Source organism: Thalassolituus maritimus, assembly GCF_900156675.1.
GTDB lineage: Bacteria > Pseudomonadota > Gammaproteobacteria > Pseudomonadales > Oceanobacteraceae > Thalassolituus > Thalassolituus maritimus.
The window spans coordinates 173,015-230,685 of record NZ_FTOH01000005.1 but is presented as its reverse complement, the minus strand read 5'-3'; the positions used below and the strand labels follow the sequence as shown (position 1 = coordinate 230,685).

Sequence of the window (57,671 nt, the reverse complement as noted above, 5' to 3'; positions counted from 1 at the left end):
GATACGTCAGGTTGTCGGTTTTCGTATGGGCTTTGGGCGTGCGCAAGGCTACCTCTCTGCAGACCTGCTGTCAGTCACGGGAAACTTTGAAGCGCATGTTGTAGGTAACGGAACTGATGCCTACAGAAGTGCTTGTGTGGATGGCAACTCTGGCTCCTGGGATCAGTGTCTGCTTCTCGCAGCCGTTCAGGGGTCAGTAATTTATTCCCCTATTGAATTATTGGATGGCTACACAGGTAATGCTCTGCCCGAAGGGACAAATGAGGATGCTGGCTACATTAAGCGTGCTACCTGGGCTGGTGTGCCTACGGGTGGAAATTTTTCTACCAGTAGCTGGCTGAGTGGCATTCTGCCATTACTGACGGCAAAGAACTGTGAGATCAGCGGTGTGAAAAGTTGTCTCAAGACCGGTATATATCAGTCGATTTATCTTGGACTACCGGAAGATCAACGTCCTGAAGGGGCGACGTTTGAAGAAACTTCTGCCCGCGGTATGTTCGTATCCCTTCAATCTCAGGATGTCCCATGGGAGGACCTGTCTGGCTTGAGTAATGCAGGGCGGGTATATACGGAGAGAGGTGCGTTCTTTAACTCCGCGGCCTACGCCGACGCGGCCGGAAACCGTCGCTACCCTTTGACCCTTGATCTCTACGGAGGTCTGGCAGGGAAGCCACGGGTGGCCACTTGTGTTGGTCGGGTAAAGGGGTGCTGATTATGGGACGTTTCATATTAGTTCTCTTCGTTTCGCTTATATTCCATTCGCACACCTTTGCTGAACTGCGCAGTTTGAGCGAAGTGGAAATGTCTGAAGCTACGGGCGAAGGGCTTGGGTTTGCCTTCGAAGACTTTGCTTTTTCTACTGATGGCGCTGTCGCCACAGTAACAGGGTTTGAAAACAGCAATAATGAAGAGATTACTGCTGAATGGCGGCAATTTTATATCTATGGTGAGGGCAGCCAGTACGGAACCAAGCCCGTGACTACCGACATTGGCAGTTACCTGCATCCATGGGTTTTCCGGACGGTGCGAGGAGGTTCCTCTCCAGAGTATGCTGCGTTTGAGGCCGATACAGCTTTGCTGGAACTTAAAGCAGATTCTTACGAGAACCCGTTACAGGATTCAGCGTCATTTATCTTGCACAACCGATATCAGGGTTGCATCTGGGGGCACAATGGATGCGGAGAGGGAGCGTCACCGTTCGATGCCGTTACCGCAGTCGATAATCAGATAGGCGAATATAACGCTGAGTATAGTAACTTGCTGAATACTTATTCGGCCGTTTATGGAAGTCAGGCTTCCTCCTCTCTCATCAATGAAACCGAGGCGGTACAGACTCCGGGTGGTGTCGTATATGAACAGCAGCTGGTGATCGAATCGCGTCGGGCTGAGCTGGAAAGTGCTATCAGAAGTTATGAAAATGATAACCCGGGTGTTTATGCTGCTGCTCAGCAAACTGCTGGAGCTGAGTACCAGGAAGCGATCGATCTGTATGAGCAAACAGATCAGTCTGTTTCGTTAGGGGATAAGTACTCTTGTGGTTTGTTTGGAACCAGCTGTACGCAAGAAGAGAGGGCTTATAACAACCAGATCGATGATTGGGCAGATGCGCAGGATGCTGTGGGAGATATAGAGAGCAACTGGAAAGACGAAACGCTGGCTTTATCTGCTGCCAATGGCGAGTTAGGCGATATCCTGATAGGTGAGGACAGCATTGATGAGACCGGTAAAACCCTGGCTCAGCGTATCGCTGATGCGGATCGGTTTCAGGTGTTGTGTGGTGATTCTGCGACCAGTGATGATTGCGAAAATGGGCTAATAAGCCGTCGCGGTGAAGAGCGAGGAACCATTAATGATATTGCCATCGCCATTGATGGTGGGCAGATTCGTCGTCAAGGTATGGATATTGGATCTCGTTTTAAGTTCGAATTGGTTAATGAGAATAAAAATACCGGGGAGATTACCCGAGTAGATGATTTTCTTTCTTTTGAGTTACGTGGCGTGTACCTGGATGGCGCCTATATGCGGCTCTGGTCGCGTCCTGACGAATCTGGTTTAAGCGAACTGCAGGGCGAGCTAAGCCTGCGCTTTTTCGCTAAAGAGTACGCAATATCTTCATGTGGTGTAGAGTGCGAAATCCTGCCAGATGATTCACCTGAAACCATACAGGATAAAGTGCTCCTGAGGGACAGTACCGCACTTAAACTTAATAATTACTTATACGACCTGAATCTGGGGTATGGCGACATTCAGCCGATGACCTTTCAAGTCACATCTGACGGCAACTTTTTATTCGAAATGGATATGCCTGACTTTGATCGGACAGGACTGCCCCGCACTGTTGAAAATGTCAGGGCATTCTTCAACGATTATTACGATAACGCGCCTAAGAGTAATCTGATTATAGGACAGGTGCAGATTGGTAGCGTTCCCGAGAGCGGCCCCAATTACGGTGACCTGGGTGGGGTTCGTGCGGTTGGCCTACGGGCTCAGTACTTGAGAATAGAGAGCTTCGATCTCAATTAATCCTGCTCCATCCATTGAATGAGTGGTGCTGGGTTGTCAGGTGAGAAACACAGTATATGGTTTCTTTTCAACAGGGCGGTGGTGACTCCATCGCCCTTGACCAGAGTGCCGTTAAAACTGCCGTTATATATAAGATTATTGCCACATGACGGAGATCTGGCTGCGAGTAATGCTGCACCGCATTGATGTTTTTTTGCCAGTATCAGAGTCTCTTCGGCTCCGCGAATAAACGCATCTGTAACATCGACCTGTTGTCTTGTGGCGACTCGTGCGTCGCCATCCAGAACCATGGAGCCAGTAGCAGCAAGGATTTCTGCTGGCGGTCGTGGAGTCGGCAGGCCCCCCAGTGTTTCGGGGCAGACTGGAATAACTCGCCCTTCTTCTTGCCATTGCGAGAGCAGACTTTTCAGGTGCGAGGCTTTGCCAGCATTATCATTGCCGTCATAGCGCAGTGGCTCGCCGAGAAGACAGGCGCTGACGAGCAGCTTTTTCATTGAGTTTTCCGCAGTAAGAAGTGTACGTAACGTCCGAGTCGCCGGTGAGGCTCTTTGAGCCCGGTTTCGAGGTCTGAGCGGTTGACGGCATCCTGACCGATACGCTCACGGATTTTCTGATGCATATGATCATGTACGCAGCGGATACCGCGCCAGCGCGTCAGTTCGAATCCAAGGTCCGTCATCGCTGATTCAATGTCATCCGGGTTAAGTGGGTGCTGAGGGGCATTGCCTTCTTTCCGCAGCCTGGGGTTGGCGGATTCCGGCGCGTGAGTCCGACCGTTCATAATCTGGCGCCATTGATGGCCATACAGGTTGTAAAACATCAGCGACAGCCAGCCACCAGGTTTTACTTTGCTGGCAAGTACAGGAAGGGCTTCAAAAGGGTGCTCCAGCCACTCCAGAACGGCATGATTGAGGACGATGTCGAATTGCCCGGGAAAGAGCGATTCAACGTCCTGAAGGCTCCCTGAGCGGGCAGTGAGACGCTGACCTTCTGCGCTAAAGAGGTCATTAGCCAGACGCAGCATTTCGCCAGAGATGTCACAGAGGTTGATAGCCGCACCCTGTTTCGCAAGCGAGAGGCTGAACTGCCCTTGGCCGCCACCAATATCAAGGACCTGCTTGCCTGCGATATCGACCTCGCAGTCGCTGAAGTCCTGCTCCAGCGCCATCAGGCGAAGCTGACCCCGTGGAGTAGCATATATGGTGCGGCTGAAACGTTCGGCGAGATCGTCAAAATTCCGATCTTTCTGGGTGTCTGAATTCTGTTCTTTCATAGGTATCGTCCGGAGTGTCAGCAGATAATACCAGTAGCAGAGCAGATTTCTGTAGCTGGGCTATACTTCAGACGTATACCGCCTTTTTGATCAGCCGCAGGGAAGTGTTGTACCCGTATGTCTCCAGAGGATATGTTCGTTGAGAAACTCCACTGCCCGGTCGGTGAATCGCATTGCATTCTGTTCGATGAAGTAACAACGCTGCGCAAGCAGGTCGTTACTGATCCGCTTACCGGATTGTTCAACGTCCGCCATTTCCGAAAAAGTCTTGAACACGAGCTGGAACGAACCCGCCGAACGGGTATGACGACGGCCCTGATCATGGTCGATCTCGATCACTTCAAGAATATCAATGACACCTGGGGGCACGAGAGTGGCAATCAGGTGCTCCAGACGGTTGCTCAACTGCTACAGGATCAGACCCGTAAACTCGACATCTGTTGCCGCTATGGTGGTGAGGAATTCGCCGTGATTTTGCCCTCCACCGAACTCATGTTGGCGCGCCAGGTGGCTGAGCGTTGCCTTAACGCCTTGCGGGAAACCGTTATACCTCTTGATGAAACCGACCTTCAGGTCACGGCCAGTATTGGTGTTGCTGTGGCGGATAACAGCGCACAGACAGCCGAGAGTCTGATTGAGAACGCCGATGAATGTATGTATGAGGCAAAAAGGGGTGGGCGCAATCAGGTGGTGAGCAAACGTCCTCAACCTTCTGAAAGCGCCGTCAGTGCTGATGAGCGGGATGCTCTGCGCGGTCTTTTTGGAGACGACTGAGGTTTACTCAGGACTCTCGTTTTCGGTATTGGGCAGGCGTCATGCTGTGCCACTTCTTAAATGCCCGGATAAAGGCCGCCGCCTCGGTGTAGCCTAACTTTCCTGCGATCACTTCGATGCTGTCTTCGGTGGTATCCAGTAAACGGCATGCTTTCTCTGAACGTACAGATTCGAGCAACTGTTGGAACGTCGTTCCCTCTTCTTTGAGCTGTCGTCTGAAACTGCGCTCGCTGGTGCTGAAGGTATCGGCGCATTCATTGATAGAAGGATACCCCTCCCGGAACATTCCCAGGTACTTTTTAACACGATCGCTGAGGTTGTTCGTTTCTGGCTGGCGGCGCTGTTTCAGCAGTTCGTCGCATTGCTGCTGGTAAAGGCTGAGAGCCGTTGGGTTAGCATTCGGCAGCGGCTGATCCAGAAGTGCCGCGTCAAAGACGAAACGTGCGACATCGGTCCCGAACTCGACCGGGCAGGCGAACGTATCCCGATAGAAGTCAGCTTCAAATGGCTCTGGATAAGGCACAGAGATCAGTTTCTGCATTTTCTGATGGCCGAGCATGGTCTGCATCATGCTAAGAAACTGAAAGGTGCCAGCGACATCTCGATCGATAATAAAGCGGTGCAGCTCTTCGGGAACATGATAGGGATGGAGTACCAGTGCAGCCTGATCGCCGCTGACTTCAAAGTCGAGTCGGCTGAACAGATAGCTTAATTCCTGATACTTGATACCCAGCTCAATGCCTTCTTTTACTGTGCTGCAGCTCATCAACATCATTGCAAAAGCACCGTATGCGGCAATGCCAAACGTGCTCGAAAGCTTCATTGCTGCCAGCGGATCATGACGTAGATCAACATAAAGGTCAGAAAGCACAGCCAGTTCATCCGCCTGCGAAATCACCGCCGAGGCATCAATCTGATCCGGGTTAATACCGTTACGAGCCAGAGCTGGCGCGGGGTCTATGCCGTATTTCTTATGTATCTGCTCAGCGGTAAAGCTGAGCGCAAGTATCGATCTTAAGGTCATGGTGGCCGAAATTGTTAATTAGCAGGAAATTCCTGACATGGTTGAGCGCCGAATGCTCCGGCTAAAGTACACAACATAATAACGCGACGGAGCAGAAAACGATGAAAGAAATGAACAACACTCTGCCGAAGTATACAGATACAGTCATCATCGGCGCAGGTCTTGGCGGCCTGGCGATGGGCATTGGTATGCAGAAAAAAGGCCTTAACGATTACATCATTATCGAGAAGTCCACCGAAGTGGGTGGTACATGGCGCGATAATTCGTATCCGGGCTGCGCCTGTGATGTTCAGTCGCACCTGTATTCATACTCTTTCACTAATAAGTCTGACTGGACCAAGCGCTACGCGCCTTGGAACGAGATTCAGCAATATATTCTCGATACTGTAGCAGAATATAACGTGCGTCCGAATATCCGTTTCGGGCTGGAAGTGAACAGTGCTGAATTTGACGAAAAGTCAGCGATCTGGACGGTAGGCACCGCAGATGGTCAGACGGTTCAGTGTCGCTACTTTGTGCTGGCAACAGGCCCTTTGCATGTTCCTCAGATTCCCAATATCCCAGGGCTGGATAAGTTTAAGGGCAAGGTCATGCATTCGGCACAGTGGGACCATGACTATGACCTGAAAGGTAAAAAGGTTGCGTCGATCGGTACCGGTGGTAGTGCAATTCAATATGTACCAGAGATTGCTCCCGACGTAGAACAGATTGACGTCTATCAGCGCACAGCAGCCTGGGTTATTCCTCGTGATGAGCGCCCATACAGCAAAGCCAGTAAATGGGTATTTAATAAGTTTCCATCACTGCGCCGCTTGTATCGCTCACGTCTGTACTTTACGAATGAAATGCGTGTCTGGCCGATTTTTAATCCAGCCATTGCAAAAGCTGTTGAGTTCTTTGCGAAGCGCTTTATTAACCTTCAGGTTAAAGACCCGCAAGTACGTGCGAAACTCACGCCGGATTACACCATTGGTTGTAAGCGTATCCTGATTTCGAACAAGTGGTATAAAACCTTTAACCGTAAAAATGTTGGCCTGGTTACAGATGGCATCAGCGAAATTCGAGAGAACTCTATCGTTGATAAAAATGGCGTAGAACGTGAGTGCGATACCATTATTCTGGGTACTGGATTTATCGTAGATCCTCGCGGATATATGGATAAATTCAACCTGAAAGGTCTGCCGGGCCACGACATTCTGGAAGACTGGAAAGACGGCGCTGAAGCGTACCTGGGGAATACAGTCACAGGGTATCCGAATATGTTTGAGCTGGTCGGACCAAACTCTGGTCTGGGTCACAACTCCATCATTTTCATGATTGAAGCGCAGGTTCACTACATTCTTGAATGTATGAAGGAAGCGAAGAATCGTGGCGTTGACTACCTGAATGTGAAGAAAACCGCACAGGATCAGTTCAACGAAGAGATTCAGGAGCGCATTAAAGGATCTGTGTGGACTTCAGGCTGTTCCAGCTGGTACCAGCAGTCCGATGGTAAGAACTTTGTTCTCTGGCCTTACTCAACGCTGGAGTTCTGGAAGCGTAACAAGAGTGTCGTCACCGCTCACTATGATTGGGTAAAAGTGGATGCGGCAACGAAAGGCAATAAGGTGACAGCGGCGAAAGCGAACAAAGCAGAAGCGGTTGCCTGATGAAAAGTTAGTCATACGGTAGGCGGGTCTTACAGACCGATCGAAGCCTGCTCTTTGCGGCGCTGATTCAGCGCCGCTTTTTTATGTCTTCGAGAACTTCCTCACTCGGAATTCCAGGCGTTCGCCGACCTTCTTCGATATCTTTAATTAACTCAACAAGCGTCAAATTGGCAGGTGCTTGCAGACCCAGCGCGTGAGCAGCTCTGACGACTGCGCCATTAATGTAGTCAATTTCAGTTGTTCGTTGGTTGTTAAGATCTTCCCACATTGAAGATCTAGCCTGGGGATCAATCGCAAGCATTGAAGAGGCGAGTTTCTTAAACCATGAATCAGGAGCCTTCAGGAGGACAGGAATCCATCGTGCAGGTAGTTTGGTTAATTTCGGCAGCTTCAGCTGTTCTTGTTTGGTGACTTCTATTAACTCGCTCATCGCCAGGCTGAGAATGGTCCGGTAGCCTCGGGTTTCAAGCTCCTGCTTCAGTGGCAGGTTACTCACTGCGTTAATCGCATTATTGAGGTTCAGCTGTAATTTTGCCCACTGTAATGCCTCGAAGCCTGAGGTTGTGTGTAGCCGGAACCCCATGTCATGAAAGGCGCTATCGAGTTGCATCGCGATAGTGCTATCAATCAGCGCTTCGCAGTAAACATCGCCTTCGGTTCCACGATGAAACCGACAGTTGTCCATGGGGGCGACATTGAAGCCGACGATGCCGCGGATGACCGGATTTCTCAGTTGCCGCAGCATGTCGTCGCTGCCGATGCCGTTCTGCAGGCTGATGACGGGCGTTGTCTTCGCTGCAAATGCCTGAAGTTGCTGGGCAGCTTCGTGGACGGCCAGACATTTTACTGTGAGCAGAATGAGGTCCGCAGAGGCCAGAGCATCTGTCGAATCCGTGACTGTCAGATTTGAGTATTGGCAGTCCCTTTCCTGATAATCGCTCAGCGCCATATGTCCGGCACGGTTGAATGCATTGATCAGTCGTTCGCGCCCGATCAGGGTAACTTCATGGTGTTTGCTCAATACGGCGCCAAGATAACAACCGATTGCTCCCGCGCCCAGAACGGCTATTTTCATGTGGATGCCCGTTTTGCACGCGCCAGCCAGCGGTCAAGAGAGTTGGCAAATGTTTGCTTATCTTTGTCTGAAAACGCCGCAGGCCCACCACTCTGAACGCCTGAAGAGCGCAGGGTTTCCATAAAGTCGCGCATTTGCAGTTTTTGCCGGATTGTCTGCGGGTTATAGGTCTCGCCCCTGTTGTTGATGACGTCGACCTTGTTTTCCATAACCTCGGCAGCGAGAGGAATATCCTGTGTAATCAACAGGTCGCCAGCGACCGCTTCCTGCGCAATGTAGTTATCTGCGACATCGAAGCCCGGCTCTACCTGATGTGAAGTAATGCAGGGGTGAGGTGTCACAGGAACCCTGTGGTTGGCGACAAAACGCGTAGTCATTTCGGTACGTATAGCCGCCTTACAAATGATCTCTCGAACGGCTTTTGGCGTGGCGTCGGCATCGACCCAGATCGTTGGCATAGTTGATCAGCCTGTCAGTTATTTGCAACACATTATGGCCTAAAGCGGTATTTTTTTTCACCGGAGATTGTTTGCTTTCCACCTGTTGCCGATGTCTGTCTCGGGTGACTATAAATAAAACACAACAACAGATGACTTAAACCTGTTCTGACAGGAGGACACTATGACAGCAACTGCAGATCATCCGGCCATTAAGCCACGGCACATGTCGATGCCGTTCGAGCAACTGGATACGCCTTATTTTTTCGACAATAACGCACTACTTTCTGCATTTTTTGCCGCATTGTCGTCCACCTTTCCTGCGGGTGAGGGCGAGTTTATCGCCTCTGTCCGTCAGTATCGCGACAAGATCAAAAGCCCAAAGCTGAAGGAAGAAATCCGCGGTTTTATTGGTCAGGAAGGACATCATAGCCGTCAGCATGAGCGCGTGAACGAAGCCCTGCGCGAGCTTGGCTTCGACGCGGTTGCGCTCGACAATGACCTGGGCAACTACATTCAGAAGCACGTAGTTAACCGCTCTGATAAGTTCCGCCTGGCGATGACTGTCTGTATGGAGCATTTGACTGCAATTCTGGCAGAACACCTGCTGACCTACCCAGAGACTCTGGAAAATCTCGCCCCGTCAGTGCAGGATCTGCTCTACTGGCACGCAGTTGAAGAGATCGAACATAAGTCTGTTGCCTTTGACACCTTTATGAGCACCGAAGGTGACCAGAAATACCTGCGCTGGTGTCAGGTGTATGCCACATTGTTTTTCTTCCACCGTATTGGCTGGTACACCATCAAACTGCTGTGGTGGCAGCGTAAAATGCCGTCCTGGAAAGAATTCAAAGGCTTCTGGCGTTTCATGACCGGTAAGAAAGGTATGTTTACTGGTGTGACCAAAAACTATCTGGACTGGTTTAAGAAAGGTTTCCACCCATGGGACCACGACAATATGGATCTGATCGAGCGTTGGAAAACCGAGTTCTACCGTGAAGAGCAGGACATGAAACTGCAGAAAGAAAAAGACAAGCTGAAAGCGGCCAGTTAATTGACCAAACTTGAAGCTTAGTCACATAAAGGCCGCCGACGAGCGGCCTTTTTTATGGTCAGCTACACCCTGACCTCTATATTTGGACACAAACCACCTTGTCATTCGTAAATGACCTACCTATCGTAACAGGCACAAGAATAAACACCTCTGGAGAACCCCTATGCAAGGTCTGATGATGGATCGCCCACTGCTGGTATCAACACTGTTGCAGCATGCGGAAGCGACCTACCCGAATACTGAAATTGTAAGCCGTCGCTGTGAAGGTGATATTCACCGTTACACCATGAAAGACGCTGCCAGCCGTGCCCGTAAAGTGGCTAACCTGCTGACCCGTCTTGATATCCAGGACAGCGACCGCGTAGCGACACTGGCGTGGAACAACTATCGCCACTTTGAACTGTATTACGGTATTTCTGGTTTTGGTGCGGTACTGCACACCATTAACCCGCGATTGTTCGCTGAGCAGCTGGTGTACATCATCAATCATGCCGAAGACCGCTACATTTTTGTTGACCTGACCTTCGTGCCACTACTCGAGGCGATCCTGCCACATATCGGTAACGTCGAAGGCTTCATCATTCTGTGCGATGAAGACAAAATGCCAGAGACCAAGCTACCTAATGCGCTTTGTTATGAAACGCTGCTGGCGGCAGAATCCGACGAATTTGAATGGCCTGAGTTTGCTGAAACTAAAGGTGCCAGCATGTGCTACACCTCAGGCACCACGGGTAACCCGAAAGGCGTTCTCTATTCACACCGCTCGACCTGCCTGCATGCGTTTGCTTCTGTCGGTGAAGAGGTGATGGGCCTGTCATCCAGCTCATGCTTCCTGCCGGTTGTTCCTATGTTCCATGTGAACGCCTGGGGCACGCCGTACTCTGCATGTATTACTGGAGCCAAGCAGGTATTCCCTGGGCCAGGTATGGATGGCGCTTCTCTGTGGGAACTGATCGAAGCGGAAGAGCCGGATCTTCTGTTAGGTGTTCCGACGGTATGGCTGATGCTGCTGAATCATATGGACAGCATTGGTAAGAAACTGGAATCAGTGAAGAACGTGATTGTTGGTGGTGCTGCCGCGCCTCTGCAGATGATTAAAGACTTTGATCAGAAGCACGATGCCTTCCTGATTCATGCCTGGGGGATGACCGAAACCAGCCCGATCGGGACGATCAATGCGATGAACCCGATCATGGCGAAACTGCCTAAAGAAGAGCAGTACCAGCTTCAGCGTAAGCAGGGTCGCCCGATCTTTGGTATCGAAATCAAGATTATTGATGACGAAGGCAATCGCCTGCCGCATGACGGTGAGACTTACGGTCGCCTGATGATTCGTGGGCCATGGGTGGTGAACGGCTATTACAACAACGACGATACCTCCAGTTTTGAAGACGGCTGGTTTGATACCGGCGATGTGGCGACGATCGACCCTGACAGCTACATGAATATTGTTGACCGCTCTAAGGACGTTATTAAATCTGGTGGTGAGTGGATCAGCTCGATTGACCTTGAAAATACAGCGGTGGGCCACCCGGATTTGGCAGAGTGCTGTGTGATTGGTGCTCGTCATCCTAAGTGGGATGAGCGTCCGATTCTGCTGGCGATCAAGAATGAAGGTGCCGACGTTGATGAAGCCAGTGTGCTTGAATATCTCGAAGGTAAGATTGCTAAATGGTGGATGCCCGATGCCGTTATTTTCGTAGAGTCTCTGCCTCATACCGCGACCGGTAAGTTGCTGAAAATTGACCTGCGTAAAGACTATGAGAACTACCTGATCGAAAACGCGAACTGAGCATCAGCCAGTCACTACTGATCAGAAAGTTCAAAGAAAGCCCGGTTTGCCTGAGCAATCCGGGCTTTTTTGTCCGCCTGGGTTTATGCCTCAGTAGGCTCAGGCGGAGTGTGGCAGGTCTTCCGGGCGATTAACGTCAGAGTGAATCATAGGGTCGCCGATCATGACATTAACGTAGGGGGCGTCTGGTATCAGGCGGGCTTCTGTCCTGTGACCGTGCAACTGCATCAGTTCGAAGGCGTGTTCTTTGCTGAAGCCGGTTGGATATCCGGGCTGACCATATTCATCAATGGGGCGGGCGCAATCGTTGTCTTCGAGGTGGGACGCGAGCACCCGGTAGGTTTCGGCTGTGATCCACGGCATATCGGCTCGGGCAATGATCCAGCCATCCCAGTCCTGATTTGCGTGCACGCCAAAAGCAATGCTGTCACCGATACCGCGGGCGGCATCCGGGCATACGCCGGCTTCAGCGCCATCGTCGATACAGTGGTCAAGTATGGATTGATCGCCTTCATGCAGTACGACATAGCATGGCAGACCAGACTGAAGGGCGTTTTCAATACTGGCCTTCAGCATACATGTCTGACCTGGCCAGGGGGCGCATCGTTTGTCACTGCCAAAACGGGAACTACGACCCGCGGCGAGAAGGATAATGCCTGTTTTCATCGTTAATCCTCCCTGTCAGAGGTGTTCGATACTTATCCGACGCTATCACAGGCTATTGACCGACAGCGCAGTAAAAATGTTACTGCCTGTCGGTTACACAAGGCGGCCTTGTGAGGTCAGTCTGATGATTCGACGTCATCCCACCAGGGATAGACATCTGGCATATCAGTGCTGACACGGCCCTGAAAGTCGGACGGGCGTTTTTCTAAGAAGCTCGCCACACCTTCTTTGCCGTCTTTCAGGCTGGTGTAGAACATTCCGAGCGACTCAATCTTATGTGCTTCTGCCGGATGAGTCATCGCACTGTTGCGGTACATCATCTGGCGAATCATGGCTACAGACACCGCAGAGCGCTGAGCTATGCTGGCTGCGAGGCGCCGGGCTTCCTGCAACAGTTCGTCGGCGGGAACGACTTTGCTGACAAAGCCTGCGTCTTTGGCCTCATCTGCCTTGAAAATATCGGCAGTCATCGTCCATTCGAGTGCTTTCGAAATGCCGACAATCCTCGGTAAGAACCAACTGGAGCAGGCCTCTGGCACGATACCGACCTTACTGAACACGAAGCCGATACGAGTATGCTCACAGGCGAGACGAATATCCATGGCACAGGTCATGGTTGCGCCAATTCCTACTGCGGCACCGTTGATCGCCGCAATGACCGGTTTAGTGCAGCGGAAAATGGCTAGAGCAACGCGGCCGCCGGTATCGCGTACACCCTCGACGATGTCTTTGTCGCTGAAGCGCTTATTCAGGTCACTGAGTGTTGGCTGCTGGGATTCATCCAGTCCGAAGACGTTCCCTTCTTTTGACAGATCCATACCTGCACAGAAGGCCTTACCTGCGCCGGTGACAATGATGGCGCGAACATCATCGTCCGCACTGGCGCGATCAAACGCATGAATCAGCTCGTTGCACATTTCAACCGTGAAGGCGTTCATCTGCTCAGGACGATTAAGAGTCAGTGTCAGAACGTGATCGCTGACGCTCCAGTCGAGGGTAGAGTAGGAATGGCTCATCAGAAGTCTCCAGTGAAAGAAGAAACGGCGTTCTGGTATTCGGCTTTCAGGCGCTTAACCAGTTCGGCAGTTGTCGGTACGTCAGCGATGCTGCCTACCCCATGACCCGCTGACCATAGATCTTTCCATGGCTTAGCGCTGGTGGCCTGAACCATTTTTTCTGTATCCAGTTCTGCACCAAAATCGACATGATCGGGTTTCTGATGCGTGGCGAGGTCGATATCGTGGGCATCCAGTGACGGTTTCAGGAAAGAAGCATTCACGCCCGAAATTTTCGGGGTATACACAATGTCGCCAGCACTGCTGGTGGTCAGCATTTCTTTGTATTCAGGCTGCACCTGGCATTCCTGAGTGCCTATAAAACGGGTACCCATGTAGGCCATATCAGCGCCCATCATCCTGGCTGTGGCGACGTCACGCCCGGTACTCAGGCTGCCCGCCAGCAGAATAGTTTTATCAAAGAACTGCTTCAGCTCATTAATCAGCGCAAACGGATTCCAGTCACCGGCATGGCCTCCGGCGCCACCACAGACAGCAATTAAACCGTCCACGCCAACGGAGGCAGCTTTGCGCGCGAATCGGGTATTCACGACATCATGGAAAACGACGCCGCCATAACTGTGTACGGCATCGACAACATCCTGAACAGCTCCGAGAGAGGTGATCACCAGAGGCACCTTGTGCTTAACAATGATTTCCAGATCCTGCTGCAGGCGGGCGTTGCTTTTGTGTACGACCAGATTCACTCCAAACGCTGCGGCAGGTTCACCGGTTTGCTCTGCGTAGTTATCGAGGTCCGCGCGGATTTCGGTCAGCCACTGATCCAGGCCTTCGCTTGAGCGCTGGTTTAACGCCGGAAACGTACCAATCACACCGGCTTTACAGCACTCAGTGACCAGCGCAGGGCCAGAGGCCAGAAACATAGGGGCAACCACCACGGGTAATTTGAGGCCGGGTCGCAAAGAATCGGGCAATGACATGAACAGTCTCCGGAAAATAAAAAACGGGGAATGATATTCTCATTCCCCGTGATTGGATTAAACAGTCGATTGTGCCAAATCAGGCCCTGACGCGCCCCATCAGCAAAGGTGCAGAGAGCAGGGCCAGCAACCAGAATATGGCACCGCCGCCAGAACCACCTCCTCCAGAAGAAGCTGCAGGCGCAGGGTCCACGTTTGAAATCACCCGGATCGTCATCTCTGCCGTGTCACTGAGCTGTGGGACGCCGTTATCAGTCACAGTAGCTGAAATTGTGTAATCCCCTGCAACCAAACCATCAGAGCTGAAGGTGATGCTGTTACCTAACTCATAGGAGTCAGCCAGGTTAATATCGTTGGATGACCACTCGATAAAATGAGCATCCCAGTCGTCCTCATCAGAAATAATCGCCTCGATAGTGATGTCGCCCATTCCCTCAACGATGGTCGCTTCTTCTCTACCTGCCTGAGTTAGAATTAAAGCTACGCTAGGAGCATTCAGATTCACATCCAGTGTGCCGTCACCATCACTGTCGCGATAAACAACACCGTTCATGATGAGTCCCGGAAGTTGTCGGTCTGAGCCGAAATCCCACACATCACTATCCCAGTTTTCGTACAAGGTACCTTTGCTTGTGCAACTGTCATCGTTGGGGTCGGTCGGGCACTGAAGCTCACTCAAAAGTGCTCCAAAGTAGGAGGCGTTAGTGCCTGCGCTTGTTGCCTGGCCACTTGTATCGGTCGCCCAGTATAAGGACTCGTTGTTATTCGGATAGCTGTAGCCCAATAGCCCGTAACCGTTCGCAACGTATCCCGTCGACAGACTGTTAGCGAGGGTGCTATTTCGGGCAGCACCAATCAGGCCGCCTTGATAATTGCCTTGCAGGATAGCAGCGCTAGAGAATACATTGCTCACATTACTATTGCCGGTTTTGCCAGCAAGGCCTCCAGCATTCCCTTGGGAGCTGATAAGAGCGGAGACAAAAACGCTATCAATTTCGGCATAATTAATACGGCCTGCGAGTGCGCCGACATCATATCGACCGGTAATTGATGTCATTGGACCGGTAATAGCTACTTGGGTGACTTTGATGGCACCTTGGATGGAAGTAAATAGTCCAGCATGAACGTCTCTATCGATATAGAGGTTGCGTATCTGATGGCCGTTACCATGAAAGTCTGCATTGAATGCACTACTAAAGTGCGCAGAGCCTATCGGCTCCCAGCCTTCACCGTCATTCCAGTAAGTATCCAGCTCATTCATCTGGCCATCGCCATTGGTATCGAAATCCAGATCTGATATCAGCTCATATCCGTGGCAGCGCTGCTGCGCGGTGCCTTGCCAAAGTATGATCGGGCAGCCAGAGGTATCCGGGAGGCTCTCTTCAGTCATTACTTGTCCTGAACCGTCCAGTGCGAATCGGATCGCGCTCAGCTCTTCCAACGAAGCAATATCTATCAGGCCATCAGAGTCGGCGTCGGCGTCAGTGATGCCGTCGTTATTGTCGTCTGTGTCGACCGCGTTGGTGATGCCGTCGTTATCACGATCATCCGGATAATCATCATAGGTTAATCCGCTGTTGGCCTGGCAGGTTGCGTCGCAGCCGTCGGCCCACTCATCGACCAGGCCATCCAGGTCGGCATCCAGGTATGCCGCGGCGGCGGATGGGAAAGCGTCGAGAATCAGACCGCTATTAATGCGGCAGCTGGCATCGCAGCCAGGGGTAAAACTATCAATATAGCCATCTTCATCGGTATCCATTGATGACCCAAAAGTGTCTGGATAAGCATCATCTTCGTCCAGTGCGCCATCGCCGTCACTATCACGGTAAATACGACCTCCCATGATCAGTCCGGGTAACTGCTGGCCTGTTCCAAAGTCCCATACTTCACTGCTCCAGCTTTCGTACAAGATGCCGCTATCGGTACAGGTATCGTTGTCTGAGGAGGCGGGGCACTGGAGCTCACTCAAGAGTGCACCAAAGTAGGAGATGTCATTGCCTGAGCTTGCTGCTTGACCGCTTGCATCGGTCGCCCAGTACGAGAATTCGCTGATGCTCCAATTACTGTAGCGCAACAGACCTCCACCGCTCTCAACGTACCCCGTCGACATGCTGTTAGAGAGAGAACTGTCAGAGAGGCGACCGATCAGGCCGCCTTGAGGTCCGCCCGTCAGGATGGCTGCGCTGGAGAAAACGTTACTCACAGTACTGTCGTAGCTCAGGCCTGTGAGGCCGCCAGCATACTGATCGGCGTTGACTATGCCGGTGATGAAAATGCGATCGATGCTTGTGTAACGCGCACGAACTGCGAGCACGCCGGCATCATAGCGAGCGGTAATGGATGTCATTGGGCCGGTAATCGCCAATTGGGTTATTGTGGAGGGACGGGTGGACGTGCCTTCGATGTAACCAAATAGCCCAGCATTTCCGGTTCTATCTATATAGAGGTTACGTATCTGATGGCCGTTACCATGGAAGTTTGTAGTGAAGGGATTTAATGAATTCGCGCCAATCGGCTCCCAGCCCTGACCATCATTCCAGTAAGTGTCCTGTTCATTCATCTGGCCATCGCCGTTGGTGTCGAAATCCAGATCCGTCGTTAGCTCAAAGCCATTACAGCCACCTTCCGGGCAGCCTGTGCTGTCGCCATACAGAGCTGCGCCATCAAGGTGATTACGGATTTCGTTCAGGTCGGCAAGGTCGGTAATTTCGATCAGGCCGTCGTCATCAAGGTCATAGTCGACCCGATCACCAGCGGCGAAAGCGTTGAAGGAAAGGATAGTGCTACAGAGCAGGGCGGCTCTGCTGATGGCGCGGATGTACATTATTGGTGGCTCTCCCATGTCAGGGAGGCACGTCAGAGGTCTTACAGCGTGAGTCCGCTGCATTCCTCGAGTGCATACATCCCTGTATGAATTCAATGAGGCAGGAGGTTACCATACTGGCCTCTTCATCTGAATCAGATTCCGTGGCATTTGTGCGGGGTTACGTGGGCTAAATTGACGCCTCGCGCCTGGAGATTTAACCTATAAATGTCTTATATGATTTCTTCAGAGTGCTGATGTCGCGACGTTTCCGTTTTTCCGGTGTATTGCTTATGCTGCTGGCCATTCTGGCTCAGCCGGTGTTGGCTGCTGGGTCGTTGTGCAGCCTGGGTCATGGTGGTTCATCCGACACGGTTATGTCAGACGTGGTTACCTCAGAATCCGTTACTTCAATCATGGCACACGATCATTCGATGCATCAGCATCATGGGAATGACATAAGTAAAGCTTCTGAACCGAGCAGCCATAACTGCTGTGATGGCGGCACGTGTGACATGCCTGAGTGTTCTGTGCATATCATGGGGCTGACAGGCTTCAATGTGTCTGTCCCGGTCATCAGTGCCGGAAGCTCAATTTCTTTGATGATTGCTCAAGATCATCCTTCTCTTGCGGGCTCCCTCTACCGCCCACCCATTCTGGCCTGACCAAGGATAAGTGCGCCCGGAAAACGGGTTTGCGCGCCTCATTTTTAATTAATTTTTAAGTTTTTCTCTTTAAAGGCGAAAGCCAGAGACTCTTTATGATGTCGTTGAAATTATCCAGTGCGCGGTGGGTAAGTCTTGCCGTGCTGACTCTGTCAGGTCATGTATTTTCGTCAGAGCTGACCCTGAATCAGGCTGTAGAGCGGGCGCTTGAACGGGACCTGTGGCACAACAGCAGTGCTCAGCGCGAGCAGGCTCTGATCGACCGGGCTGAATCGAGTGGTTCATTGCCAGACCCGTCAGTCACACTGACGGCGGGAAACTTCCCGGTGGATACCTTTGATATCCAGCAGGAGCCGATGACGCAGTTAAGTGTTGCGGTGACGCAGATGTTTCCCCGTGGAGACAGCCGTGCGCTCAGCGCCCAGAAGAACCGTGAGCTGTCTTCGCAGCAACCCTTGTTACGACAGGATCGCTCTCTCAAAGTCGAGCAAGCAGTTACCGGTCTTTGGTTGCAAGGCTATGAGGCTCAGGAAAGCATCAAGCTGATGGAGCAGGAGCGTGATCTGCTTCGTCAGTTGGTCGATGCCGCCCGGGCAGGTTATGCATCGGGACTAAATAACACCCGCCAGCAGGATGTGGTTGAGGCCAACGTCGAGCTGATTCGCCGTGAAGATCGTCTTGCCGAACTCAGACAAGCATTAGCGGTTACCCGTCAGCAACTGGGCGAGTGGCTGAGTGAGTCCGGGGAGGTTTTTGAGTCAGGGCAATTTGTCGGGTTACCCAAAGGGCCGACACCAGATCAGCTCCCCACCGCAGAAACCGTCATCCAGCATCCACAGGTACTGGCATTTGAACGTCGTATCCAGTCGAGTGAAACCGGAGAGGCCCTGGCGCGTCAGTCTTATCGCCCAGCCTGGGGCCTGACAGCAAAATACGGGTACCGCGATGATGATCTGATGGGCAATAACCGTGCGGATCTGATGTCGGTCGGTGTGACATTTGATCTGCCGTTATTTACTGGCAACCGTCAGGATCGGGAAGTCAGTGCTGCAGTAGCCGATACGGAAGCGCTGCGCACGGAGAAGACCCTACTGTTACGCCGCATGCGAAGTGCATTGTCGGCGGCGTTGACTGAATACGCTTACTTGTATGAACGCAAAACCTTCTATCAGCAGCAGTTATTGCCTCAGGTGCAGGAGCAGGCATCCGCTGCGTTGTCTGCGTATCACTCTGATCGTGGTGATTTTCCCTCTGTGGTGAAAGCCCGTACGTCTGTACTTAATACACGCCTCGCGCGACTAAAAATAGAGACCAGCCTGCATCGCACACTGGCGGATATTCGCTATTTATCTGCGACAGGGTTGTTATCAGCCGAATCGCTGACATCAGGCTCTTCATCTACAGGGGAATTAAAAAATGAAAAATAATTCAGTGATATTTGCTGCAGGGGTTGCCGTCGGTCTTTTCGTTTATTGGAGTGCTGGTCAGTTTTCTGGCGGTCAATCTGACAGCAGTGGCAATGCTCAAAAAAATAACGAGCCGCTCTACTGGGTTGCTCCGATGGACCCGGACTATCGTCGCGATGGCCCGGGCAAGTCGCCCATGGGAATGGATCTGGTGCCTGTCTATGAGGAGGATTCTCAGGAAGACGCTGCCGGCACCGTTCGTGTTGCTCCTGAACTCGAGCACAGCTTTGGCGTGCGTACGGCCGAGGTTACGACTGGAATGCTCAATCCGGTGATTCGTTCGGCAGGCTATGTCGAATATAACGATGACTTTGTCGTTCATATGCATCCACGCACCGAAGGCTGGATCGAAAAACTGCATGTGCGATCTGAAGGGGACCCGGTAGAAAAAGGCGCGCCCCTTTACGACATTTATTCGCCCACGCTGGTTAATGCACAGGAAGAATATCTGCTTGCCCTGCGTCGCGGAAATCAACAACTCGCATCGGCATCTCGCTTACGACTGCAGGCGTTGCAGGTGCCTGATGACATTATCCGGCAGATCGAAAATACCCGTCGCGTCAGTCAGACATTAACTATGCGGGCACCGCAATCAGGTATCGTAGATCAGTTAAATGTCCGTCAGGGTATGTACGTCGTGCCGGGGACAGAAATCATGACATTGGCGCAGGCATCGCAGGTCTGGATAATCACCGATGTCTTCAGTGACGATCTGAGCTTTATCGGAGGTGGCGAATCCGTTGAGGTAACCAGCCAGGCGTCTCCGGGGAATGTATGGACTGGCGTTGTCGATTATATCTATCCCGCTCTGGATACAGCGACCCGCACAGCTCAGGTTCGTATTCGCCTGACCAGCCCTACAGATATGCTGAGGCCGGGAATGTACGCCAGCGTGGTGATAAAACCTTCGGCAAGCGAAACCTTGCTCATCCCGCGTGATGCCGTTATCCGCGTCGCTGAGGGCACTCGTGTGGTGTTAAAAACAGGAGCCGGAAAATACCGCTCAGTCCCGGTAGAAACCGGTCGTTCAGATGCTGACTCTGTTGAAATACATCGGGGTCTGGAAGCGGGTGATGAAGTCGTTATTTCTGCGCACTTTATGATCGACTCTGAATCAGCCAAAAAAGCTGATTTAAGTCGTTTCGAACATGAAATGGGGATGTCTGAGCACAAGGTTCCATCAACTACAGAAACATCCAGTGCCATGGCTGATGGTGTCATTAACCGTCTTGATAAAGAGGCGCGGGTTGCCAACATCAGCCGCGGGCCGATTGAAAAATGGAAGCGGCCGGCCGCCACAATGGATTTCAGTTTGTCCGACGAACTTGATTTATCCGGCCTGAATGAAGGCGATAGCATACATTTCGTATTTGAAGTCTCGAATGGTGAATTTACCGTCACCGAGGTTTATACAGTCTCTAGCGACGACATGAGCAAAGAAATGGATAGTAGTCACGCAGCGGAACCACATAAGGGAGCTGACCATGATTGAAGCTGTTATTCGTTGGTCGGTCCATAATCGCATCATGGTGCTGTTGGTGACTGTGATGCTGGCCGGAGCCGGGCTGTGGTCAGTAAAAAATACGCCCGTTGATGCGATTCCTGATTTATCCGATGTTCAGGTCATTATTAAAACCAGTTATCCCGGCCAGTCACCTGAGGTTGTTGAAAATCAAGTCACCTACCCATTGAGTACCGCCATGATGTCGGTGCCGGGCGCAACGACTGTCCGCGGCTTTTCCTTCTTTGGTGACTCTTATGTCTACGTTATTTTTGATGATGACACCGATATGTACTGGGCGCGTTCCCGCGTGTTGGAATACCTGTCGCAAATAGCGCCCGAACTGCCTGAGCAGGCAAAGCCACAGCTTGGCCCGGACGCCACGGGTGTCGGTTGGGTGTATATCTATGCTCTGACAGACCCGACGGGCAATCTCGACCTCGGCCAGTTACGCACGCTTCAGGACTGGTTTCTGAAATACGAGTTGCAGTCGGTTGAAGGCGTCTCAGAAGTGGCGAGCCTTGGCGGTATGGTGCGCCAGTATCAGATCGTTGTTGATCCAGAAGCCTTGCGTGCGTTTGATCTTCCTCTTGCGCATGTCCGTAATGCGGTAAAACGCGCAAATCAGGAAAGCGGCGCCTCGGTGATCGAAATGGCCGAGGCCGAATACATGATCCGTGCAACCGGTTATCTTGAAAGTCGCGAAGACATTGAACAGATTCCACTGGGTTTATCTGAGTCCGGTACACCGCTGCTTCTTAAAGACATTGCTCGTGTTGAACTGGGCCCGCAGATGCGTCGTGGTATTGCTGAGCTGAATGGCGAGGGTGAGGTAGTCGGCGGCATCGTGGTCATGCGCTATGGTGAAAACGCTGCAAATACCATTGATGCCGTGAAGGCACGGCTTAATGAAGTAGCGCCGGGATTACCTGAAGGCGTTGAGGTTATTCCTGTGTATGACCGCTCTGAATTAATTAACCGCGCGGTGGATAATCTCTGGGAAAAACTCGCTGAAGAATTCATCGTGGTGATTCTCGTCTGCCTGCTATTCCTTTTTCATATCCGCTCAGGGTTTGTCGCATTCATCAGTTTGCCGGTAGGTATTCTGGCTGCATTTCTGGTGATGAAATTACAGGGATTGAATGCGAACATTATGTCGCTCGGCGGTATCGCGATTGCCATTGGCGCCATGATTGATGGTGCTATCGTCATGATTGAAAATATGCATAAGCATATGGAACGCACGAAAGTCACTGCGGCTAACCGTTGGGAGATTGTTGTCCGCTCGGCGTCTGAAGTCGGCCCGGCTTTATTTTTCAGCTTGTTAATTATTACTGTCAGCTTTATCCCCGTGTTTACCCTGGAGGCACAGGAAGGGCGGATGTTCTCTCCACTGGCATTCACTAAAACCTACGCCATGGCGGCGAGTGCTGCGCTTGCGATTACGCTTGTCCCGGTACTGATGGGTTACTTCGTACGTGGAAAAATCCGTAGTGAATCGAGTAATCCGGTGAACCGTCTTCTTGTGGGGATGTATCAACCCTTGTTGAAAGGTGTACTGCGTTATCCGCTACCTGTCATTGTGTCTGCGTTCATTATCGTTCTGGCGACACTCTGGCCGGCGCAGAAACTGGGCAGCGAGTTTATGCCGGAGCTGGATGAAGGCGATCTGATGTATATGCCTACGACTTATGCAGGCATCTCAGTGGGCAAAGCCCGGGAGCTGTTACAGCAAACGGACAAACTGATCGCCACCGTACCTGAGGTGAAAAGCGTGTTCGGCAAAATTGGCCGCGCAGAGACAGCCACCGATCCAGCGCCGTTGACCATGATTGAAACCTTTATCCAGCTGCACCCCAGAAGCGAGTGGCGCGACGGCATGACGACCGACAAGCTCAAAGCAGAACTGGATGCGCTGGTGAAATTTCCCGGTCTGACGAATGCTTGGGTGATGCCGATTAAAACCCGGATCGATATGTTATCCACGGGGATTAAAACGCCTTTAGGCATTAAAGTGTCTGGCCCGGATCTCAATCAGATTGAGTCGATCGGTAGGGCGCTTGAGGAAATACTGGGCGAGCTTGCAGGTACCCGTTCGGTGTACTCAGAGCGCGTGTCCGCCGGTCGGTATATTACGATTGAGCCGGATCGTTGGGCCGCAGCCCGTTACGGTCTGAACATGGCAGATGTGCATGACATTATTGCGTCTTCTGTGGGCGGCCAGACGCTGACGACGACCGTAGAAGGGTTGGAGCGTTATCCAGTGAATCTGCGTTACCCGCAATCCTACCGGGATTCACCCGAAGCACTGGAGAAGCTGCCGGTTGTGACCGAATCCGGTGCTCATATCCAGCTAGGAGATATTGCCGATATACGTGTGGAAAGCGGCCCTCCTGCCATCAAAAGTGAAAATGGTCGCCCTAGTGGCTGGACCTACATTGATGTCGGCGACGTTGATTTTGCCACTTACATCGAACGAGCCAGACATCGCCTGAGTTCAGAGCTTGATATGCCGCCGGGGTATTCCCTGACCTGGGCCGGCCAGTACGAATATATGCAGCGGGCGAAAGAAAAGCTGACTTATATTGTCCCTTTGACTCTGGCACTGATCGTTCTATTGCTGGCCATGAACTTCCGTCGTTTTTCGGACGTCGCGATTATTATTGCCAGCCTGCCCTTAGCGTTAGTTGGTTCCGTCTGGCTTATGTATTTACTTGGGTATCAGATGTCGGTTGCTGCGGGCGTTGGCTTTATTGCACTGGCGGGGGTCGCGACAGAATTATCCGTGATTATGCTGGTATTCCTGAATCAATGCTTAGAGCAGCGCAGAGTGTTGGCAGACAAGGCGGGCAGAAAACTGTCGCTTGAAGATCTGCGCCAGGCCGTGATGGAGGGGGGAGCCCTGCGGGTTCGCCCGAAAGCCATGACGGCCGCCGCTATCATCGTTGGTCTACTGCCTGTGTTGGTGGGAACTGGCACCGGCTCAGAGATTATGAGTCGTATCGCTGCACCCATGGTCGGCGGCATGGTCAGTGCTCTGGTGCTGACCTTGTTGGTCGTGCCTGCGGTGTACTATCTGGTCCATAAACGAAACCTGCACTGATGATGCAGACGAGTGGGTCATAACAGACTATACAGGTGCGAATGTGGTCAGTTATGACTCTGTGCGTGAAATCACATTACAACTAAAAACAGACATTTCGTTGTGGAATGCCTCATAAAATTAACCAAATCTCACATGATATAGAGGGAATATTACATACACTGAAGTTCTGAAAATTGAGGAGCAGCCGATGCGGGTAATGCAGGCACTCATTGCAGTTTTATTCTTCAGGATTTTATTGCCAGTGACAGTTTTATTCGTTGCTTTACTTCGGGCTGGCTTGCTCTCGTTAAAAGAGACTTCGGTTGCTCTAACTCTGACTGGTGCGATTCTGAGTAGTGCCTTGCTGTTGTGTACCCCGGCGATAGCATCATCAACCGGGCTGCACGAGCATAGACTGCTTCCCGGGTTTGGTCAGATCGCTCCCGACGTTTCTTACTATCTCGACCAGAAGGGAGATCTTCTACTCGAAGATATTATGACCCGCTCGTTTGACAAAGTGCGTGAGTACCCACCGCAATTTGGGTACACCGAGGCGGCCGTCTGGCTGAACTTTCGATACAGCAACCCGGGAGATATCGTATGGTTGAGCGTGAACTACCCTATGCTCGACGACGTACAGGTTTTCATTCTTGATGAACATCAGAAGCTACTTAGCGCCTACCCATTAGGCGATCGCCTTTACTTTGTTGAGCGTGTGCTGCTACGGCCGGAGTTTACTGTACCTCTGCCTTCTTCAGTTTCGCTGGTATCTGTGTATCTGAGAGTTCAGTCAGGCTCCTCTCTCGAAGTTCCGATGACAATCTCTGAAGATGCTGTACTGCGAAAAACGATGGAAAACAGTGCTTGGGTTCAGGGTCTATTCTTTGGTGCCGTTGTGATGCTCGGTTTGTATCACACTCTCATATTCTTATCGTCAGGGGATCGTAGCTATTTTTATTTCGGCGGGTTGTCTCTGGCGATGGCGCTTATTCAGGCAACATTATGGGGACGTAGCTATCAGTTTCTCTGGCCTGAGTCGCCAGATTGGAACGATATTGCAGTCAGTGCACTCATCAATACATCGAACTTTTTTGGTGTACTTTACATAGCCAAAGTCGTGAAAATCTGCGAAAGCCATCGCTTGATAAATATTGCAGCAATGGCGTTAGCGGCGATATCGGGACTTATGGTTGCTTTAAGCCTGTACTTTCCATACGCGGATGTTATCTATCCGACTCTCTTGCTATCCATGATGACTTTTCTTACCTGTGCAACCATGGTCGTTGTGAGAATGCGACGTGGATACCCACCTGCGTTTGCAGTCTTCGTTGCCGGCCTCATGTACACCCTGGGGAGTGCTTCGTATATTCTCGGTAAGCTTGGAGTCTTTAATAATAGTCTGCTACTGGATAATGCTCTGGCCCTGGGACAGCTGTTGCAGGTATTGCTCTTCGCGTTTGCTCTATCCGTGCGGATGGCCATGGATAAGGAATTGCGGGAACGTGCTCAGCGCGACACCGCACACGCTCAGGCAATGTTGCTCGAAACCGAGCGCGAACAGAATGTGCGCCTTGATCAGGAGGTAAAAGCTCGCACGCAAGAGTTACGCGAAGCGAATGCTCGCCTCGAAAAAATCAGTACAACCGACTCTCTGACAGGCCTCTACAACAGGCGTCATTTCGATGAAGTTCTGGAACGTGAATATGGACGCGCCGCAAGAGAGGGTAAAGCTCTGTCACTTATTATGTTTGATCTGGATTACTTCAAGAACCTGAATGATACACAGGGACATGCGTTCGGTGACGAAGCCCTGCGTCAGACTGCGTTGCGCATTCAGGATGTACTTAACCGCCCGGCGGACATGGCATTCCGGTACGGTGGTGAAGAGTTCGTTATTCTACTGCCAGATACTGAGGCATCGGCGGCTCATATTCTGGCACGACAGATATGGACTGCCATGCGTTCAGAGCCAGTTGTGATGAAAGATCAGACCGTGCGACTGACGATAAGCATCGGTATTGCCACGGCTATGCCGGATAAAGACAATTCGTACTACACATTACTGAAACGTGCTGACGAAAAATTATATCAAGCCAAAAACGAGGGCCGCGATCGCATCTGTATCTGATGCGACCCGGCCGAATGCAGTGTTCTCTATTGTTTTTCTACCGCAGGTGCCTGCCATTCGGCATTCAGAATATCTTTGCCTGGATCATAAAAACGCAGTGTTAATTGAAAATACTCGTCAGGAACCGGTAACCAATTGCTTAATGGTGCGCCCTGAGGCGGCTGAGAAGAGATATACAAGGTGATGTCGCCGTTCAGATCCGTCGCGAGGGAGGTATTGCTGCTAAGAGCATGGCGCTCAATGCCGACTGCTGAAGCATATTCATTAGCTTTAAGAAAACCGTCATCGCCATAGGCTGTGATTGACCAGAAGGCCCCGACATCTGGCATATCATCCGCCTTCAGGGTAAAGGTGTAATCATTACTGCCGTGCATTTTCTGCAACTGGCTATCTCTTTCAGCATTCTGATAGACAGCATATTTATTCTGATTGGCGCCAAACCCGACCTGGGCAACCACTGCTCTTATAAAATATCGCTTACCGTAATCTCCTAGCGGAATCAGTTTTGGGTTCGGCCCCCATCCACCAATACCGAGAAGCTTTTTCGCACCGTCGATGCTGCCTTGCCCAAGGCGGATACCTTCATCAAGCGCGCGCTTTTTATACCGTGGTAAATCTTCGACCTCACCTTTTGCATAGCGCCCTGTGTTTATCTGCCCTAGTAACCATTCCATGCCTTTCTGGTCGGCGGGAGGCGGGTTTTCCGCCATCAGACTGGATAGCCGCGTGAAGAACTCTTCACCATTCATTTTGAGAACGACATCGATGGGTGGCTCTTTCTCGTCGTCTTCCAGGCAATTTACAGTCTGGTTGTGGTCGCTGCCACGTCGGCTGCGGTAAGTCTTCAAACGATACTGTCGCTGAATGCGGTTGACCGCCTCAATATCGTTGTCTGCCAGTAGCTCGGTTCGGCCAATGATCCACACGAGATCGGTAGGTGCTGGGATATGCGTCATATTACGCGGAATCCGGCCACGCCACTCAGGGCCGGTAATCATATATTGGCCAGCGAGTGTGTTATCGCCAGTTGTATCTATTCCGGCAAAGTTGTTTGACCATGCATCCAGAAGAGCCATCAGTACGTATCTGTCTGTAACCTCAGGAAGCGTCAGAATGACCGGACTTTCTGAGAGGTCCAGCATAGCCGAAGAATAAAGGGTATCGACGTTGGGCCGTACGACGGCTTTAAAGTCGGGATCGGGCAGTTCGAAAACGTGTTTGAAGGCATTGATGTCTGCGCCGAAGGTGCAGGAACGCTCAGGACCTGTCATTCCTTTGCGGGTTTCATCCATCAGAACGATAGGGAAACCGTAGATATAGCCTTCCATTGCGATCGCAGTAGTTGTCGTTGCTTTGGCGTATTGGCTGGTAGCAACCAATACAAACAACAGAGCGGATCTAAGTGCGTTGGTCAGCTTAACGCGCCGTTTATCGGAATATGATGTGTTCATCGGACACCTGTGATTATTGTTAGTTGGTGAATGAGTGGTGCTGATCAGCCTAGCGCTCATACACAGACGGTCCGTATAACGAATTGAGACAAACTGAATTCAGGTGCGGTACGGCCAGACGAATTTTGTAACGCTTTGTAGAGAACGTAGCGGATAAAGCCATCACAGCAGACGCTGGCTTTTTAAGAGACACAAGAGGATTTCAATATGGAAACAGAAGCGAGCTTTCAATCAGCACAGGACATGCCAATGGCCGCTCTCCGACCTGAGGAACCTGTCTTTGCTGTCGAACCGACCGTTGCTACAGATACCGTCGTATCTCACCTTCAGGCGCTTGAAGATTTTCTCGCGAGTGTTAACAGAGAAAGCGAGTATCTCGCCGTAAAGCGTATGGTAGAAGGATTAATGGCGTCCTTTTCCGGGCAGTGCAGAGTTTCTGCGGAGTCTGTCGGACGTAATCTGGATCTTATTTCGGACTGGTTAGGTGAGGATGCTCTTGGATTACGTCTTGGGCCATTCTCAAGCCGTAAACACCCTCGCCTGGAATTCTTTTTCAAACAGAATCATCTGACTTTGTTTGATTATTGCTGCATGTTAAAGCGCTACCTGACTATCACAACCGATGTTTTCAGCGTGGGCGTTGAGCGTACTACTGATGAAATAACACTTACTTTTCATCCACACCCTGATATTTATGTCAGCCGTCATCAGATAGAGGGCGCTGTTTCATCCGTATGCGATGCCATACTCGACTGCTATGGCCTGACACCTTCAGCGGTGCGTTTTACAAACTCAAATGCATTGCCCGCTGAAGATTATCAGCGCTTGCTTGGATGTCGCCCGGAATTTGAAAAGCCGTTTACACAGGTGACCTTTACCAGCACTAACGAGATTCGCGATTTTGATGCATCGCCATCGTTAAGTGAGCAGGCCTTTCGTGATATTCAGGCGCTTGAAGTAATTCATCGTCAGCAGGTGAGCGAAGAGAGCTGGAGTCAGCGTTGCCGGTTATTACTTGAGCTTCTTCTGAGCTATGGCGAGCCAACAAAAATACTGTTAGCTGAGATTCTTGCAGTAACGCCAAGAACGCTTCAGCGTCGTCTGGCAGACGAAGGTACGAGCTGCCGGGAGTTGCTGGCCGATGTGAGATTGATCAAAGCAAAAGAATATCTTCTGGCCGATGAGCTAACCCTAGACGACATTGCGTTTCTATTAGGATTTAAAGATACCGCCGTTTTCTACCGTGCTTTTAAGCAGTGGACGCGTATGACACCGGGTGAATTCAGAGCCATGCGTTCAGAGCATTATCGCTGATAATATAAAGGAGTGGATGAAAATAGCTCATCCACGCCCTTCGATTTATTACTGGTTTATTCAGGCTTTATCGAGTGCTTGAGATACGTCGGCAATAATATCGTCGATGTGCTCAATACCCACCGAAATACGGATAAGGTCTTTACTTACACCAGCCGATGCGAGTTCTTCCTCATTTAACTGACGGTGTGTTGTCGATGCAGGGTGACAAGCGAGAGACTTAGCATCACCAATATTTACGAGACGCAGGATCATCTCAAGTGCATCGATGAAGCGGGTGCAGGGTTCTACGCCTCCCTTAATACCAAAGCTCAGAATACCGGAAGCTTTGCCTCCCGTAATTTTCTGACATTCGCTGTGATATTTACTGTCTGGCAGTGCGGCATAATTTACCCAGGCGACTTTCGGGTGGTTTTGCAGAAATGTCGCCAGTTTTTCAGCATTTTCACAGTGACGCTCCATGCGCAGACCGAGAGTCTCCAGCCCCTGCATTAACTGGAATGAATTCATCGGAGACAGTGCTGCGCCTGTATTGCGAAGAGGGACAACGCGACATCGGCCAATATAGGCAGCCGGGCCCAGGGCTTCGGTGTATACGACTCCGTGGTATGACGGATCTGGTTCGTTAAGAACCGAGAAACGTTCTTTATTTGCAGCCCAGTCAAATTTACCCGAATCAATAATAACGCCGCCGACAGTGGTGCCATGACCACCAATGTATTTTGTCAGCGAGTGGACAACGATATCTGCGCCGAGCTCAAATGGACGGCACAGGAACGGCGTGGCAACGGTATTATCTACAATCAGAGGCACGCCATGACGGTGGGCGATTTCCGCTAGTTTCTCGATATCCACCACGTTCCCGGCAGGGTTACCGATCGACTCGCAGAAAACTGCTTTCGTGCGCTCATCAATAGCGGCTTCAAATCCTGCAAAGTCATCATACGACACCATGCGTGCTTCAATGCCCTGACGGGGCAGTGTATGAGCGAACAGGTTAAATGTGCCGCCGTAAAGTTGGCTGGTGCTGACAATGTTATCACCCGCTTCGCAGATACACTGTAGAGCGTATGTGATAGCAGCCATCCCAGAAGCGACACACAATGCTCCGATACCGCCTTCCATTGCTGCCAGGCGTTGTTCAAGCACATCCGTCGTTGGGTTCATGATACGCGTGTAGATGTTGCCCGGTACCTTCAGATCAAAAAGATCTGCACCGTGTTGGGTGTTGTCAAAGGTATACGAAGTGGTCTGGTAAACAGGAACCGCGGCCGACTTGGTGGTGGGTTCAGAGGTGTAGCCTTCGTGTAAGGCGATCGATTCGAGCTTCATTGTTACTTCCTATATAAGAATGAGTCGCAAGGATGGTATCAGGTTCTTAGCCCAGCTCGATACTTGGCTTAATTAAAGCCCTACAGTGGCTCTCTTGATTAGCTTTATGGTTATGTTATAAGGTAACAATAACTATTGAGATATATGCCGGACATTGTCCCTGACGTGACCGTGAGATGAGGCAACCTATGCAAGTTTCCCCCGCAGAAAAACTTCCCGTTACCGTGCTTTCAGGTTTTCTGGGAGCAGGCAAAACAACGGTTCTCAGTCATATCCTGAATAATCGTGAAGGGCGACGTGTCGCGGTTATCGTCAATGACATGAGTGAAATCAATATCGATTCAAACATTGTCCGTAACGAGGTGACGTTGAATCGTAGTGAAGAAAAGCTGGTGGAAATGAGCAATGGTTGTATTTGCTGTACATTACGTGAAGACCTGCTAGTCGAAGTTGGAAAGCTGGCTAAAGAAGGCCGGTTTGATTATCTGGTGATTGAATCCACGGGTATTTCAGAGCCTTTGCCTGTCGCCGAAACCTTTACCTTCGCCGATGAAGACGGCACATCACTTTCTGATGTCGCCACTCTGGATACCATGGTGACTGTTGTGGATGCGGTTAACTTTCTTCGCGACTACGACGAGGCTAAAGCCCTGGCCGACACTGGCGAGTCACTGGGCGACGAGGACGAGCGCAGCGTCAGTGATCTGCTGGTCGATCAGGTGGAGTTTGCTGACGTTATTCTGATCAGTAAAACCGACCTTGCGCCTGCGGAAGACGTTGAGCGTTTAAAGGCGGTCATCAGAACGCTTATCACCAGCGCGCGCATCATACCGATCCAGCAGGGCAATATTAATGTGGGTGAAGTACTCGGTACCGGTAGTTTTGATTTTGAGCGGGCACAACAGGCGCCGGGCTGGTTAAAGGAAATGCGTGGGGAGCACATCCCAGAAACTGAAGAGTATGGGATCTCAAGTTTTACTTATACTGCCCGGCGCCCGTTCCATCCTGAGAAGTTTCACCATTTCCTGCACAACACCAAAGAGTACGGAAAACTGATCCGCTCGAAAGGGTATTTCTGGCTGGCGACGCGACCCGAGTTTGCAGGGCAATGGAGTCAGGCGGGGGGTATTGCCCGGTACGGCTTCGCCGGCATGTTCTGGAAAGCGGTACCTGAAGAGCACTGGCCGACCGATCCGGAATACCTTGAGTCGATTAAGGCGCAGTGGGTTGAGCCGTTTGGCGATATGCGTCAGGAACTGGTATTTATCGGCCAGAACCTGGATCAGGTAAGCGTCACAGAGGCACTTGATCGTTGCCTGCTGACCGATAACGAGCTACTGGAAGGTAAAGGCTACTGGCAAACCTTACCTGATCCATTTCCATCGTGGGACCGAAGTGGTGATAATGAACAGAACGCTGAGGCATCGCTGGAACCCGAAACGGAGAATGTATGACACTGAAACGACCTGTTAAACACGCGATTCATATTGATGCACTGTTTCCTGCGGTGCGTGTTTCTTCCACCGTAGCATTGATGGTTGCATCAATGCTGACGGTCATGGGTGCAGGCGTCGCAGCCGCCGAATCTCATGATCACCATGAAGAGCATGAGCATCATGAAAGCCATGACCATGATGAGCACACTGACCATCAAGAGAGCGATCATCATGGGCATGATCACCACGGTGGAGAACATCACGGTGCGCATATTCATGGCGTAGGCCACCTGAATGTTGCCGTAGAAGGCAATCTGGTGACGATTTATCTGCAGACGCCAGCGGCGGATATTATTGGTTTTGAGCATGTCGCTGAAACCAGAGAAGAGCGCACTACGGTTGCCGCAGCGCACAAGAAGTTGAATGATGCCCGCTCGCTGTTCCAGTTTACTGGTGCTGACTGTACGGTCGTCGCGGGTTCAGGAGTTGAAGCTCCGCAGTCTGACAGCGAAGCATCGGATGTTATTGCAGAATATACCTTCGAGTGTGCAGACGGGCAGTTGCCTGAATCTATGGCAGTTGAATTATCGACAGAGTTTCCTGACCTGAAGGTCCTGAAAGCGGTCTGGTTGACCGAGGACAGCACCGGCACGAAAGAACTGACAGCAAAAGATCATACTATCCATTTCTGATTGTGCTCTGAGCCTTACTCGTAGTAAGGCTCTATATGATGGAGTCGCATACGGTAGGCAGACTTCGCTGTCGTGTTTTCAATAATGCCGGTATCCAGAGTGCCGTAAAGCCAGAATGGATCGTATAACGCATCGACCTGAATACCATCAGGGTGTGAGATATAGATGATCTGGTTAGGTGGCGGGGGCGGCAAATGTAGGCAGGCGCCAAAGTAAGGAACCAGAAAAAATTCGGTGATGGTCTGATCGTCATCGAAATCCAGAGGCACAATAAAGCCGGGCAGCTTGATGTGCTTTCCCTGCATCTCACTCACTGTATTTGTTGAAACGAGTGCGCGTTGAAATGCAGAGTCCGCGAGGTCCTCATTATCTCCATACACGCCGCTGCCTTCATTATTATTGAGCTTCCCGCCGATGACATCTTCTTCCGATCCATCTTCGATATTCATCAAGGCTTCAGGTGGATTTTTTAATGCCATCAGATCCATTTCCGGAATAAGGTCCGTCCAGTCAACCGATGTAAACGACTCTTTGGGGAGCACGGGCGGAGGTTCTGGGGCCCTGATGGGTTGTTCCTGTTCGACAGCGGTTACTTCTGTCTTCTGCTTACTGACATCGGCAGTACTGTCATTGGCACCGGCTGGATCAGTGTTCTCTGTACAGGCGCTGAAAATGAGGCTGAAGGCGGTTAGCCCGAGCAGTCTGAATAATGGATTCATAGTAAAACCTGAATAACCTGAATTGAATTAGCGGACGCTGTACAGCATCACAACTGACATTGAGCTTAAATATACTTGTGTTATGTTATAGCAACGTTGCACCTGGCATCCACCTCTTGGTTGCTTTCTACAGGATCGTCCCATGTCTGTTGTTCTGCAAGACCTTATATTTTCTTATCATGACCACGATACTTTGCTGAACATCTCCCGATGGGAAGTGGCTGCAGGGGAGAAGGTATTTTTACAGGGGGAGTCAGGTTCAGGAAAATCGACCTTGTTAAATCTGATTGCTGGAATTCTCCCGGCGACCTCGGGCCAGATTACACTTCTGGATGAGCGGGTTGATCAGTTAAACCAGCGCCAGCGTGATCGTTTCCGTGCCGGGAATATTGGTTATATTTTTCAGCAGTTCAATCTGATTCCCTATCTCAATGCGGTTGATAACATCCTGTTGGCAAACGAATTCAGTAAAAAGGTTAAGCGCAATGGGATCGCCCGGGCTCAGGAGCTGTTAGAGCAACTGAAGCTCCCGGATTCTGTCTGGCGGTTACCGGGACAGAGTCTGAGTATTGGTCAGCAGCAGCGGGTCGCTATTGCGCGGGCATTATTTAACTCTCCACGCCTTATTATCGCGGATGAGCCAACGTCTGCTCTGGATCAGAAGAACCGTATAGCCTTTATGACGACGCTTATGGATCTTTGTGATGCCTACCAAAGTACGCTTATTTTTGTCAGCCATGACCCGACACTCGCCTGCGATTTTGACCGCACCGATGTGTTAGCCGATATCAACCGGGCAGGAGCGTAGTCATGTTTCTGAAAATCGCCTACAAGAGTCTGGTCGATAGAAAAACGTCTGTTGTTATGACGTTGCTGGCTCTGATTGTCAGCATCAGTGTGTTGATCAGCGTTGAACATATCCGTGTGCAGACCAAAGAGAGTTTTGCCAGCACAGTCTCTGGGGCCGATCTGATTATTGGTGCTCGCACCGGCAGCCTGAATCTTTTGCTGTATTCGGTATTTCGTGTGGGGGCGCCGACGAATAATATTTCATGGTCCACTTATGAAGATATCTCGGCGTCTGACGAAATAAAATGGTCGATTCCATTTTCGCTAGGGGATTCGCACAAAGGCTATCGGGTGCTCGGGACTAATCAGGATTATTTTCGCTACTTCAGCTACGGCGCTAAGCACCCACTGGTTTTTGCTGATGGTCGGGAGTTTTCGGACGCATTTGAAGTGGTTCTCGGGTCTGCCGTCGCTCGCGAACTTGGCTATTCACCCGGGTCGGAAATTCTGCTGTCGCATGGAATTTCATCGGCTGATTTTAATCTACACAAAGGCTCACCGTTTACAGTAACTGGAATTTTAGAACCTACTGGTACGCCCGTTGACCAGACTGTGCATGTTAGCCTGCAAGGCCTGAAGGCGATTCATAATAGCGCTCAGTACACGGGTGATCCCGAAAGCATTACCGCCTTTATGGTTGCGCTGAAGTCCCGTATTGGCGTTTTTTCACTGCAGCGGACGGTCAATAATTATAAGGCCGAGCCTGTGATGGCAATTCTGCCAGGCGTCGCATTGAGCGAATTATGGCAGATGATGGGCATTCTGGAGCAGACACTGCGTTTTATTGGTGTGCTGGTTCTCTTATCCGCCTTGCTGGGGCTCAGTGCTATGCTGCTCAGTTCGGTGCGCGAACGTCGCCACGAAATTCAGTTATTGAGGATGGCGGGGGCGTCTCCTTTTTATCTGTTTTTACTGAGTGAGCTGGAGGTACTGCTGATAACGTTAGCGGGTCTTTGTGCGTCTTTGCTCTTTGTCTGGCTGGCGTTTGCGTTAGGGCAGGGCTATCTGGCGGGTGCTTTCGGTATTAATATCAGCGCTGATATCTTCACACTGAATACGCTGGTACTGTCTTTGATCGTCGCAGGCAGTGCTTCGTTAACGGGAGCACTACCGGCGTTGGCGATGTACATCAGGGCACGGCGCCCTTGACCTGATGTCAGAATCGAACTTTATCAGAATGCCCAGCGGACGCCTAAGCGGATGTCGCGCCCGGGTAATGGCGCTGCGCGCTTCAGATACGATACATGATTGACCGCATACTGGTCGGTCAGGTTGCGTCCATCGAGTCTCAGCGTCAGCTCAGAGTCATTGAGCAGAAACTGATAACCGACAGACGCATTAAGCATCAGATATCCGTCAGACGTGGTCTCATTGTCAGCGGTGTTCGATTGCTCAGCAACGGCGCGTAATTCAGTGCGTGCTTCCCAACTCTGATTTCCCCACTCAAGACCGGCCAGAAAACTCGCTGGTGGTGTGCGAGGAAGGTGTCGGCCATCGTCAAGCTTTGCATTAACGACATCAGCACCTAAATCAAACGACCAGTTCATAGTTACTATATGTGACCAGCTGGCTTCTGCACCTGTGAAGCTGGCGTCCTCCTGCTCATGACGATAAACGTCATTGCCGTGGAAAGGGTCGGTCTCTGACTTCAGGTCGTTGTAAATATAATCATCAAACTGGTAGTAATAAGTGGCCAGGCGGATTTCATTGTTATCCGATTTCCAGATCCAGTTCAGGTCGATGGTATGCGCGGTTTCAATGTCGAGGTCAGGGTTATCGAGCTGGAAAGCAAAGGTAGCGTGGTGATCACCGTTCCAGAATAATTCCGGCGCTTCCGGTGCCCGCTGCGCACGTGCGAGGCTCAAACCGATACGCTGATAATCACCCAGTAACAAGGTGCTGGCCGCAGACAAAGTGACTGGCGTAAAGGTGTAGTCATCGTAATAATTGTCAGCCTGACGCCACACAGGATCAATGGACGAAGGGTCAGAAGAGATCGTAATCTGATCTATCCGTGCCCCTAACTCCAGAGAGCCAAAGCTTGTATCACGGTGTTCAACCAGAAAGACACCGATCTGCTCTGTACGTGTGATGGGCATGGGCGTGTCGTGGCCATACAGGTCACCTCCACGTTCGCTATTCGCCAGGTTAAATCCGATTGTATCGTCACCTGATTCGTCAAATGAAGGAATGCCCTCACAGCCGCCGTGATCATGGCAAAGTTCTAAATCCTGCTGACTGTACTGGATACCAGCATGACCGTGCCACCCCGCAATTTCCGCATGCTTGATACGGGTGACGAACTCGAGGGTTTCTTTATCGAATAAACCGATGTCGACAAAGGGTGCACTCGCATCGTCGTTACGATGGCCAGTTTCGGCATGCTCGTAGTCATTGAAAGTAATTTCTGTTCGCCATTCTTCGACAATGCCTGTCATGGGTGTCCACGCACCTTTGAGGTCGTAGCGGATCTGTTCTGGTGTGACCCGGAAGCTCTCTTCATCCAGGTTTGGCACAGCGTAGTCGTATTCGAGAGTACTGACAGACCCGCCAATAAAACCGTATTGGCTATTTACCCAGCTCAGACCAATGGCACCGCCACTGCCTGAGGTATCACTGTTTTCAATCTCGCCTGAATTATTGCCGTCGGGAATATCGCCTTGCTCGCCGCTGGAGTAGTCGGAAGCGTCCCGGCTAAAACCATCGAGATGCAGATTCCAGTTACCTTTACCGAGATCGAGCATACCTTCGATATGCTGGCCCTCATCGACAGAAGAGTATTTCGCTGAAACCTGACCGCGAATGCCCGGAACAATAATTTCGTGGATGCGACCGTCAATCACATTAACAACACCACCAATTGCACCGCCGCCATACAGGAGTGTCGATGGGCCATAAACAATTTCAATCTGTTCCCCAGCGCTAGGTTCAGCCATAGGGCTATGATCTGAACTCATGGCAGAGAGGTCTGAGCTGTCGGTACCGTTCTGCAGAATTTTTACCCGGCTGCCGCTCATCCCCCGAATAACCGGGCGACCAACACCGGCACCAAAGGCTGCATTGGAAACACCTGGGAGGCTCTCAAGTAAGCTCCCTAAGTTATCACCTGCGTTTTTATCGAGGTCTTCACTACCTAAAACCGTGACCGGCTGAGCGGTGTTGTAAACCGATCGATCACCACCGGCCGTTACGACAATAGTATCGAGATTTGCACCGGATTCGGCCTGATCAGAAGGGGCCGCCTGAGTCGTAGCTGCAAACATACTGATAACCAGAAACGACAATCGAAAATGCATAACACACCTGATGGTAAATACATAAAGTTGGGGATTATAAACGCGAATTGCCCGGGTAATTCATTACGCGGGCAACTCAGATGAAATCACGCCTCGGAATAGGGCATTACACCTTATTCTTCGTGGTCGTGCTCTTCACCTTCTTCGTCTTCATGCTCGTGTTCACCACCGGCAAATGCGAAGACAGCGCTACTGACGCTTGCGAGATCTTCATTTGCTATAGCACTACCATGAACGTGATAATCGCTGCCATCGTGAGCATCCATGTAATAGAGCTCATTGGCCTCAGTATTGACGGCGAGGAAAGCAGTTGCACCTGCCAGCAGCTTGTCCGCAGAGGTCCAGGTTGCCTCGCTGTTGATGATGAAAGTATCTTTTGATTCAACGGTTACGCTTTCATCTTCAACCGTGTAGAACAGTGCCGTGAATACGCCATCACCTGCGAGTACGCCAAGTACCTCAGTGTCGTGATCACCAACAGGTGTCACTGCCAGAATTGACTCGGCATCTACGTTTTCAGTGACGTCGGTGCTGTGTGGGTGGTCACCGTGTGCATTGGTAAGAGTGATGGCGCCTGTGGTTGAGTTCCAGGCCGCAATCACATCGTTCTCTGAGAAGGTCGCAGTCAGGCTATCAAAGCCAGCTTCTGCGTCCGAGTCGGTATAAAACTCAGTCTCTGTTTCGCCTTCCTCTGCGATCAGAGTTAGTAAGGTGTCATTACCACACAGAACCTGAGTCAGGTGCTCAGTCTGAGCGCTGGTCGTGATACCACCTGATGCACAGCTAAGGGTAACAGGGGTCTCCAGCGAATCACCGTTCGCTTCTACTACTTCCAGGTCAATGGCGCCGTCGATGCCGTTCGTGAAGGTCAGGAAGTGACCGCCAGTGAGCGCCAGAGTAGGGTAAGCGTCAGAACTTGGTGCCGTAACTGCTGTGCCGTCTTCGGCATCAATTACCGTGCTTGCCATGCCATCAAACGCTGAGAAATACTCGTGAGTGGCAACTACCATAGTTATTCCTGACGTCAGCGTTGTAGCCTCCGACGAAACTTCATGTGTGTGACCGTCTTCTTCCGCCAGGTGTTCGAGACCTGAATCAACAATAGAGACTGCGCCATTGTCGAGCATAGCGGCGGTCAGCCCACTTTTTGCCAGAACAAGAGTCGCGCCTGTCGCAGATGTAGTAACCACATCGGTTGAAAAGGCATCAGCTTCCTCTGCAGTCTGGTCGTACATATTGAGACCGGAGTCATCAGACACAGAATAAATCAGACGACCGCCTGTATGGGCGTGCTCATCATCGTGATGTTCTTCGTCACTGTGATCGTCATTATCGTTGTCAGAGTTACTGTCTGAGCCACCGCAAGCAGCCAGAGTGCCAGCCATTGCCAGAACCAACAGCGACTTGCTCAGTTCACTTTCAAAAAACGAAGCCATGGTTATACATCCTACATTTGGTAAGTGTGGGCGCAGCCGCAGCCACACCGTCTGAATTCAATAGTTATAATATAACATAACTGGGTTCAGCTATGGCAAGCGCCATTTTGTAAGCGTCAGGCGTTAAGGTGCCGATGAGTTGAAAGTGAAGATGCTGTGGGGACTAACGATGATGAGTAGAGGGAATAAAGAAGTAAAATTGGTGGGCCTTCCCAGAGTTATCCGTGTAGTGGTTCAATAATCCCGGACACTCAGGTAGGTGGTAACCTTGCCGCCAGAGAGGTGTTCAATGAAAAGACAGCGTCGTTCCTTTACTCCTGAGTTCAAACTCGAAGCCGCCTTCGGTTTTGGTTCTATGCTGGTTGCCTTACGCCTGCCCCAATTGCTGGAGCACTTCAGTGAGCGCCGGGTCATGCTCAGCGGATTAGTCGTTCTTATCGTGGGGCAAATCACTGGTGCCATGTTTGCCCAGGGCTATTACGCGCTTCTGCTGGTATGGCTGGTAATGGGCGCCGGATATTCACTGGTACAGACCCCAACCAGCAAGATTCTTGTGCGCTCAGCTACCGCAATTGAACGCCCAGCCTTATTCGCTGCGCACTTTTCGCTGTCTCATGCAGGATGGATGCTGGCCTACCCGGTAGCAGGTTGGTTAATGACGGCGATGGATGCGTACAGTGCGTTTATTGTGCTCGCCGTTGTATCCACAACCGGCGTCATACTCACGTCGATACTCTGGCCAGCCAGTGACGAAGCGCCCAAGTCCCATCGGCATGATGATCTGAGTGATGACCACGAGCACCTGAAGTACTATGGCCACGGTGATCAACACAGTCATCCCCATGTGGTCGATGCGTTGCATTCGAAATGGTCGAGGTAAAACTTCTTGCAGCCTACTTCATGTAGGAGCGCAGCAACTTAACCACGTCGTCGACCTCATCGGCCCGATCTTCCGGGCTGAGGTCATCGGCTCCCAGGTGATCACGGATGTGCCCTTCGAGCACCTCGCCCATCAGTCCGTTCACTGCACCTCGTAATGCGGCAATCTGCTGCAGCACCTTCATGCAGTCGGTGTTGCTGTTCAGTAGTTTTTCCAGTCCATCTGCCTGACCACGAATTTTTCTGATCCGCAGCAGGAGTTTGTCCCGTTGCTTTGCAACGTGTGCCATTGCCAGCTCCAATCATTAAAGTATACTGGGGTATAGTATATAAACACGGCCCCGGACACTAGCCCATGAGCAGCGCAGACAGACAGCATTCCCACGTTTTTGATGAAGGTAATCCACTGGCAGAGCGGAACACCCGCTGGGCGGTATTACTGACTGTCGTCATGATGGTCGCAGAAATTGCAGGTGGCCTCATTTACAACTCGATGGCCCTGCTCGCCGATGGCTGGCATATGAGTTCACATGCGCTGGCTCTTGGCCTGGCAGTCGCCGCTTATGCCGCGGCGCGACGACTGTCGGATCATCCCCGGTTTGCCTTCGGCACCTGGAAGATTGAGGTACTGGGAGGCTATACCAGTGCGATTTTTCTGATCGCTATCGCGGGCCTGATGCTGGTTCAATCGGTAGAGCGCCTGATTTCGCCAGAGGATATACAGTACGACCAGGCAATACTCGTGGCTGTACTGGGGCTGCTCGTTAATCTGGCTTGCGCCTGGTTACTGAAAGGCGACCACCATCACCATGGCCATTCGCACCATCACCACGACCATCATCATGACGACCATGATCACAGTCATGACCATCACGAACACCACCACGATCTGAACCTGCGCGCAGCGTATCTGCACGTTCTGACCGACGCAATGACGTCACTGTTTGCGATTGTGGCACTGGTCAGCGGCAAGATCTGGGGAGCGGCCTGGCTGGACCCCGTCATGGGAATCGTGGGCTCTGTTGTCGTTGCGGTATGGGCCGTCGGCCTGATCCGTGAGACCAGCAGTGTGCTGCTGGATGCAGAAATGGATAGCCCTGTGGTGGATAAAGTGCGCAGCTGCCTGGAATCCCGTTCAGAGATCACCTTGACTGATCTGCATATCTGGCGCGTCGGTAAGCAACACTATTCATGTGTCATAGCCGCAGATGCAGGCCCCGGTATTCACGCAGACGATGTAAAACATTGGCTACATGACTTCCACCAGCTGGTTCACATGTCGGTGGAATTAAATCCTCAGCCAGTCTGACTCACTTGCTGCGATAAGCCACTGGCGGCAATGCCGCGATACCCCAGCGCCCACCCAGCCAGATGACAAACGCTGGAATTAGAAGCACTGGCCCGGGAAGCAGGGCCATCCATACGTCATCGATGCGCTGCATTCGAAGTGGCCGCGGTAATTGAATAGTTAAGCCGGATGCTCGCATCCTGAGAATTAATAGAAGTAAAAATGGTGGGCCTTCCCAGACTTGAGCCGGGGGCCTGTGGAGCTAGAGAGTTGAGTCGGATGCTCGCATCCTGAGAAATTGTAGAAGTAAAAATGGTGGGCCTTCCCAGACTTGAACTGGTGACCTGTGGCGCTAGAGAGTTGAGTCGGATGCTCGCATCCTGAGAAATAATAGAAGTAAAAATGGTGGGCCTTCCCAGACTTGAACTGGGGACCTGCCGATTATGAGTCGGATGCTCTAACCAACTGAGCTAAAGGCCCATTTACTTCGCCTGCATCGCTTTGACTGCGTTGTTCCTCGATTATCTCAGTCATGTAGGCTCGCTACACTCCTTCGATAATCTGCGGTACGCCTTGTCAGCAATCGCAGAGCTTGTAAATACTTCGCCTGCTTCGCGTTGACTGCGTTGTTCCGGTCCAAACCGGTACGTCTTGTCAGCACTTGCAGAGCGTGTCGGGGATAAGATCCCCTCCTACAAAGATAGCGGTATGTTAGCCGCTTGCGGATGTGATCCGCCTCCTACATAGAGCTCGGTACGAGGCTCATGTAGAGCAGTCATCTGATATGACTGCGCAGCATTATAAGCACCATTACTCATGAGTGCCAGTGCTTTGATTTTTCTGGAAATTTGAGCAAAAAATAACCCGGCATTGGCCGGGTTATTCTGATCGCAGAGCAGGTTTAGCTTACTCGTCGATAAAGCTACGCAGGTGTTCTGAGCGAGTCGGGTGACGAAGCTTACGCAGTGCTTTGGCTTCGATCTGACGGATACGCTCACGGGTAACGTCGAACTGCTTACCAACTTCCTCAAGGGTGTGGTCAGTGTTCATGTCGATACCAAAGCGCATACGCAGTACTTTTGACTCACGAGCGGTCAGGCCAGACAGCACAGAACGGGTGGCTTCTGTGAGGCCGTCGTTGGTGGCTGTATCCAGCGGCGATGAAGACTGGGTGTCTTCAATGAAGTCACCGAGGTGTGAATCTTCATCGTCACCGATTGGCGTTTCCATGGAGATCGGCTCTTTAGCGATCTTCAGGACTTTACGGATTTTGTCTTCTGGCATTTCCATACGCTCTGCCAGTTCTTCAGGCGTTGGCTCACGGCCCATTTCCTGAAGCATTTGACGAGAGATACGGTTCAGTTTGTTGATGGTTTCAATCATGTGAACCGGAATACGGATAGTACGCGCTTGGTCTGCAATCGAACGCGTAATCGCCTGACGAATCCACCATGTGGCATAAGTCGAGAACTTGTAACCACGACGGTATTCGAACTTGTCGACGGCTTTCATCAGACCGATGTTGCCTTCCTGAATCAGATCAAGGAACTGCAGACCACGATTGGTGTACTTTTTAGCAATCGAGATAACCAGACGCAGGTTAGCTTCTACCATTTCTTTCTTAGCGCGGCGGGCACGTGCTTCACCGATAGAAACGCGACGGTTAACTTCTTTAATTTCTGGAATGCTCAGACCAACGCTATCGGCGACAGCTTTGATCTTCTTCTGGCAACGGAAGATTTCGAGCTTGTAGGTATCGAGTTTGTCTGAATAAGGTTTGCCGGCTGCAATCAGCTCTTCAACCCATTCGTTGTTGACTTCGTTACCCGGGAATCCACCGATGAATTCTTTGCGGTTCATGCCGCTTTTGCGGGTCATCAGAACCATGATCTGACGTTCCTGAGCACGGATGGCATCAAGTGCTGCACGCGCATCGCTGACGAGTACGTCGAAGTGCTTAGGCGTCAGCTTGATCGGTGCGAACAGTTCAGCCAGAGCAGCAATCGCTTTTTCTGCTTGCTTGCTGGCACGGCCATGCTTCTCGATGGCTTTGTTTACAGCGATATTAGCGTTGTTGATTTCGGTGAAGCGGCGTACCACTTCAGCCATGTCGATGCCGCTGTCTTCTTCAGAATCATCATCGTCGTCGTCATCGCTGGCTTCTTTAGCTTCTTCTTTCTGAGCTGCAGATGGGCCAGGAGGGGTGATTTCACCGTCTGGTGTCGGGTCGATGAAACCACTGAAAATATCGCCAACGCGGTTCGGGTCTTCTTCGGCTTCCTGGAAGGCCGTCATGATGCGCTGTACTGCACCTGGGAAATACGCCAGTGCAGACATCACTTCGCGGATGCCTTCTTCGATGCGTTTGGCGATAACGATTTCGCCTTCACGGGTCAGAAGTTCAACGGTTCCCATTTCACGCATGTACATGCGCACTGGGTCAGTTGTGCGGCCCACATCGGATTCTACAGATGCCAGAGCAGCGGCAGCTTCTTCTGCAGCAGCGTCGTCGGCAGTCTCAGACATGAACAGGGACTCGCCATCCGGGGCAACTTCTGACACAGGAATACCGATGTCATTAATCATACGGATGATATCTTCAACCTGATCCGGGTTTGCAATATCGTCTGGCAGGTGGTCATTCACCTGTGCATAGGTGAGGTAACCCTGCTCTTTACCTTTGGCGATAAGTTCTTTGAGACGGGATTGTTGCGTACTGGTCGACATAGAAGCCCTGTGTTCCGAATTTTTAAGGCGGAAGAAAACCGCGAAGTATACCGCTTAACCTCTGCTTAAGCCAGTGATTAGACGACTGTTTAGGCCAGACTTGGCAGAGATTGTTCCCCCGTGGCTGGCGGACCGGAGCGGGGTGGCTGCGTAGTTAGTAAGTTTGGGTTGAAGCGGGCAATTTTCAAGTCAGTGACGATGATATATGCCCGTGCGTTTGTGGTTTCTTTGTTTCCGCTGCTTCTTGAGTTCGTGCAGTTGAGATCGTTCTTCCGGGGTCAGCTTTTCGCCACGGTGAAACTTAGCCTCAAGTTCTTCCAGAGCGCGGTCGTCTTTGCGGGCCGTCATCCGTTCAAGCACCACCCTCACGTCGGCAGCAACCGGGCGTATCTGGTCGCTTTCCGGGTGATCTGCGAGCGCTTTAAGTTCAGGCTCGTAAGGACTGCCTATCCATTGAATCAACAGGCCAATGCTTTCCTGCTGTGGAGACTGGTGTAACCGCTTGAGAATTTCAAACAACAACCGCTCGTATTCAGTTTCGGCTTCGGTCTCGGGAATACTCAGTTCCTGTGCGAGCCCCGGAAATCGCACCAGACTGGAAATCGCTCTGTGCACCATGGGCGCGAGAGGGTCTTCGGTATCTGGTGCATGGCTGGGCGGAACCGGTTCGGTAATGATGTCTGGCATGGAGACGCCGTCGTCAATTTCGGGCTCCGGCTCTGGAGTAGTTTCATTCACCGCGGCCATCGCAGCGCTGCGTGTCCCTATCATGTCTTCAAGGCGTTTTTCCATCAGGCTTCTCAGTGTGCCTTTTGGAAGTTTGCCGATCAGTGGCGCTGCCATTTTATCGAGGCGGGCCTTACCATCTAAGGTATCAAAATCGACTTGTTGCTTGAGCTGCTCGAACAGAAACTCAGGGAGGTGCAGAGACTCATTGAGACGTTTCTCAAAGCCATCCCGCCCTTCCTGCCTGACCAGGGTATCCGGGTCTTCACCATCGGGAAGGAACAGGAACCTTGCCTGGACGCCATCGCTGAGGACGGGCAGGGCTGTTTCCATGGCACGCGCTGCAGCAGTGCGCCCAGCGTCGTCGCCGTCAAAACAGAAGATAACTTCAGGGACGATCTTAAACAGCCGGCGCAGGTGATGCTCGCTGGTAGCCGTGCCTAGTGTCGCGACGGCGTAATGGATGCCAAACTCAGCAAGTGCAACGACGTCCATATAGCCTTCAACAATCACGAAACGAGTCAGTTTCTGACGTATTTTTCGCGCTTCGTAGAGACCATAAAGTTCGCGGTTTTTCTGGAAAATCGGCGTTTCTGGAGAGTTCAGGTATTTCGGTTTTTCGTCACCTAATACGCGTCCACCAAAAGCGATGTAACGTCCGCGGGCATCCCGGATCGGGAACATAATACGATCACGGAAGCGGTCGTATGTGCGACCGTCGTCTTTTTCAATCAGCATGCCGCTGGTGACTAATTCACGTACCGCAGTTTTGTCTGTGCCCAGGGTTTCCTGCAGGTTATCCCAGCCGGGTGGGGCATAGCCGATACCAAAAAACTTAGCAGCCTTGCCTGAAAGACCACGGCCTTTCAGGTATTGAATAGCTCGGTCGCGCTTATCATGTTCGCGCAGCTGTCGCTCAAAAAACTGGCTGGCAGCTTCCATCCGCTTGAACAGTGACTGGTGTTCCTGCTCCTGCTGGACTTCCCGCTGGCTGGCAGCTTCACGGGGCACGGCCATGTTCATCTGGTCGGCGAGTTTTTCAACGGCATCTGGAAAACTCAGGCCGTCGAATTCCATAACGAAACGCAAGGCTGTCCCGGAAGCACCACAGCCGAAGCAATAATAAAATTGCTTGTCTGGGCTGACCGTGAACGAGGGTGTGTTTTCATTGTGGAAAGGGCAGCAGGCGGAGTAGTTCTTGCCGGTCTTTTTTAGCTTCACACGACTGTCGACCACGTCGACAACATCGACGCGGGCGAGAAGTTCATCAATAAAGCTCTGGGGTATCCGGCCGGCCATTCGGGTGTGTATCCGCAATCAGTCTCAAAGTTATTATCTTCAGAAACGCGAAAAGCGCCAGTAGCATGAGCTATTGGCGCTTTGCTGTATCAACGCGTGTGCGATGAATCAGAACTGGGACTTCACCATCTGGCTGACCTTGCCCATATCGGCACGGCCCTGCACTTTGGGTTTGAGGATGCCCATCACTTTACCCATGTCCTGCATGCCTGCAGCACCGGACTGTGCAATTGCATCTGAGACCATCTGGGACAGCTCTTCATCACTGATCGCTTCTGGCAGAAATTCGCTGATAACATCGATTTCTGCCTGTTCAACAGCGGCCAGCTCGTCACGTCCAGCATCCTGATACTGCTTGATGCTGTCACGGCGTTGCTTACACATTTTGTCGAGAATCTCTAAAGCTCGTGCGTCATCAACTTCGATTCGCTCGTCGACTTCAACCTTTTTAAATTCTGCGGTGATCAGACGAAGTGCGCTTAGGCGCTCTTTTTCTTTCGCACGCATTGCTGCTTTCACAGCATCTTTAACGGTTGCGGTCAGGCTCATGTGTCAGTCCTCAACAGATGTCGCGTGTATCAGTACAGGCGAGTCATCTTACGCTGTTCGCGCTGAACCTTCTTCAGGTGGCGCTTAACAGCAGCAGCGGCTTTACGCTTACGAACCCAGGTTGGCTTCTCGTAGTGCTCACGACGACGTACTTCAGACAGTACGCCTGCTTTTTCACATGAACGCTTGAAGCGACGCAGTGCAACGTCAAACGGCTCGTTTTCTTTAACTTTTACAGCTGGCATCCAATCACCTACATGTTTGTCAATTCGGTATAGTGGGGACACAGTAGTCCCAGTCAGAGGGCGGGCATTCTATAGACTTTGCCTGAGGAATGCAAAGGGGTTTTTACTGTCGATTCTGAGAGCGTCATGGTGTGTGAGTGGCGTGTGTCGTTAGGTAGCAGTATCATGCGCGGTTTAGGGTCGGAATAGGCAGTCTGCCTGAGCCCTCAGAGAGCGGAACAGAGGTTAGTTATGCTGGTATTGGGGTTAGAAACCTCCTGTGATGAGACCGGAGTCGCGTTGTATGACACCGAACGCGGGCTGTTGGCGCACAGAGTGTATTCACAGATCGCTGTCCATGCTGAGTACGGTGGTGTTGTTCCTGAACTGGCTTCCCGTGACCACGTAAGAAAAGGTCTGCCATTGATTCGTGAGGTCATGGAAGAAGCGGGGCATACCCTGCAGGATCTGGGAGGCATTGCGTATACCAGTGGACCCGGTCTGGTAGGTGCGCTGCTTGTGGGAGCCTGCCTGGGGCGTTCTCTGGCCTGGTCTCTGGGTATTCCAGCCGTAGGTGTTCATCATATGGAAGGTCACCTGCTCGCGCCCATGTTAGAAGACGACGTACCCGAGTTTCCTTTTATTGCTCTGCTGGTTTCCGGTGGCCACACTCAGCTCGTCAAAGTAGAAGGTATTGGTGAGTACGAGTTGTTGGGTGAATCGCTCGATGACGCGGCCGGTGAAGCCTTTGATAAAGCCGCTAAGATGATGGGGCTGCCGTATCCGGGTGGACCGGCCTTGAGTAAGCTGGCCGATGAGGGTGATGCAGGCCGTTTCAGTTTTCCGCGCCCAATGACAGACCGCCCGGGTCTGGATTTCAGTTTCAGTGGCCTGAAAACCTTTACCCGTACGACCATCCTTAACTGCGCCGTCGACGGTGTTCTTGCTGAACAGGATAAAAAAGACATAGCCGCAGGCTTTCAGACCGCAGTGGTCGATACTCTGGCTATTAAATGTAAACGCGCAATGAAGCAGACCGGTGTGAATCGTCTGATTATCGCTGGCGGTGTAGGTGCAAACCGCATGTTGCGTGAACAGTTAAAGGTGACTGCTGAGCAGCTGAAAGGGCGCGTGTACTATCCACGGCCTGCACTCTGTACAGACAACGGCGCCATGATTGCCTACGCGGGTGCTCAGCGTCTGAATGCGGGGGAAGTATCGGATATCGCCGTGTCGTGTGTACCGCGCTGGCCAATGACAGAACTTAAACCTCTGGCGTCAGGTAATTAAGGAGCTGGTTATGGATAAAGTCTTTATCAGCGAATTAAAGGTCGACGCTGTGATTGGCGTATACGACTGGGAAAAACAGGTACGTCAGCCATTGGTATTTGATCTTGAGATGGCCTGGGATATTCGGGTGGCTGCTCAGACCGACGATTTAATGCACGCGCTCGATTATCAGGCGGTGACTGAATATATCGAACGCTTTGTGCGTGAGCAGCACTTTCAGTTATTGGAATCCTTACTCGAACGTCTGGCCGATGGCTTGCTGCAGGAATTTGGCATGCCGTGGTTAAGTATTCGTGTAGAAAAGCCTGCAGTGGTGCCACAGGCTCGCGCTGTTGGATTAGTCATTGAGCGTGGTATCAGCTGATGGCGCATGTGTTTTTAGGGGTCGGAGCCAACCTGTCGCCTGAGCAGAATATTCCTCTGGGCCTGAAGCGCTTGGCCGATGACGTTAAAATCGTTGCTGTCTCTCCCTGCTATCGTTCTGAGGCCGTTGGCTTCAGTGGCCCGGCTTTTATTAATCTGGTGGTAGAAGCGCATACCGATTGTACGGTGGCGGAATTAAATACCCGATTAAAAGCCATTGAAACAGAATTCGGACGACAGCCCGACGCCAAAAAATATTCAGACCGCGCACTGGATATCGATATTCTTGTGGTAGACGAGTTAAGTGGCGATATCGATGGTATTTCGCTTCCGCGTATTGATGTCTGGCGTTATGCGTTTGTACTGCGTCCATTATTGGATTTATGGCCAGAGGGACTCTGCCCGAAAAATAAGACGCCACTAAAAGAATACTGGCCGCACGTCAGTGACCAGCCACTTGAAAAAGTGATTGTTGAAGGTGCAACGCTGGCTGATGTTAAATCGACTGAGCCGACTTCCAGCCTTTAAGGTGGTCTGTACGAGCTTTGGCCAGAGCCGGACGAATTTCCGCCCCTTGTATGCCCGTCGCAATAATATCCTGCGCCGTTATTGTCAGCGCTTCTTTTAACGCTTTACGGCAGTATTCGGCTTGCGGGTAATCGCATTCTTCCAGCCCGGTTCTGCCGCGCGCGTCAGCAATACAGACCAATAGAAAATCCTCAAATCGTTCGGGCCGACGCCATGCGTCGACCTGATCGAATAATTTCAGCAAAGTGTCTGGTCGCAACTCGAAGGCGCGGTGAACATGGGTATGGAATTCGCTGCTTAGCAGTGCCAATGTTTTAGCGTCGTTCGGAGCTTTCAGGCGATTACAGAGTTGCTTGACCGGTGAAAGTCCTTTTTTCTCATGACCCAAATGGCGCGGCCATTCGCTTTCTGGTGTGCGGCCTTTACCGAGGTCATGAATCAGCGCAGCCCAGCGCACAGCCGTCGAGTCGCTGAGCTTCTGTGCGGCTTGTAAGCAGAGTAGCGCATGCTCACCGGTATCAATTTCCGGATGATGCTTTTCAGGTTGGGGAACTCCAAAGAGAGCATCGAGCTCTTCAAACCATACTTTCAGAGCACCGCATTCGCGCAGTACACGGAAATACGTATCAGGGCTGTTTTCGCCCAGTGATCGCTGAGTTTCAGTCCAGACCCGTTCAGCGACCAGATGATCAAGTTCGTTATCAACGACCATTTGCTTCATCAGGTTCATGGTTTCGTCGGCAATACGAAAGCCCAGACCAGCAAAGCGAGCGGCGAAGCGTGCGACGCGCAATACTCGCAATGGATCTTCCTGAAAGGCAGGAGAAACATGACGCAGTACCCGGTCCTGCAGATCCGTCTGGCCGTTATAAGGGTCGATAATTTTGCCGTCCTTGTCCTGGGCTATGGCATTGATGGTCAGGTCGCGGCGCAGCAGGTCTTCTTCGAGTGTCACGGCGGACGAAAAGTCACAGACAAAACCCTGATAACCTTTTCCGCTTTTCCGCTCGGTGCGTGCGAGTGCGTATTCTTCTTTCGTATCAGGATGCAGAAATACCGGAAAATCGGCGCCAACCTGTTCATACCCCTTGCCGATCATTTCTTCGGGCGTTGCACCAACAACCACCCAGTCATTGTCTTTTACCGGGCGATTGAGAAGATGATCGCGGACTGCGCCGCCAACAAGATAGGTCTGCATAACGTACTCAGAAAATAAAAAAGGCCATCGGATAAGATGGCCTTTGAGTGTACCGGGATGTCGCTGGCGTTAGAAGTAGAAGCCAGTTTCCAGAGCCAGGCCCAGTTCTTTTTCTGGATCGGAAATATCCATCATTGCTGCCAGGTCAAAGTGAACACCGAAAGGTGATACACCCGCGCCCAGTGAAACAACGTTGCTCTCACCTGCGAGGTTAGTTCGCAAACCGGCACGCAGCTGAGCCCAGCCCGCCAGATCGACTTCGCCACCGACTGACAGGTACTGTGTTGGATCTTCAAATGCCAGAGCTTCGTTCTCAGTCAGATCGAGGTCTGCGGCAAGGTTGTACCAGTCACGGGTATAGGCAACACCGGCGCGCAGTTTCGGTTTCAGGCTCACTTTACCACCGGCGGCGACTTCGCCGTCCGCATCGCCATCCACTGCAACTTCAGCGTATTCGAAGTCTTTGCTGATCAGGTCCTGAATAACGATACCGACACGCAGGCGCTCCTGTGGATCGACGTAGAAGGAGGTACCGATGTCCAGGTTGATGTGGTTAGAAGTGCGCTCAGAATCTTCGAGTTCAACGTCAGGTGCGTTGTCTTCTTCGTCCACCTGACCAACGTAGTGGTAAGTCGCTACCTGTTGCAGCTTAGGTGTAATACCAATGGCCACAGGCTTGTCGGCGATCATAAACTCACGAGACAGGCTCAGGCCCACTTCGGCAATGCCAATGGCTACGATTTCATACTGTGAATCAAACGATGGATCGGATGCTGCGTTCGAGATCTCACCGTTTTCAAAAATACTGATATTACCGCCAGCAGTCTGTACTGGGTCGGAGGTATAGGTGTTTACCTCATCAACGGCACTCTTTGTGTTATTCAGATCTGCAGTAGTTGCGGTGCCGCCTTCTACTTCGTCGGCCAGGTCGTCAACACTGTCAGTAATACCATTAGAGGCTTCGAGATAACCGGATGCAGCAGGCACATAGGCACCCAGCAGGTTTGCGTCATTGCCACTGAACAGAATGCGAGCTGAGGCGTTAACGTCGGCCTTAAAGCTGACAGCCGCTGCCAGTTTTTTACCCGGAATCGCGACTGCGCCACCAATACCCAAGCGCCCGCGTAGAGGGTCACCGGAGATAGTACGTAAGCTGTCGATCATGTCATCAGTGGCAGACTCAACTTCCTGAAGCTCGGTGTTCGTTGCCGAAATACTGTCACCAAACGCCTGATTGTCAGTGCGCAAGTCAGCGGCTTTTTGTGCATTGGTACGACCATCAACATCGTCCATCGAATCAATCTGAACACCCAGCTGTTCTGCAGCAGCGGTCATATTTTCAACAGCTTTGTTAAAGTTCACCGGGTCGCCGGCGCCGCGCTCTTCGAAGGCGGCGTCAATGCGCGGGATAATGTCGTCATCGAGTCGGGTTGCTTCATCCTCGAGGCCTGCTTCGTCTGCCAGGTTGACCCCGATCTGCGGAAAAATCAGGGCAAAGTCATCGCTGCTTTCAGCCTGCGATAGCAGGGATGGGTTGTAGGCGGGAGCGTGCGCTAATTTAGCACTGGCAACACCTGTGTTGCCCATGGCCAGACCTCGGGCATCCATCGGCATAAAAGGGGTGGCTGTGGCGTAGCTGCTGGCGAGCAGCACAGCACTGCCAAGAAGAGAGCGTTTTAACATGAGTGCATCCTCAGGAATACGTGAATACGGATGCAATTAATACTAGATGCAATTTCAGAAATCGGTTGCGAATCGTAAAAGTCGTGCGTAATCTTTCGTAACAGCAATTTAATTTTTCGGAATCACTCTGTGTTTTCACAACTGACACATTTCTCAGCGAAGATGTTCGCGGCGCCAGCAGCGCTGCGAATGGTCGTGCGCGTGTGTCGTATTGCCCGTTGTGACAATAGTGGGGCCGGAGAATGATTAACTGTTAACGGATTATTCTCAAAGGCCGCACTTGATGCGGCCTTTTTTGTTTCTGGTCGCTGTGTTGCCAAAACACACCCCGGGTTCATGGTAGAGCCCGGTAGGCTATAGGTGACTTATGAAAATTATAGTGGCGTATCTTCTGGTGGTACTGATCTGGTCCACCACGCCAGTGGCAATTCAATTCAGCCAGAACGGGCTCGATTTCTTTACGGCCGTCAGTCTGCGTATGTGGGTCAGCGCCTTACTGTCCCTGCCCCTGGTCTGGTTGATGCGCCAGCGCCTCGTCTTCAATAAACAGGCATTGCAGAGTTATCTGGGCGGCAGTCTTGGGATCTATGGCGCGATGATGTCGGTGTACTGGGGGGCTGCACATATTCCATCGGGATTGATTTCAGTGATTTATGGGCTTTCCCCAATGCTGTCGGGGGCCTTGGCTTATGTTGTTCTACGTGAGCGTGAACTCACTCCTGTACGTTCGTTTGCTTTGGTGATGGCGCTGGCGGGACTGGCGCTGGTGGTGTCAGCACGCATTTCGATGGACGGTCTGGCCTGGCGTGGCATTGTAGGCAGTGTGGTGTCGGTATTGTGTTTCGCTGGCAGTGCGGTCTGGGTGAAGCAGGTTGGAGCAGGGATTCATCCCATGGTTCAGACGAGCGGCACGCTCTGGGTGTCGGGGTTGCTGTATCTCTTTACGGTCCCCTTCTTCGGTGTGCATATTCCGCAAGAAAAGGATGTCATTTCTTTTGCTGCGCTGGGCTATCTGATTACCTGTGGTTCGCTGCTCGCTTTTGTTCTCTACTTTTATATTCTGCGGCAGCTCCCGACTTCAAGAGTGACGCTGATCACGCTGGTTGCACCTGTCCTCGCTATTTTCTGGGGCTATATGTTGCGGGGTGAACGCCTGCAGTGGGAGAGCTTTGCCGGCGCCGCCATTCTGCTCGCATCGCTGGCTGTGTACCAATGGCATCGCTCACCGGACCGGTGGTTAAGAGCACTGGTCGCCGGTCGCTATCCTGCGGTTACAAAGTCAGTACAAAAAAGTGAGCGTCAATCGTCTTAACTTTTCTTCATATCGGCCGATAGCCGTCTTATAGCAAAACAAGTCAGGGGTGGATGGTGATCCACCTGCTGCTGGTATGGAGTCAGATATGAAGCTGAAATGTGTAACCGCAGGGGCCCTGGTGCTCTCTGCAGGATTGTTAACCGCCTGTGCCGGACCGGTTCTGGATCAGGGCAATGCCAGTGCACCACCTGAGCAATTCTTTAAGCCTGTCGAACAGGAAATTGACCCTGTTGCGCCTATGGTGCTCCGGGTCGTCGGCTACGGCGCTATTGATGACGCTGCTAAGCAGTCGTCGGTTCAGAAGCGTCTGATGGCCATTCGTGCGTCCAAAATGGATGCCTACAGGGCCATGGCTGAGCGGGTATACGGTACCTCGGTTCAGGGCAGCACTACCGTACGCGATATGGTCGTACAGAACGACAGATTCCGCAGCTATGTAGAAACTTATATGCATGGTGCGCGGGTTGTTTCTACAGACCTGATGCCAGATGGCAGTGCAGAAACCGTACTTGAGATGATCATCGATCAGGGCTTCCGTAACTGCCTGCAGACGATGGACAACCAACGCTTTAACGTGGATTGCAGGGTGCCTCTTGGTGGGCGTGATGCTCAGCAGTTTGCTGCCAGCCAGCGTAACCGTGTTCAGGGCGAAGCCTCTGTGCCTGAGAGCGGCTTCTACTTCATCGAGTAAGGGACTTTGCTATGAAACGCTTCCGTTTATCTTCGTTACTTGTCGGACTGCTGGCACTCCCGTTTGGTCATACTCAGGCCGAAGTAGTGCAGGTGACTGGTCGTGCTCCGGTTGAAGGGGCGCTGTCGTATGCACGTGAGCAGGCGATGGAAGATGCGCTGCATCAGGCCAGTTTACAGGCAGGTGCACAGATCAGCGGAATGCAGTTAATGGAGAAAGGCGTCGTCAGTACAGACACTGTGCGCGTATCGACCCGTTCGCAGGTCAGTGATGTTGAGATCCTGCGTGAAGACACAGTGAACGGCATGTACGAAGTCACAATTCGTGCGGACGTCGACGAAGCGGCCTTGTGTCCTGCATCCGTGCAGAGTTACCGGAAAGCCGTGGCCGTTGCCGGTTTCGGACTGGCGCAGCCACAGCAGGCTACTTTAGGGCGATTAGAAAATATTGAACAGGGCTTACCGCGCTGGCTTGCTGCGGAGCTCAATTCGGGTGGTGGTGTGCACGCGCTCGACGCAACCCGGATCAGCCTCTATCAGGATCCTCGGCGTGCGCCGTCAGCAGAAACTGCTCAGCAGCGTCTGACAACCTCAGTGGCGCTGGCGACGCAGCTCGGTGCTCAATATGTAGTATCGGGTGTGGTGCGTGATCTGGCATTGCATACACCACAGAAAAGCGGATTTGCCAGTCGGTTGATGGGTTTTTCTTCAGCGCCGACGCGTGATTTTGTCATGGATGTGTTTGTTCATGACGGGCTCAGTGGTGCCATGTTGTTCCAGCGCTCATACCGCACAGAAGGTGAGTGGGAAGCGCCGCGAAATGAAAAAACCGGCTTTGCAACGCCGCAGTTCTGGGCGACGTCTTACGGCACTGAAGTGGCTGATATTCTCAAGCGAGCAGCCGGTGACGTTGATGAAATGTTGCGCTGTCAGCCTTTTATGGCCCGTATCGTCAGGGCGCGCGGCAATCGTCTGCACATAGAAGCAAGCGCTGCCGCTGGTTTACGGCCGGGGGATACATTAAAAGTGTATCGCACAGGAACTCTGTACAACCTGGATCTGGAGCCGCGCACTGAACTGACTGATATGGCCGCCGAAGCTGTGGTTAAGCAGGTGCAGCCACAGTTTGTTATTGCTGAGCTGGGCGGCCCTGCAGAGCGTTTAGCGATTCAGCGTGATGATATGGTGATTGCCTGGTAGGTGATTGATGGTCCCGGCTGTTGAGTAAACAACAGCCGCTGCCTCATACTTTCCCCGTTTATATGATCGGCTGACGAGTCAGCGCAATAAATCAAAGCGTCGACTATAAGCGCTAAGTCAAAGCGCTAAGTCAAAGTTCTACTGATATCGACGGACAGCTCATCCGTTTCAGCATTTTATCGCCATCCCAGCTTTCAAGATGAACATCAAAGCCCCAGAGCAGGTGAATATGTTTGAGTACTTCGTACGTATCTCCGGCGAGTGGCATTCCATCCTGCTGCGTGTGCCTCAGGGTGATTGAGCGGTCGCCTTCAATATCAACGTTTGTGATCTGAATATTCGGTTCCCGCACCGACAGGTCGTACTGGCGTGCGAGGGTTTCTCTTAATCGGCGGAAGCCGCTGTCGTTGTGAATCGCATCAACGCGATAGTGATCCGCTGCTTCGTCGTCGTAAATAGAGAACAAGTGAAAGTCGCGCATCAACTTAGGTGACAGAAATTGCTGAATAAAGCTCTCATCTTTAAAGTCACGCATGGCAAAGTGCAGAGTATCCAGCCAGTTCTTTCCTGCAATATCCGGGAACCACTCGCGGTCTTCATCGGTAGGGTCTTCGCATATACGCTTAATATCCTGGAACATATTAAAGCCCAGTGCGTAGGGGTTAATACCGCTGAAGTAGGGTGAATCAAATCCAGGTTGATACACTACGTTGGTATGTGAAGTAAGAAACTCCATCATAAAACCATCGTTAACTTTGCCCTCGTCGTAAAGATGGTTCAGCAGTGTGTAGTGCCAGAACGTCGCCCAGCCTTCGTTCATAACCTGAGTCTGGCGTTGTGGGTAAAAGTACTGAGATATTTTACGAACGATACGAACCAGTTCACGCTGCCAGGGCTGTAATAAAGGCGCATTTTTCTCTATAAAATACAGAATGTTTTCTTGCGGCTCTGACGGGAACTTGCGCTTCTTCTGGGCTGCATCGCCATTCTGTTTCTTGGTTGGAAGGGTGCGCCATAGATCGTTCAGTTGTTGCTGGCGGATTTCTTCACGTTCTTCCTGGCGCATGCGTTCTTCGGCTGCAGAAATTGGCTTTGGCCGGCGGTAGCGGTCGACACCGTAATTCTGCAGAGCATGGCAGGCATCAAGAACCTGCTCAACTTCATCCTGACCGTAGCGTTCTTCGCATTTGCGTACATAATTTTTGGCGAACACCAGATAATCAATGATGGAGCCCGCATCCGTCCAGGTGCGGAACAGGTAGTTATTCTTAAAGAATGAGTTATGCCCATAGCAGGCATGAGCAATCACCAGTGCCTGCATCGGCAGGGTGTTTTCTTCCATCAGGTAGGCAATACAGGGATTGGAGTTAATGACGATCTCATATGCCAACCCCATCTGACCGCGTTGATAACCTTTCTGAGTGGCGAGAAACTGCTTACCGTAAGACCAGTGGTTGTAGCCGATTGGCATACCGACCGACGAGTAAGCGTCCATCATTTGCTCTGCACTGATAACTTCGATCTGATTCGGATAAGTATCGAGCCGATAGTGGGCCGCGACGCGCGCTATTTCGCTGTCGTATTCTTCGAGGAGTGCAAAGGTCCAGTCCGAATCGGTGGATATGTAGTTACTCATATTGCCTCCTCATACTGCTCTTTTGAGAACAGCTCGCGGAATACCGGGAATATATCCTCAGGGCCTCGGATCTGAGCCATCGCAAAGTTCTTTTTAAACTCACTGCCGACCTGCTGGTAGGCTTCCCAAAGCGCCTGATGGTTGTGCGGCGTAATCTCGATGTATGAGAAGTACTGAACTACGGGCAGCAGTTCGTTTCGTAGTATTTCAGCGCACTGAGGGGAGTCATCATCCCAGTTATCGCCATCCGATGCCTGAGCTGCGTAGATATTCCACTCGTTTTCGTCGTAGCGTGATTTTACGATCTCATTCATCAGTTTCAGGGCACTGGAGACGATGGTGCCGCCTGTCTCCCGCGAATAGAAAAACTCTTCTTCGGTTACCTCTTTGGCACTGGTGTGGTGGCGGATAAATACAATCTCAATCTGTTCGTAATTACGCTCCAGAAAAAGATACAGCAGCAGATAGAAACGCTTAGCCATGTCTTTGACGTCCTGCGTCATTGAGCCCGAGACATCCATCAGACAGAACATCACGGCTTTGCTGGTAGGCACAGGCACTTTGACCTGGTTGCGATAGCGCAGGTCAATATCGTCAAGGAAAGGGATCTTCTTGAGGCGACGCTCAAGATCAGCAATGTCGGCTTTCAGCGTTGCAACCGCACCTGAGTCGCCACGGTTTTCTGCATCAGCCAATGCAGCCTCAAGTTCTTTTAACTTACGACGCTTACCAGCGCCCATTCCGATGCGGCGTGCATGGGCATTGCGCATCGACTTTACCACTGAGAGATTGTTTGGCGTGCCTTCAGAGACAAAGCCTGCGCGACGGGTCTTGAAGTTTTTAGTACGCGCCAATGACTGCTTCACCATGTTAGGCAATGCCAGATCATCAAACAGATAATTCAGGAATTCTTCCCGGGTAATGGCAAAAGTGAAGTCTTCTTCGCCTTCGCCCTGATTACTGGCTTGTCCGCTACCCTGGCCACCGCCTCCACCTTGTGGCTTCTCCAGCTCATCGCCGGTATTGAACTCTTTATTGCCTGGGTATACGCGGTGTTGTCGGCCCCCCTGTCCATGGCCGATACGAGGTTCGTGCGTATTTTTGGTGGGAATACTGATCTGCTCGCCGCGATCCATATCTGTGATGGAACGGCGGTTTACGGCATCCTGCACTGCGTCTTTGATATGGCCGCGATAGCGTCGTAAGAAACGCTGGCGGTTGACCATACTTTTATTTTTTCCGTTCAAGCGTCGGTCAATAATATATGACATTCAACCCTCTCTCAGCGGGCACCCAGCGACCAGGTGCCCGCAGACAATTACTGTGACTTACGAACGCGCAGATACCACTCAGAAAGCAGGCGAACCTGTTTCTCGGTGTAGCCACGCTCGGTCATACGCGCGACGAAGTCGTCGTGCTTCTTCTGATCTTCGTTCGAAGATTTTGCGGAGAAGGATATGACCGGCAGAAGATCTTCAGTATTCGAGAACATTTTCTTCTCGATAACGGAGCGCATCTTCTCGTAAGACTGCCAGCTGGGGTTATTACCATTATTGTTGGCACGGGCACGCAGTACGAAGTTCACGATTTCATTGCGGAAATCTTTCGGATTACTGATGCCTGCGGATTTTTCGATTTTC

At 51.6% G+C, this 57,671-nt stretch carries 48 protein-coding genes, 1 tRNA gene and 1 pseudogene (2 of these 50 running past the window's edge); 24 read left to right on the top strand and 26 right to left on the bottom strand.

The genetic code is table 11. The annotated features are described in order from the left end of the window. Both BW941_RS09630 and BW941_RS09625 read left to right on the top strand, forming a co-directional pair. A protein-coding gene (locus BW941_RS09630; protein WP_076515569.1) for a hypothetical protein crosses the window boundary here: on the top strand, positions 1-712 show its 3' portion. The gene continues 482 nt to the left of window position 1, outside the view; the window shows 712 of its 1,194 coding nt (coding positions 483-1,194); its start codon lies beyond the left edge, outside the window; the stop codon is at positions 710-712. Between the two features lie 89 nt (positions 713-801). Continuing rightward, a complete protein-coding gene (locus tag BW941_RS09625) occupies positions 802-2,523 on the top strand; it encodes a hypothetical protein (RefSeq protein WP_139325810.1) in 1,722 nt (573 codons plus the stop codon). Here BW941_RS09625 and BW941_RS09620 read toward each other — a convergent pair. Then, on the bottom strand, positions 2,520-3,017 hold the full coding sequence (locus tag BW941_RS09620) for a 2-thiouracil desulfurase family protein (RefSeq protein ID WP_076515563.1): 498 nt from the start codon (positions 3,015-3,017) through the stop codon (positions 2,520-2,522). The genes BW941_RS09625 and BW941_RS09620 overlap by 4 nt on opposite strands. After that, positions 3,014-3,796: a methyltransferase domain-containing protein gene (locus BW941_RS09615; protein ID WP_076515558.1), complete on the bottom strand. Its 783-nt coding sequence runs from the start codon at positions 3,794-3,796 to the stop codon at positions 3,014-3,016. The genes BW941_RS09620 and BW941_RS09615 overlap by 4 nt, the downstream gene beginning before the upstream one ends. Before the next feature lie 117 nt (positions 3,797-3,913). On the opposite strand from BW941_RS09615, the gene BW941_RS09610 reads away from it, so the two are divergent. Continuing rightward, positions 3,914-4,570 (top strand): GGDEF domain-containing protein, encoded by a 657-nt coding sequence (locus BW941_RS09610; RefSeq protein WP_245820081.1) that lies wholly within the window; start codon positions 3,914-3,916, stop codon positions 4,568-4,570. Between the two features lie 7 nt (positions 4,571-4,577). On the opposite strand, the gene BW941_RS09605 is transcribed toward BW941_RS09610, so the two are convergent. Further along, positions 4,578-5,594: an AraC family transcriptional regulator gene (locus BW941_RS09605; RefSeq protein ID WP_076515556.1), complete on the bottom strand. Its 1,017-nt coding sequence runs from the start codon at positions 5,592-5,594 to the stop codon at positions 4,578-4,580. 101 nt (positions 5,595-5,695) lie between these two features. Between BW941_RS09605 and BW941_RS09600 the strand changes: the two genes are divergently transcribed. Then, positions 5,696-7,243: a flavin-containing monooxygenase gene (locus BW941_RS09600; protein ID WP_076515554.1), complete on the top strand. Its 1,548-nt coding sequence runs from the start codon at positions 5,696-5,698 to the stop codon at positions 7,241-7,243. A 67-nt stretch (positions 7,244-7,310) separates the two neighbouring features. On the opposite strand, the gene BW941_RS09595 is transcribed toward BW941_RS09600, so the two are convergent. Then, a complete protein-coding gene (locus BW941_RS09595) occupies positions 7,311-8,318 on the bottom strand; it encodes a 2-dehydropantoate 2-reductase (protein WP_076515552.1) in 1,008 nt (335 codons plus the stop codon). Continuing rightward, positions 8,315-8,776, bottom strand: coding sequence for a YaiI/YqxD family protein (locus BW941_RS09590; protein ID WP_076515550.1), 462 nt, complete (start codon positions 8,774-8,776; stop codon positions 8,315-8,317). Before BW941_RS09590 ends, BW941_RS09595 begins: the two co-directional genes overlap by 4 nt. A gap of 163 nt (positions 8,777-8,939) precedes the next feature. On the opposite strand from BW941_RS09590, the gene BW941_RS09585 reads away from it, so the two are divergent. Together BW941_RS09585 and BW941_RS09580 are read left to right on the top strand one after the other, a co-directional pair. After that, the gene (locus tag BW941_RS09585) at positions 8,940-9,809 is read left to right on the top strand and encodes a metal-dependent hydrolase (RefSeq protein WP_076515548.1); all 870 of its coding nucleotides are present in this window, start codon (positions 8,940-8,942) and stop codon (positions 9,807-9,809) included. A gap of 163 nt (positions 9,810-9,972) precedes the next feature. Then, positions 9,973-11,601 carry a long-chain-fatty-acid--CoA ligase gene (locus tag BW941_RS09580; RefSeq protein ID WP_076515546.1) on the top strand — a complete coding sequence of 543 codons (1,629 nt, stop codon included), beginning with the start codon at positions 9,973-9,975 and terminating at the stop codon, positions 11,599-11,601. Positions 11,602-11,700: 99 nt separating this feature from the next. On the opposite strand, the gene BW941_RS09575 is transcribed toward BW941_RS09580, so the two are convergent. The 4 genes from BW941_RS09575 to BW941_RS09560 all read right to left on the bottom strand — a co-directional run bounded on the left by BW941_RS09575 (position 11,701) and on the right by BW941_RS09560 (position 17,087). Beyond that, a complete protein-coding gene (locus tag BW941_RS09575; RefSeq protein ID WP_076515544.1) occupies positions 11,701-12,267 on the bottom strand; it encodes a nucleotidyltransferase family protein in 567 nt (188 codons plus the stop codon). Between the two features lie 116 nt (positions 12,268-12,383). After that, positions 12,384-13,283: a crotonase/enoyl-CoA hydratase family protein gene (locus tag BW941_RS09570; RefSeq protein WP_076515542.1), complete on the bottom strand. Its 900-nt coding sequence runs from the start codon at positions 13,281-13,283 to the stop codon at positions 12,384-12,386. Beyond that, a complete protein-coding gene (locus BW941_RS09565) occupies positions 13,283-14,263 on the bottom strand; it encodes an NAD(P)H-dependent flavin oxidoreductase (RefSeq protein ID WP_076515540.1) in 981 nt (326 codons plus the stop codon). The genes BW941_RS09570 and BW941_RS09565 overlap by 1 nt, the downstream gene beginning before the upstream one ends. Positions 14,264-14,342: 79 nt before the next feature. Further along, positions 14,343-17,087, bottom strand: coding sequence for a hypothetical protein (locus tag BW941_RS09560; protein WP_076515538.1), 2,745 nt, complete (start codon positions 17,085-17,087; stop codon positions 14,343-14,345). A gap of 236 nt (positions 17,088-17,323) precedes the next feature. Between BW941_RS09560 and BW941_RS09555 the strand changes: the two genes are divergently transcribed. From BW941_RS09555 to BW941_RS09535, 5 genes are all read left to right on the top strand, one after another. Continuing rightward, complete coding sequence (locus tag BW941_RS09555; protein ID WP_139325809.1) at positions 17,324-17,731, top strand: hypothetical protein; 408 nt, start codon at positions 17,324-17,326, stop codon at positions 17,729-17,731. Positions 17,732-17,826: 95 nt separating this feature from the next. Continuing rightward, a complete protein-coding gene (locus tag BW941_RS09550) occupies positions 17,827-19,158 on the top strand; it encodes a TolC family protein (RefSeq protein ID WP_076515534.1) in 1,332 nt (443 codons plus the stop codon). After that, positions 19,148-20,689 (top strand): efflux RND transporter periplasmic adaptor subunit, encoded by a 1,542-nt coding sequence (locus tag BW941_RS09545; protein WP_076515532.1) that lies wholly within the window; start codon positions 19,148-19,150, stop codon positions 20,687-20,689. The genes BW941_RS09550 and BW941_RS09545 overlap by 11 nt, the downstream gene beginning before the upstream one ends. Then, entirely contained in the window at positions 20,682-23,801 is a 3,120-nt protein-coding gene (locus BW941_RS09540; RefSeq protein ID WP_076515530.1) for an efflux RND transporter permease subunit, read from the top strand. Before BW941_RS09545 ends, BW941_RS09540 begins: the two co-directional genes overlap by 8 nt. Positions 23,802-24,045: 244 nt before the next feature. Next, positions 24,046-25,911, top strand: a complete 1,866-nt coding sequence (locus tag BW941_RS09535) for a sensor domain-containing diguanylate cyclase (RefSeq protein ID WP_175607887.1) — start codon at positions 24,046-24,048, stop codon at positions 25,909-25,911. Positions 25,912-25,937: 26 nt separating this feature from the next. On the opposite strand, the gene BW941_RS09530 is transcribed toward BW941_RS09535, so the two are convergent. Next, positions 25,938-27,362 (bottom strand): DUF1254 domain-containing protein, encoded by a 1,425-nt coding sequence (locus BW941_RS09530; protein ID WP_076515526.1) that lies wholly within the window; start codon positions 27,360-27,362, stop codon positions 25,938-25,940. 207 nt (positions 27,363-27,569) lie between these two features. Between BW941_RS09530 and BW941_RS09525 the strand changes: the two genes are divergently transcribed. Next, entirely contained in the window at positions 27,570-28,676 is a 1,107-nt protein-coding gene (locus BW941_RS09525; RefSeq protein WP_076515524.1) for an AraC family transcriptional regulator, read from the top strand. A 60-nt stretch (positions 28,677-28,736) separates the two neighbouring features. Here the strand turns inward: BW941_RS09525 and BW941_RS09520 are convergent, their stop codons facing one another. Beyond that, positions 28,737-30,008 (bottom strand): O-acetylhomoserine aminocarboxypropyltransferase/cysteine synthase family protein, encoded by a 1,272-nt coding sequence (locus tag BW941_RS09520; RefSeq protein ID WP_076515522.1) that lies wholly within the window; start codon positions 30,006-30,008, stop codon positions 28,737-28,739. Positions 30,009-30,196: 188 nt separating this feature from the next. Here BW941_RS09520 and zigA point away from each other — a divergent pair, with 188 nt between their 5' ends. Together zigA and BW941_RS09510 are read left to right on the top strand one after the other, a co-directional pair. Further along, complete coding sequence (zigA, locus tag BW941_RS09515; protein WP_139325808.1) at positions 30,197-31,462, top strand: zinc metallochaperone GTPase ZigA; 1,266 nt, start codon at positions 30,197-30,199, stop codon at positions 31,460-31,462. Further along, positions 31,459-32,136 (top strand): ZrgA family zinc uptake protein, encoded by a 678-nt coding sequence (locus BW941_RS09510; RefSeq protein ID WP_076515518.1) that lies wholly within the window; start codon positions 31,459-31,461, stop codon positions 32,134-32,136. Before zigA ends, BW941_RS09510 begins: the two co-directional genes overlap by 4 nt. A gap of 14 nt (positions 32,137-32,150) precedes the next feature. Here the strand turns inward: BW941_RS09510 and BW941_RS09505 are convergent, their stop codons facing one another. Then, positions 32,151-32,855, bottom strand: coding sequence for a DUF3299 domain-containing protein (locus BW941_RS09505; protein ID WP_084188810.1), 705 nt, complete (start codon positions 32,853-32,855; stop codon positions 32,151-32,153). 142 nt (positions 32,856-32,997) lie between these two features. Between BW941_RS09505 and BW941_RS09500 the strand changes: the two genes are divergently transcribed. Together BW941_RS09500 and BW941_RS09495 are read left to right on the top strand one after the other, a co-directional pair. Next, a complete protein-coding gene (locus BW941_RS09500) occupies positions 32,998-33,663 on the top strand; it encodes an ABC transporter ATP-binding protein (RefSeq protein WP_076515516.1) in 666 nt (221 codons plus the stop codon). A gap of 2 nt (positions 33,664-33,665) precedes the next feature. Next, positions 33,666-34,853 (top strand): ABC transporter permease, encoded by a 1,188-nt coding sequence (locus BW941_RS09495; RefSeq protein ID WP_076515514.1) that lies wholly within the window; start codon positions 33,666-33,668, stop codon positions 34,851-34,853. A 23-nt stretch (positions 34,854-34,876) separates the two neighbouring features. Here BW941_RS09495 and BW941_RS09490 read toward each other — a convergent pair whose 3' ends face one another. Both BW941_RS09490 and BW941_RS09485 read right to left on the bottom strand, forming a co-directional pair. Continuing rightward, positions 34,877-37,000, bottom strand: a complete 2,124-nt coding sequence (locus BW941_RS09490) for a TonB-dependent receptor (protein WP_076515512.1) — start codon at positions 36,998-37,000, stop codon at positions 34,877-34,879. Between the two features lie 113 nt (positions 37,001-37,113). Further along, positions 37,114-38,436, bottom strand: a complete 1,323-nt coding sequence (locus BW941_RS09485) for a hypothetical protein (RefSeq protein WP_076515510.1) — start codon at positions 38,434-38,436, stop codon at positions 37,114-37,116. A gap of 289 nt (positions 38,437-38,725) precedes the next feature. Between BW941_RS09485 and BW941_RS09480 the strand changes: the two genes are divergently transcribed. Continuing rightward, positions 38,726-39,316, top strand: coding sequence for an MFS transporter (locus tag BW941_RS09480; RefSeq protein WP_076515508.1), 591 nt, complete (start codon positions 38,726-38,728; stop codon positions 39,314-39,316). 13 nt (positions 39,317-39,329) lie between these two features. Here BW941_RS09480 and BW941_RS09475 read toward each other — a convergent pair whose 3' ends face one another. Beyond that, complete coding sequence (locus BW941_RS09475; protein ID WP_076515506.1) at positions 39,330-39,605, bottom strand: metal/formaldehyde-sensitive transcriptional repressor; 276 nt, start codon at positions 39,603-39,605, stop codon at positions 39,330-39,332. A gap of 65 nt (positions 39,606-39,670) precedes the next feature. Here BW941_RS09475 and dmeF point away from each other — a divergent pair, with 65 nt between their 5' ends. Next, positions 39,671-40,624 (top strand): CDF family Co(II)/Ni(II) efflux transporter DmeF, encoded by a 954-nt coding sequence (gene dmeF, locus BW941_RS09470; RefSeq protein WP_076515504.1) that lies wholly within the window; start codon positions 39,671-39,673, stop codon positions 40,622-40,624. Between the two features lies 1 nt (position 40,625). On the opposite strand, the gene BW941_RS18045 is transcribed toward dmeF, so the two are convergent. The 6 genes and pseudogenes from BW941_RS18045 to rpsU form a co-directional block, all read right to left on the bottom strand. Then, positions 40,626-40,757: a hypothetical protein gene (locus BW941_RS18045; RefSeq protein ID WP_273090620.1), complete on the bottom strand. Its 132-nt coding sequence runs from the start codon at positions 40,755-40,757 to the stop codon at positions 40,626-40,628. A gap of 249 nt (positions 40,758-41,006) precedes the next feature. Then, positions 41,007-41,083 (bottom strand) — tRNA-Ile (locus tag BW941_RS09465). 426 nt (positions 41,084-41,509) lie between these two features. Further along, positions 41,510-43,339 (bottom strand): annotated as a pseudogene (rpoD, locus tag BW941_RS09460) (RNA polymerase sigma factor RpoD); the annotation flags it as partial. Positions 43,340-43,519: 180 nt separating this feature from the next. After that, positions 43,520-45,355 carry a DNA primase gene (gene dnaG, locus BW941_RS09455; RefSeq protein WP_076515500.1) on the bottom strand — a complete coding sequence of 612 codons (1,836 nt, stop codon included), beginning with the start codon at positions 45,353-45,355 and terminating at the stop codon, positions 43,520-43,522. A 108-nt stretch (positions 45,356-45,463) separates the two neighbouring features. Continuing rightward, on the bottom strand, positions 45,464-45,904 hold the full coding sequence (locus BW941_RS09450; RefSeq protein ID WP_076515498.1) for a GatB/YqeY domain-containing protein: 441 nt from the start codon (positions 45,902-45,904) through the stop codon (positions 45,464-45,466). Between the two features lie 29 nt (positions 45,905-45,933). Then, positions 45,934-46,149, bottom strand: coding sequence for a 30S ribosomal protein S21 (rpsU, locus tag BW941_RS09445; RefSeq protein ID WP_068441605.1), 216 nt, complete (start codon positions 46,147-46,149; stop codon positions 45,934-45,936). A 231-nt stretch (positions 46,150-46,380) separates the two neighbouring features. On the opposite strand from rpsU, the gene tsaD reads away from it, so the two are divergent. From tsaD to folK, 3 genes are read left to right on the top strand one after another with little or no spacing between them, the layout of a single operon-like run. Continuing rightward, positions 46,381-47,418 (top strand): tRNA (adenosine(37)-N6)-threonylcarbamoyltransferase complex transferase subunit TsaD, encoded by a 1,038-nt coding sequence (gene tsaD, locus BW941_RS09440; RefSeq protein ID WP_076515496.1) that lies wholly within the window; start codon positions 46,381-46,383, stop codon positions 47,416-47,418. Positions 47,419-47,428: 10 nt separating this feature from the next. Next, the gene (folB, locus tag BW941_RS09435) at positions 47,429-47,782 is read left to right on the top strand and encodes a dihydroneopterin aldolase (RefSeq protein ID WP_068437521.1); all 354 of its coding nucleotides are present in this window, start codon (positions 47,429-47,431) and stop codon (positions 47,780-47,782) included. Further along, positions 47,782-48,309, top strand: a complete 528-nt coding sequence (folK, locus tag BW941_RS09430) for a 2-amino-4-hydroxy-6-hydroxymethyldihydropteridine diphosphokinase (RefSeq protein ID WP_076515494.1) — start codon at positions 47,782-47,784, stop codon at positions 48,307-48,309. Before folB ends, folK begins: the two co-directional genes overlap by 1 nt. On the opposite strand, the gene BW941_RS09425 is transcribed toward folK, so the two are convergent. Beyond that, entirely contained in the window at positions 48,278-49,507 is a 1,230-nt protein-coding gene (locus BW941_RS09425) for a multifunctional CCA addition/repair protein (RefSeq protein WP_076515492.1), read from the bottom strand. The two genes, folK and BW941_RS09425, sit on opposite strands and share 32 nt — an antisense overlap. A gap of 69 nt (positions 49,508-49,576) precedes the next feature. Beyond that, the gene (traF, locus tag BW941_RS09420) at positions 49,577-51,190 is read right to left on the bottom strand and encodes a conjugal transfer protein TraF (RefSeq protein ID WP_076515490.1); all 1,614 of its coding nucleotides are present in this window, start codon (positions 51,188-51,190) and stop codon (positions 49,577-49,579) included. A gap of 367 nt (positions 51,191-51,557) precedes the next feature. On the opposite strand from traF, the gene BW941_RS09415 reads away from it, so the two are divergent. The 3 genes from BW941_RS09415 (at position 51,558) to BW941_RS09405 (ending at position 54,395) form a co-directional block, all read left to right on the top strand. Further along, the gene (locus BW941_RS09415; RefSeq protein WP_076515488.1) at positions 51,558-52,502 is read left to right on the top strand and encodes a DMT family transporter; all 945 of its coding nucleotides are present in this window, start codon (positions 51,558-51,560) and stop codon (positions 52,500-52,502) included. A gap of 88 nt (positions 52,503-52,590) precedes the next feature. After that, entirely contained in the window at positions 52,591-53,196 is a 606-nt protein-coding gene (locus BW941_RS09410; RefSeq protein ID WP_068441647.1) for an LPP20 family lipoprotein, read from the top strand. A gap of 11 nt (positions 53,197-53,207) precedes the next feature. Next, the gene (locus BW941_RS09405; protein WP_076515486.1) at positions 53,208-54,395 is read left to right on the top strand and encodes a flagellar assembly protein FlgT; all 1,188 of its coding nucleotides are present in this window, start codon (positions 53,208-53,210) and stop codon (positions 54,393-54,395) included. Positions 54,396-54,525: 130 nt separating this feature from the next. Here the strand turns inward: BW941_RS09405 and BW941_RS09400 are convergent, their stop codons facing one another. The 3 genes in view from BW941_RS09400 to BW941_RS09390 are tightly spaced (at most 47 nt apart) and all read right to left on the bottom strand, a layout consistent with a single transcriptional unit that may run on beyond the window. Continuing rightward, positions 54,526-56,031: a SpoVR family protein gene (locus BW941_RS09400; RefSeq protein WP_076515484.1), complete on the bottom strand. Its 1,506-nt coding sequence runs from the start codon at positions 56,029-56,031 to the stop codon at positions 54,526-54,528. Then, the gene (locus tag BW941_RS09395) at positions 56,028-57,302 is read right to left on the bottom strand and encodes a YeaH/YhbH family protein (RefSeq protein WP_076515482.1); all 1,275 of its coding nucleotides are present in this window, start codon (positions 57,300-57,302) and stop codon (positions 56,028-56,030) included. The genes BW941_RS09400 and BW941_RS09395 overlap by 4 nt, the downstream gene beginning before the upstream one ends. A gap of 47 nt (positions 57,303-57,349) precedes the next feature. Beyond that, positions 57,350-57,671 carry the 3' portion of a PrkA family serine protein kinase gene (locus BW941_RS09390; protein ID WP_068441632.1) on the bottom strand. Its footprint extends 1,601 nt past the window's final position, so 322 of the gene's 1,923 nt are visible here — the last part of the coding sequence; its start codon lies beyond the right edge, outside the window; its stop codon occupies positions 57,350-57,352.

Excerpts from the sequence above, each read along its gene's own strand:
- BW941_RS09520 (WP_076515522.1), bottom strand. The coding sequence starts at position 30,008 with ATGAAGCTCGAATCGATCGCCTTACACGAAGGCTACACCTCTGAACCC.
- folK (WP_076515494.1), top strand. The coding sequence starts at position 47,782 with ATGGCGCATGTGTTTTTAGGGGTCGGAGCCAACCTGTCGCCTGAGCAG.
- BW941_RS09510 (WP_076515518.1), top strand. The coding sequence starts at position 31,459 with ATGACACTGAAACGACCTGTTAAACACGCGATTCATATTGATGCACTG.
- BW941_RS09600 (WP_076515554.1), top strand. The coding sequence starts at position 5,696 with ATGAAAGAAATGAACAACACTCTGCCGAAGTATACAGATACAGTCATC.
- BW941_RS09590 (WP_076515550.1), bottom strand. The coding sequence starts at position 8,776 with ATGCCAACGATCTGGGTCGATGCCGACGCCACGCCAAAAGCCGTTCGA.
- dnaG (WP_076515500.1), bottom strand. The coding sequence starts at position 45,355 with ATGGCCGGCCGGATACCCCAGAGCTTTATTGATGAACTTCTCGCCCGC.
- tsaD (WP_076515496.1), top strand. The coding sequence starts at position 46,381 with ATGCTGGTATTGGGGTTAGAAACCTCCTGTGATGAGACCGGAGTCGCG.
- BW941_RS09615 (WP_076515558.1), bottom strand. The coding sequence starts at position 3,796 with ATGAAAGAACAGAATTCAGACACCCAGAAAGATCGGAATTTTGACGAT.
- BW941_RS09620 (WP_076515563.1), bottom strand. The coding sequence starts at position 3,017 with ATGAAAAAGCTGCTCGTCAGCGCCTGTCTTCTCGGCGAGCCACTGCGC.
- BW941_RS09475 (WP_076515506.1), bottom strand. The coding sequence starts at position 39,605 with ATGGCACACGTTGCAAAGCAACGGGACAAACTCCTGCTGCGGATCAGA.
- BW941_RS09560 (WP_076515538.1), bottom strand. The coding sequence starts at position 17,087 with ATGTACATCCGCGCCATCAGCAGAGCCGCCCTGCTCTGTAGCACTATC.
- BW941_RS09415 (WP_076515488.1), top strand. The coding sequence starts at position 51,558 with ATGAAAATTATAGTGGCGTATCTTCTGGTGGTACTGATCTGGTCCACC.
- BW941_RS09605 (WP_076515556.1), bottom strand. The coding sequence starts at position 5,594 with ATGACCTTAAGATCGATACTTGCGCTCAGCTTTACCGCTGAGCAGATA.
- dmeF (WP_076515504.1), top strand. The coding sequence starts at position 39,671 with ATGAGCAGCGCAGACAGACAGCATTCCCACGTTTTTGATGAAGGTAAT.
- BW941_RS09610 (WP_245820081.1), top strand. The coding sequence starts at position 3,914 with ATGTCTCCAGAGGATATGTTCGTTGAGAAACTCCACTGCCCGGTCGGT.
- BW941_RS09570 (WP_076515542.1), bottom strand. The coding sequence starts at position 13,283 with ATGAGCCATTCCTACTCTACCCTCGACTGGAGCGTCAGCGATCACGTT.
- BW941_RS09395 (WP_076515482.1), bottom strand. The coding sequence starts at position 57,302 with ATGTCATATATTATTGACCGACGCTTGAACGGAAAAAATAAAAGTATG.
- BW941_RS09425 (WP_076515492.1), bottom strand. The coding sequence starts at position 49,507 with ATGCAGACCTATCTTGTTGGCGGCGCAGTCCGCGATCATCTTCTCAAT.
- BW941_RS09480 (WP_076515508.1), top strand. The coding sequence starts at position 38,726 with ATGAAAAGACAGCGTCGTTCCTTTACTCCTGAGTTCAAACTCGAAGCC.
- BW941_RS09485 (WP_076515510.1), bottom strand. The coding sequence starts at position 38,436 with ATGGCTTCGTTTTTTGAAAGTGAACTGAGCAAGTCGCTGTTGGTTCTG.
- traF (WP_076515490.1), bottom strand. The coding sequence starts at position 51,190 with ATGTTAAAACGCTCTCTTCTTGGCAGTGCTGTGCTGCTCGCCAGCAGC.
- zigA (WP_139325808.1), top strand. The coding sequence starts at position 30,197 with ATGCAAGTTTCCCCCGCAGAAAAACTTCCCGTTACCGTGCTTTCAGGT.
- BW941_RS09585 (WP_076515548.1), top strand. The coding sequence starts at position 8,940 with ATGACAGCAACTGCAGATCATCCGGCCATTAAGCCACGGCACATGTCG.
- BW941_RS09565 (WP_076515540.1), bottom strand. The coding sequence starts at position 14,263 with ATGTCATTGCCCGATTCTTTGCGACCCGGCCTCAAATTACCCGTGGTG.
- BW941_RS09595 (WP_076515552.1), bottom strand. The coding sequence starts at position 8,318 with ATGAAAATAGCCGTTCTGGGCGCGGGAGCAATCGGTTGTTATCTTGGC.
- BW941_RS09450 (WP_076515498.1), bottom strand. The coding sequence starts at position 45,904 with ATGAGCCTGACCGCAACCGTTAAAGATGCTGTGAAAGCAGCAATGCGT.
- BW941_RS09500 (WP_076515516.1), top strand. The coding sequence starts at position 32,998 with ATGTCTGTTGTTCTGCAAGACCTTATATTTTCTTATCATGACCACGAT.
- BW941_RS09550 (WP_076515534.1), top strand. The coding sequence starts at position 17,827 with ATGATGTCGTTGAAATTATCCAGTGCGCGGTGGGTAAGTCTTGCCGTG.
- BW941_RS09540 (WP_076515530.1), top strand. The coding sequence starts at position 20,682 with ATGATTGAAGCTGTTATTCGTTGGTCGGTCCATAATCGCATCATGGTG.
- BW941_RS09490 (WP_076515512.1), bottom strand. The coding sequence starts at position 37,000 with ATGCATTTTCGATTGTCGTTTCTGGTTATCAGTATGTTTGCAGCTACG.
- BW941_RS09575 (WP_076515544.1), bottom strand. The coding sequence starts at position 12,267 with ATGAAAACAGGCATTATCCTTCTCGCCGCGGGTCGTAGTTCCCGTTTT.
- BW941_RS09545 (WP_076515532.1), top strand. The coding sequence starts at position 19,148 with ATGAAAAATAATTCAGTGATATTTGCTGCAGGGGTTGCCGTCGGTCTT.
- folB (WP_068437521.1), top strand. The coding sequence starts at position 47,429 with ATGGATAAAGTCTTTATCAGCGAATTAAAGGTCGACGCTGTGATTGGC.
- BW941_RS09405 (WP_076515486.1), top strand. The coding sequence starts at position 53,208 with ATGAAACGCTTCCGTTTATCTTCGTTACTTGTCGGACTGCTGGCACTC.
- BW941_RS09625 (WP_139325810.1), top strand. The coding sequence starts at position 802 with ATGTCTGAAGCTACGGGCGAAGGGCTTGGGTTTGCCTTCGAAGACTTT.
- BW941_RS18045 (WP_273090620.1), bottom strand. The coding sequence starts at position 40,757 with ATGCAGCGCATCGATGACGTATGGATGGCCCTGCTTCCCGGGCCAGTG.
- BW941_RS09525 (WP_076515524.1), top strand. The coding sequence starts at position 27,570 with ATGGAAACAGAAGCGAGCTTTCAATCAGCACAGGACATGCCAATGGCC.
- BW941_RS09505 (WP_084188810.1), bottom strand. The coding sequence starts at position 32,855 with ATGAATCCATTATTCAGACTGCTCGGGCTAACCGCCTTCAGCCTCATT.
- rpsU (WP_068441605.1), bottom strand. The coding sequence starts at position 46,149 with ATGCCAGCTGTAAAAGTTAAAGAAAACGAGCCGTTTGACGTTGCACTG.
- BW941_RS09495 (WP_076515514.1), top strand. The coding sequence starts at position 33,666 with ATGTTTCTGAAAATCGCCTACAAGAGTCTGGTCGATAGAAAAACGTCT.
- BW941_RS09580 (WP_076515546.1), top strand. The coding sequence starts at position 9,973 with ATGCAAGGTCTGATGATGGATCGCCCACTGCTGGTATCAACACTGTTG.
- BW941_RS09400 (WP_076515484.1), bottom strand. The coding sequence starts at position 56,031 with ATGAGTAACTACATATCCACCGATTCGGACTGGACCTTTGCACTCCTC.
- BW941_RS09555 (WP_139325809.1), top strand. The coding sequence starts at position 17,324 with ATGTCGCGACGTTTCCGTTTTTCCGGTGTATTGCTTATGCTGCTGGCC.
- BW941_RS09530 (WP_076515526.1), bottom strand. The coding sequence starts at position 27,362 with ATGAACACATCATATTCCGATAAACGGCGCGTTAAGCTGACCAACGCA.
- BW941_RS09410 (WP_068441647.1), top strand. The coding sequence starts at position 52,591 with ATGAAGCTGAAATGTGTAACCGCAGGGGCCCTGGTGCTCTCTGCAGGA.